The sequence below is a fragment of the Adhaeribacter radiodurans genome, from assembly GCF_014075995.1.
In the GTDB taxonomy this organism is placed as follows: Bacteria; Bacteroidota; Bacteroidia; order Cytophagales; family Hymenobacteraceae; genus Adhaeribacter; species Adhaeribacter radiodurans.
This window is the reverse complement of sequence record NZ_CP055153.1, coordinates 3,517,963-3,575,633: the sequence shown is the minus strand read 5'-3', so window position 1 is coordinate 3,575,633 and position 57,671 is coordinate 3,517,963. Positions and strand designations below refer to the sequence as shown.

Sequence of the window (57,671 nt, the reverse complement as noted above, 5' to 3'; positions counted from 1 at the left end):
CCTTGTTTAATAAGCTGGTTGGCGGTGGCATATCCGATGCCGCTATTACCACCGGTGATTACGGCAACTTTATTTTTAAAATCTGTCACTTTGCTTAAAATTAAAGGTGATTGATTAATTCAGTCTTGCTTAAAGCGAACATCAATCAACCTGGAATGTTATGCCGGTCATTTCTTCGCTTAATGTCCACAATCGTTTCGCATTAGCTTCATCCAAGGAATAAGGCTGTACACCGCTTGTTCCGGGTACTCCAGTAGCCAACAGTGCCACCTCCACATCTTCACAGTAAATGCCTCCAATGTTGTTTAGCAAAGGATTGGTAGCACACCAAACCGTAGTGGCAGCACCTTGGGGAATGGTTTTTAGGGAGGCTACCACTTCTAGTAAAATATTGCCTTCGGCATCGCAGAAGCCCATTTGCTGAAACAGCTCCAAGGGTGCTTCCCGACCCAGCTCGGTTCCATGAATAGAACCCGGGTGCAACGAATAAGCTCTTACATGGTATGCTTTGCTTCGGTTATCCAGCTCCAGCGCGAATAAATTATTGGCGGTTTTTGATTGCCCGTAGGCTTGTAATGTTTCGTACTCCCGGTGAAGAAAATTAGGATCCTCAAAATTGAAATCGGCAAACTGATGTCCCTGAGAAGATACATTAACTACTCGCGCCCCATTAGCTTGTTTAAGGGCGGGCCACAACCGGGCAACCAGTTGAAATTGCCCCAGGTAGTTAGTGGCCAATTGAGATTCAATACCCCGATTATTCCGGCGCAACGGCACCCACATAATCCCGGCATTGTTAATGAGCAAATGAAGTGGTCTGCCTGAGGCCAGAAACTCTTCTGCAAACGCATCAATGGAGGCCAAGTCGCTTAGATCCATTGCTGCTAATTCTACATTAGCAATGCCCTCCAGATTTTTCTTTGCTTTTTCGGTATCACGTGCCGGTACAATGACGGTGGCTCCGGCAGCAGCCAGTACTTTGGTAGTTTCCAGGCCAATGCCGGCATTCCCCCCGGTTACAATGGCGATTTTGCCAGTGAGATCAATGCTTTTGATTACATCACTAGCTGTGGAGGAGGCGTTAAATCCCGAGTTAATTGGTTTTTGCAGTTGTCCTTGGTAGTTGTTGATTTCTAATAAAGCTTTCATAATTGGTCTTTTTATTTTTGTTGAAACAAAGGTATTGACCATCAAAGCAATTGACTTTGTTTAGAAGTCCGATATTGCTTTGTTTAAAAGGCCATCCAAATTGGTGTTTTGACTGGAGCAGAATTGACTTATTTTATAAAATCCTCACCATGTATGAATGGTGCTGAGGAAGATTGGACCTATCTATAACTTGGGCTTGTGAAAGGTTGTCTAATCCGGAAATACGTTGACCAGATGTCTCAAGAAACGGTCGTGGCTGTTGCACAACTACCTTTTCAGCTGTGCCGATTTCCTTGTTCGAACTTATTTTCGCCCTTATAGTGCTCTCTAAGTTGAAAACTGCTTAGTAAGAGCAAAAGAATAGCGGATAAAAGCAGATTCTTGCTCTTTTTGGAGCGCAATGGCTTGGCTTACCACTTTCACCGGCTTAAACTTCAGATATTTTTTTAAGTTAAAAGCACAAGCAGCCAGCAGCATCACTTTGTGAGCCCCAGCTTTCCCGCGCACCCCTATTTTCCGGAGCCCATAGTGCTGAATCAAACTGCCAAAAACCGGCTCTACCGTGCTGTGTCGGAGCCGCTTCATGCGTTTGCCTTTTCTACTTTGTTGCCTGGCCAGAGCCCGCCGATACTCCGGATCGTAAGCGGTTCGCGTGATTTGCCGACATTGGCTTTTGGGAACACACGTTGGTTTTAAAGAACACTGTTTACAGTCCTGGTAAGTAGCCCGGTAGATTTTTAGTAACCCTCCCTCCGCATTGGTGTCATAGGTCTTAAAGGCGAGTACCTTCCCGGCCAGACAGGTGAAATGGTCTGCTTGTTGGTCGTAGGGAAAACCTGCTATCTCCGGTTTGTACTGACCAAATACAGGTATCCAGCCCGTTATCTTTCTTTGCTCTAAGAAGGCATAGTTACTTCCGTTAGAATAACCACCATCGGCTAGTAGTTCTGCTAAATGCAGATCATTATCTAATAGCCGTCGTTGCAATCTACAGGTAATAGCGGGCAGATATTGGCTGTCCCGGCCATCCGCAAAGTCCGCTTGCACGTGACTGATGACGCCTGTGGCCGTATCCACCGCCAGACTACAATGATAATTGAGTTGTCGGGCTTTGCCTGGTTTGACCGATATACGGGCATCCGGATCCGCTGGGCTGTAGTGCGTCTTATTACTGACCAGGCGTGCTTTCTCGTGATGGCCCCCTAAGCCTTTAGGAGTTTCTCTTAGATGATCCTGGTGCTTTTCTAACTTTCTTAACTGATGCTCGGGTGCCGAAACAAATTGCTCGGGCTTCCTGGTGGTATTTTGGCTTGGTCCATTGGTAGTAGGGGCATTTACTACCAGGTGCATTTCTAACGTTTCAGTGGGTTGTTTTAAAAGCAAGCTGTCCATGGAAGCATTCGCCTTAATAGGTGCGGAATCGATAGCATGCTGATGACCAGCAACCATGCCTTTCTCGACACATAAACGGAAAACTTGATCAAACAACGATTCGAACAAGGCCTCGGGGTAAAGCTGGCGGGTACGACTCACCGTGGAATGCCAGGGTAAGGGCTCATCTAACTGGTAGTCTAAAAAGTAAAGCAGATCTAGTCTAAGGCTACAATGTTCTATAAGTTTCCTATCACTAGTGATGTTCTCCAAGTAGCCCACCAAGCAGAGTTTAAGGAAAACAACCGGATCAATTGACTGCTGACCACATCGTCCGTAGTAAGGTTGGGTAAGCTCGTAGAGAAAATCTAGATTAAGCTGCTGCTTCAACTGGCGATAAAAGTTGTGTTCCGGTACGTGTGCCGAGAGCGAGAAGAGCAGCACCTTCTCATCTTCCACGACCTTCTTGCCCTGCATAATTTTAAAAATTAGTCCTAATCTTTTTCAACGATTAAGCTCAAACAGTAGGTTGTGCAACAGCCACGACCGTTTTACGAGACAAAATCAGAGCCTTCGAAAAGAGGCTTTTTTTGGCCAAAAACTGTATTAAATGACCATCTCACCAATCAAAAGTATTTTTGTATATTTGAGATGGCTTTCGTGAGACAAATATGAAAATCGGCTACGCCCGGGTCAGCACCCAGGATCAAAAAATAGAGCTACAATTAGATGCCTTGTCTAAGCAAGGTTGTGAACTCGTATTTCAGGAAAAGAAGTCGGGTAAGAACAAAGAACAACCGGCGCTGGAGATGTTGCTGGGGTAACTCTGCTCCGGCGATACCGTGGTCGTATGGAAGTTGGACCGGCTGGGTAGATCCTTGCGCGATCTGATTGACATGGTAGCCGAATTCAAGAAAAGGGGATTAGACTTCGTGAGTTTACAAGATAGCATTAACACCACTACTTCCACCGGTCGCTTTACCTTTAACATCTTTGCCTCCTTGGCGGAGTTTGAGCGGGAGATCATTAAGGAAAGAACAAAAGCCAGTTTGGTCGCAGCTAAGGCTCGCGGTAGAGCAGGAGGAAGGCCTACGGGTTTAACGCCCGAAGCGATGGAAAAGCCAAGTCCGCGAAACTTCTTCTAGAATCTGGCAAAAGAGCAGAGGAGATAGCTAAGATTCTGTATATTTCCCGGGCTACCTGTTATCGCTATTTGGAGTATGCTACTGAGTTTTAAACCAGATAACTTTTGCTGCTCATTATCCTAATTCTAATCTCCTGTAGGCTAAACCCACTTCAAAATATCTTAAAATTAATAAAGAAAAAGAGGCTGTTTTACATTATAAATTATTAATATAGAAAAAGTTTAGAAGGATCTTGGCTTTGTCGTTTTGTGGAGTCAGTTCAAAGAAGAAGGAGAGCAATCGACTATTTAAATTGGAGTAAGAACAGCATGGTTTATAATTTTAATTTTAAAGAGCTTACAGCTAATGAAGTAGTTCAAATCAAGCTAAATCCCCAATTGTCTTACTTGTATTTATTCTGGAAACAACATCCGAATAGTGAGCAGTTCAGAAATGCCTATCGTCTGGGCGTGTATTTAGCGTTAAAGTATAACATAAAATATTGGTTAGCTGATGCCCAGCATATGACTTACCTAGCAGGTTTCGACCAAAGTTGGCTAACCACGAAAATGCATCCCTTGTTAAAAAGTGGTAAACTTATCAAGTACGCCATCATCATGAGCCCTGATTGTTTTCTGATGACGCAGCATAAACCTAATTCTGCTTCATCCACCGAGAAGCAACCGGCCACTCGCTCTGATAATTTTCATCTATTTATGAATGAGGAGGAGGCTTGTTCCTGGTTATTTAAAGGAACAACTTACTCTCACAGTTACTCCTCTTTTATCCTGTAATATTATCAGCTACGAGGCAGATTCCAGTCTGTCAAACTTGCTTTACCTTATTATTATTTCTCTCAGCAGTATAAAGGTTTGATAGTTTGTAAGCTTCCCCAAAATTAGAACTGTTTAGCAAGAGAAAATCAATAACTTGAAACAGGGCTTATGAGAAGGAGAATCTTTACTCCTCAACAGATCACCAAAATCCTTTAAGAATTTGAGGAAGGCAAAATTGTCGCCGAAATTTGACGGGAGTATGGCCTGAGCCAAGCAGCTTTTTACAAGTGGCGGCAGCGCTATTATGGCATGGATGCGACTGAACTTAAAAGGCTTAAGGAATTAGAAGAAGAGAACCGGCGGCTGAAAGCGCTGTATGCTGAACTGGCTCTAAACTTGAAACTGGCGAAAGAAATTATCGAAAAAAAGCTCTGAAGCCCGGCCAAAAACGACAGATTGTAGCAGAGGCGTTTCACCTGCCACAAACCGGCATTACAAGGGCGTGCCGGGTGCTGAACTTAAGCAAGTCCGTTTACTATTATCAGTCATTTCAAGATCATCAGGTGGAGGAGGATGTGCTGCGGCAGAAAGCCGAGCAGCATCCCCAGGAAGGTTTTTGGAAAGCTTTTGGCCGGTTGCGCCAAGAAGGACAGCCATGTAATCATAAACGGGTCTACCGCATCTACAAAGTCTTAGGTTTAAACCTGCGGCGCAAAGCGAAAAAGCGTTTACTTACCCGCCTTCAGCAGCCCTTACAGGTGCCCGAGCAATTAAATCATACCTAATCGATTGATTTTATGAGTGACGCACTGCTGAACGGAAGAAAGTTTCGTTCATTCAATGTACTGGATGATTATAACCCGGAAGCTTGGTATATTAAAGTAGACTATTCCATAAAGAGCAATCGGGTAGTTTAAGTGCTCAACCATTTGCTTAAGCGTAGGGAAAAGCTAAAACGTATCCGCATGGATAGAAGGCCCGAGTTTATTGCCAGCTTAATGACTGAATGGAGCCAGCTTCATGGCATTAAGTTTCTTTTATCCAACCTGGCAAGCCCACCCAGAATGTTTGTATCTAATGGTTTAACGGTACTTTCCGCTGGCATGTACTCAATGCTTACTTATTTGAGAATGGATGAAGGCAGGGAAATCACCACCGTTTGGTTAGAGGATTACAATTATTAAGGACCACACGATGCTTTAGCCGGAATGGCTCCAGTAGAGTTTGCCCCGTAAAACTAAAGGAACAAGTATTATCCGCTTAACCAAAATTTATAATTTTACCCAGCTCTATAAACGGGAAACCAACATTAGTCTTAAACGGAGAGGGATTTTTATTTTTAATTGTTAACTACTTTTAAAAGATATGTTCTTTTAATAATTCAAACTGATAGTTTGACATTAGTGCCTCTTTACTTACAAGCGAATCAAATTTTTTTTTCTATTACTTAGGCAACCCATTCACAAAATCTAATTTATTAACTTAGCTAAAGAATTTAGTTTGCCGGGTACTATGGTTCCATTAACTTATTAGTTACTTTTAAAGCTTAAAGTTAAACGATAACTGATAAGCGATTACGTTCTTCATTTTTAATTTACTATTCCCAAATATATATGCAGTCCCAAACTACTTCTTACCTGAAGAAAAATAAAAAGCGTATTCTGGAGTCTTGGATGAGTAACCAGTTAACCGATGCTACCCTTCGGGAAGACTTAATCTCTAATGAAGAGCTACATACGCAATCAGAAGATTTATTAAATGCTTTTACCAAAGCGTTAAGCAGCGGTAATTTTGATATGGAGTCGGAGGCTTATCAACCCGTAGTGGATATATTAAGTGATATTTCTATCACCCGGGCACGCCAGGGTTTTTCTCCCCGCGAAACCAGTTTATTTGTACTTAGCTTAAAAAGGGCTCTACAGCAAATTTTACATGATGAATTAAAAAACAACATTCCGTTACTTTACCAGGAGGTTTTAGAGTTAAACTCGATTCTGGATAGTTTAAGTATTGTAACCACCGAAACTTTTATTAAAGGTAGAGAAGAAATTATTTTACGGCAAACCGATGAAATCAGTGAAATTTCTACCCCTGTGATCCGGGTATGGGAGGGCATTTTAGCCTTACCTATTATTGGTACCCTGGATAGTGCCCGTACCCAGGTAGTAATGGAAAATTTACTGGAAAAAATTGTTGAAACCGGTAGTCGGATTGCAATTCTGGATATTTCGGGAGTACCCGCGGTGGACTCCTTAGTAGCCCAGCATTTAATTAAAACGGTAAGTGCCACCCGCTTAATGGGTGCCGAATGTATCATTAGCGGTATTCGGGCCGAAATCGCGCAAACTATCGTGCATTTAGGCATCGATTTATCTAATATTTACACCAAAGCTTCTCTGGCTAGTGCCTTAAAATTAGCTTTTAATATGCTCAACATCGAAGTGCGCCGTGGTGAGAAAAAATCAATGGGGTATTAATGGTTATGGATAGAATACCTATTTTAAAAATGGGCGAGTTTTTACTCGTTACCATTCAAGTAGATTTGTACGACCGGCTGGCATTGACCCTGGAAAGTGACTTGATGAATATGGTGAGCCGGACGGAAGCTAAGGGTGTTTTAATTGATATTTCTTCGGTTAGTATTGTGGATTCTTTTATGGGCCGCATACTGGGTAATATTGCTTCTATGTCGAAAATAATGGATGCAGAAACCGTAGTAGTGGGGATGCAACCAGCCGTAGCCATCACTCTGGTGGAATTAGGCTTAACTTTATCGGGGGTACATACTGCCCTGGATGTAGAGATGGGGATGGAACTTCTTCGAAATAAAATTGGGCCAAAACCAAACGAAGAGGAAGATCTCTATGATGACATTATCTAAGGAAAACTTCGAGATAAAACGAGAGCCGGATGTAATATTATACCGAAACCGGGCAAAAGAATTAGCGGCTAAAATTGGCATGAGCCTGGTAGGGCAAACCAAACTTATTACGGCAGCCAGTGAGTTGGTCCGAAACATGCTCCGTTATGCGGAGGGAGGAACAGGTATCATAGAAGTAGTAGTCAGAAATAATATAAAAGGTATTCGATTAACCTTTGCCGATAAAGGCCCAGGGATTAAAGACTTGAAGTTAGCGATGCAAGATGGCTTTTCGACGGGGCGTAGTTTAGGTTTAGGATTACCCGGAGCCAAACGCTTATCTAACGAATTTGATATAAAAAGTGAACCTGGTAAAGGAACAACGGTAACGATTATACGCTGGAAGAATGGATTATAAACTGCACGTGCGGTTTGAGCTTCAGGACCGGAGCTTTTTAAATATCGTTAAACGGGATATTACTAAATTAGCAGAAAGCTTTGGGTTCTCGGAAACTGAAACAGGTAAACTTAATATTTTGGTGGCAGAAATGGCCAGCAATTTAATTAAGCATACCCCCAAAGGGGGAGAGATTCTGGTTAAACCTATTGGCGGAGAAGAGCGGATTACGGGTATCGAGATTCTTAGTCTGGACACAGGTCCGGGTATGACAGATCCTAAACGCATGATGGAAGATGGTATTTCTACGTACGGGTCTAAAGGAGAAGGATTAGGTGCCATTAAACGGATAGCCGATGAATTTGATCTTTATTCTCGTCGCGATTCAGGCACCGTATTGTTAGCCCGATTATTTAAAAAAGGCTACAAGCCGAAAGCAAGCCAGCGTAGCCGGTTTGACCTGAATGCGGTGAAGGTAGCAAAACCCGGAGAAACGTTTTGCGGCGACGGGTGGAGTATGGTACAACAGCCGGAGACTTGCCGTATTTTAATCGTTGATGGTTTAGGCCACGGAGAAAATGCGCACCTAGCTGCGAGCGCGGCAGTTACCTCTTTTCAAAAACAATCCTATACTTCGCCAGCCAGCCAACTACGGGAAGTGCATCAGGACCTTCTGCGAACAAGAGGAGGTGTCATGAATATTGCCACCATAGATTTAAAAAATAATACGCTTACTTACTGTGGTATTGGAAATATTTCGGGTCGTATTTTAGCCACGGAGGGTTCCCGGAATATTATTTCGTATAACGGAATTGTAGGGCACAACTTACCTAATACCATTAATGACCACCAGCTACCCTGGAACAATACGAACATTTTGATTCTTCACTCCGATGGTTTGAAAACCCGTTGGGACCTAAACAAGCACCCGGATTTACTTAGCCATGATACCAGCCTGATAGCCGCTGTATTATACAAAGAATGTAACCGGAAAACGGATGATACTTTAGTTTTAGTGGCTAGAACACGCCCTTAATGCTGATGAAAAAGAATATTATTAAAATTAAAATAGAAAACGAGCTGGATGTAGTGCTCGCGTACAAACGTTCTTTACAGCTAGCCGGATTTTGTGGTATTGCCATGGCGAGCCAAACTAAATTTGCTACCGCTGTATCGGAAATTTGCCGCAATGTATTAGAACATGTAGGCCACGGTCAGATACAATTTAATATTACTGAACTTAAAGGTATATTATACCTGGAAGCCTTAATCAGCGACAGGGGTCGGGGTATTAATAATTTAGAAGAACTACTAAACAAGCACTACCGGCCCCTAACCTCCAAGGGATGGGGTATTTATAACTCTAAAAAACTGGTTGAGCAACTTTTTATCGAAAGTGATAGTGAAAAAGGAACCCAGGTAATGCTCCACAAGGCAATTCCGCATAACCATCCTCCTATCAATAACGCTATTATTCAAGGCTGGAACCAGCATTTTGCCAGTGAGGCAAATATTTCTCCTTACGTGGAGATAAAAAACCAAAACATGCAACTGCTGGAATTACTCGATCAGATACGATTGAAGAATCTGGAGGTGGAACACCAGCTGGACGAAATAAAAAATTTAAATACGCAATTGCAGGCCTCCAACCACGAAATTACCAGTTTACTGCAGGAACGAAATGTAGCCAATGCCCAACTAACTGCCATAAATCAGGAGCTCGACAAGTTTGCTTATATAATCTCCCACGATCTAAAAGCTCCTTTATTCAATATTATTTCGCTTTCGGCTGTTTTACAGGAAAGTATGTTAGAGAATACTTCCGGAGAAATAAATAAGGTTGCCCGAATGGTACAAGAGCAAGCAGAGTCAATGGAAAAATTTATTTCCGACGTTTTAGAGTATTCCAGTACAGGCCGGAATTCTATTTCAAAAAGTACCGTAGATTTAAAGGTGCTATTACCAAAAGTAATCCGGTTCTTAAATGTTCCAGCGCACATTAACATTGAAGTAGCCCCTAACTTACCCGTATTATTTACCGAAGAAATTTATTTGCAACAAATATTTACTAATTTATTAAGCAATGCTATAAAATACAATGACAAACCAGACGGTTTAATCCAGATTACTTATAATCCGGGAGAGTCCTTTATCCAATTAGCAGTAACAGATAACGGACAAGGTATCCCGCTAGAGGATCAACAGCTAATATTTGAACCGTATAAAACAGGAAGCCGGCACCGAAATACCAGTACAGGTCTAGGTTTATCGATTGTTAAAAAGATTGTTCAGTTAAAAAACACGGATATTTGGGTAGAGTCTACAGGCACCAATGGAACAACGGTGTTTTTTAATTGGCCTGTAGAAGAACTGGTGGAAAGCTAAGTTTAGTAGAATGATTTATTTTTAATTCTGAATAATTTAGTTCAAGGAACATTTATTTTTTTCAGGAAAGATCTGTTATGCCTAGAATAAAATTTAAAGTAGTTGCTTTGAACAAAAAATAGTAAATTTTTAAAGATTGCCAGGGGTAATTAAACCCGCTTAACTTTAACCGTTTTTAATTTTTGATTCGCATTAGGCTGGTAGTAAATCCCTGGCGGAGAATATGATTATTAAATACAACCATCTGCATTTTTATCTTTAACAAGGGCATATTGCTGTTTTTTATGATTGCAGGTCCGGAAGGCTAATTAATAGTTAACCAGATTGTCCCCAGTAATTGCTTGTTGCGCACCTTGGAAAATTTTCCCCTTCTCGCTCCAGAAAGCATTTTTAATCAATGAAATAGGTATTTTTTAGGGGCGGTACAGAAGGAAGTTCTATATCTATCATTTCCAGAAGAGTGGACTCTATCATTTTACTCATTCCATTTAACGCCAGATCGTTAGGTTCTAGACCAAAGGGCTCTTCAATCTCACTCACCACGGCATCTAAGCCCATGAAGGCATAACCCGTTAATACAACAAATAAGGGCGTTATCCAGCCGCTACTATCTACTAAACCAAAAGGCAGCAAAAAACAGTAAGCATAAACGGTGCGGTGTAAAAGCAAGCTGTAGGGGAAGGGAATGGGCGTGTTGGCAATTCTTTCGCAGCCCCCAACAATTTCGGATAGTTTGTTTAAATTAAAGTCAAAAGCCGTTTGCGTCACAGAATCAATGTGTCCTTTCTGATTTCTTTGCTATACCCAAATTCCTAATTCTTTTAAGATCCGGATAGGCTTATACTTATCTTTCTGGATAGAAGAGACTAAGGGCCCCGGTAACAACCTGGCCAGGTCCGGGGTAGCTTCCGTTTGCCGGAGTTGGTGCTTTAAGGCATAGGTGAAAGCAATTAAAAGATGCACAAACAAATTTACCAGAGGCGATTTTTCCGGTAAGCCGCTCATGGTTAAGCCCTGGCGGGTTAAAGACCGGGTTGTATTTAAGAGCGAGCCCCAGAGCTTACGCGCTTCCCAAAACCGTTCATAACTGGCATTATTCCGGAACCCTAAGAAAATGGCCAAAGCAATACCAATAAAAGTTAAAGGAACCGGATTAAAAGAAAAATTATAATTTAATAACCTGCCCCTAAAGTAGACCACCAGTACAGAAAATAAAAATAAGAAGATTAACCTAGGCAAAATATCCTTGAGAATAGAGCCCCGCCAGACAAAAAGCAGACGGAGCCAATTTTGTTTTTCTCTTACAATCATGAATGCACTTTGGGAACGTCGTAAATTTAGAACTACCTATCTTTGCTGTAACTACGTATGAAAGTATTGGAAGAACAACGATAAAAACACTAAATGGAAAGAAATATTTTTAATAAAGGAATTCCTATTTCAGTTTCTTTAACTCCCACCTTAGAGGCAGAGAACTTTCGGCCCCAAATTTCACCCAATAAAAAAAGGCTCTTACTTATGGCCGCCTTGGCTGTTTTAGTAGGAGTGTGTATCAGCTTTATTGCTAAATTATTAGTTTATTTAATCGACCTGGTTACCAATATTGCCTTTTATGGAAACGTATCAGTAGAGCCCACTAGTCCGGCATATCACTCCTTAGGCCCGTTTGTGATAGTGGTGCCCGCTATTGGCGGAATAATTATTGGTTTAATGGCTTTGTACGGTTCCAAAGCCATTCGGGGGCATGGTATACCGGAGGCGATGGAACAGGTTTTAACTAATCAAAGTAAAATAAAACCTTCTATTACTTATCTTAAACCTATTTCTTCGGCTATTTCCATTGGCACAGGAGGACCTTTTGGAGCAGAAGGACCCATTATTGCCACAGGTGGGGCATTAGGTTCCACGTTGGGGCAATTGTTAAATATTACCCACATTGAACGTAAAATATTACTCGCCGCCGGAGCCACTGCCGGTATGTCGGCCATATTCGGCAGCCCTATTGCCGCTATTTTCCTGGCCATTGAGTTGTTATTATTTGAATTTTCGCCCCGTTCTATTATTCCGGTAGCTTTGGCTTGTATTACCGGAGCCGCCGGACACCATTATTTATTTGAAACTGGGCCAGTTTTCCCTATAGAAAGAATTATTGGCGTTCCTTCTAACACCGCCTTAGCAGGCTACAGCGTTATCGGAATTTTAGTAGGAATAATATCGGTGCTGGTAACCAAGGCCGTTTATTGGATTGAAGATACTTTTGAAAAGCTGCCGATTCATTGGATGTGGTGGCCCGCTTTGGGTGGATTAGTAGTAGGAGTGGTGGGTTATTTTGCTCCGCGTACCTTGGGCGTAGGCTATGAAAATATTACCGATATTCTCTCAGGTACGATGCCCTTACAAATAGTGGTATCGTTGTGTTTTTTAAAATTCATTTCCTGGTCTATTGCTTTGGGTAGCGGAACGTCTGGTGGTACCCTGGCTCCTTTGTTAACGATTGGAGCAGCTACGGGGGCTTTATTAGGCGGACTGATTAACTATTTATTTCCAGGTGCGGGTATTACGCTTACTTTGGCGGCTTTGGTAGGCATGTCGGCCATGTTTGCGGGGGCTTCCCGGGCGCTACTTACCTCTATTATTTTTGCCATTGAAACCACGGCACAATCGAATGCCTTGTTGCCGCTATTAGCTTCCTGTACCGCCTCGTATTTTATTTCTTTCTTTCTGATGGAAAATACCATTATGACCGAAAAAATTGCCCGTCGGGGGGTAAAAACACCGCATTCTTATGAACCGGATATTTTGGAAAAAACAAACATCGGCCAGGTAATTCAGGAGAACGGACTCGCTCTAAGTGCGGAAAATCAGATTGGCGAAGTCCGGGAATGGCTGGAAAAGGAACAAGAAGATACCAGCAACTATTTTGTTATTGTAAATCAGGACCAAAGCTTTAAGGGTATAATCAGTTCCTCCAATCTATTTAGTAATCATCATCAACCGGATACTTTAGTAGGAACACTCATTAAACGAAAACCCGCTTCTATTTCTATTGCTAGCAGCCTGCGCACTGCAGTAGAAATAATGGCGAAAGAAAATGTAGATGTTTTACCCGTAGTATCAAAAGAAAATACTTTGATCGGCGTGCTCACTTATAAAGATATAATTGCGGCCTATAAAAAGAACATAGAAGAGCACGAAAAACAAGTTCCTAATCTCTCCCTGAAAAAGTACCGGCTGCGGATATTACAACACGGACAAAAATTAATAACAACGGGAAAAAAGAATAATAAATAAAACTAAGTAAAGAGACAAATTAAATGATAGATGATGAGTAAGGGGAAAAGCTCCCCTCCTAAGTTTAATAGAAGTAGGATTGGTTGATTTTCAACTAAAGTTGTGCATGAAAATGAACATTTATTTTTGTCGAGGTACTTATAACTCAGCAACTGGTAAAAAGTGATTATAGGTAAGTTTTTAGTGAAATTAGTTTAGTTGGTGACGAAATCTATCTACTTAAATTTTCGTCTTAACAATGATAAATATCCTGTAGTAATATGATAGATGTTATAAAGCCTAACCCTAGAAGGTAATAAGTTTGCGCCGGTAATCTTTTTAAAAATTAATTATGATCACACCAAGGCAAAAAGAATTAATTAAGGCTACTGTACCCATCTTAAAAGAACATGGTGTAGCTTTAACCTCTCATTTCTACAAGCGCATGTTTACGCATCACCCGGAATTAAAGCATGTCTTTAACATGGGCAATCAACAGAGTGGCAAGCAGCAAACAGCTTTAGCAATGGCCGTACTCAATTACGCCGACAACATCGAGAATCTTTCTGTTTTACGTTCCTCTGTTACTCAAATTGCTCATAAACATACTAGTTTAGACATCCGTCCCGAACATTATGCTATTGTTGGAAAACACTTACTCGCTTCTATTGGAGAAGTGCTGGGCGAAGGAGCCACGCCGGAATTACTGGAGGCTTGGGGAGTTGCTTACGGTCAATTAGCTGATATTATGACCGGGATTGAAACCGGCCTTTATAAAGGTGCCACCGCCAAAGAAGGAGGATGGACCGGATGGCGTCCCTTTCTGGTAAAACAAAAAGAGCGGGAGTCTGCCGAGATTACTTCGTTTTATTTTTATCCGGCGGATGGAGGAAGAGTAGCCGATTTTCAACCTGGGCAGTACGTAAGTGTGCGTTTGTTTCTGCCGGAGTTAAATTTGTTTCAGCCCCGGCAATATAGTTTATCGAATGCACCTAACGGAGAGTATTACCGGATTTCGGTGAAAAAGGAAGCAGGTGCGAACCTTCGACCGAACGGCTTAATCAGTAACCGTCTGCATGATCACATTGAGGAGGGAGATATTGTAGAAATTTCTGCGCCAGCCGGGGACTTTATTCTAAATACGAGTAAATCCGGACCCGTGGTGCTCATTAGCGGAGGCGTGGGGCAAACTCCTTTGCTTAGTATGTTAGATTATCTTATCAGCACTAATAGCCCGCGAGAAATTGTGTGGGTGCATGGTTCCCGACATCCGAATGTACACGCTTTTAAAGATCGCATTGAAGCTTTACATGGCCAGCAACAGCGATTTAAGCGGCACATATTCTATGACCAATTAGAGGAAATAGCACCCGAACACCCTTACTATGCAGGAGTGGTAAATTTAAAGCAACTAAAAGAAAAAGCTATTCTGCCCGGAGCAGATTATTATATCTGTGGGCCAGCTCCCTTTATTCAAAAACAGTTTCAGGATTTAAGAGCGCTGGAAGTAAACAAAGCTGCCATTCATTACGAAGAATTTGGCCCAAATGTATTAGCCCTTCATTAACGAATTAAAGAAAGCAAGCAGATAACATCAAAGTTTCGTTCCAAGAGATAGAAGCTTGGAGCGAAACTAATATGGGTGATTTAGTAAATTTTTTAGCGGTATCGTCGTTTCCATACTTTATACCAGTTCTTGTTCATCGGATAACGGCGGTGTGGCGTTAAGTTATTGAAAATTAAGGCTACCAGTAGAAGAATCAGCACCCCCGATAGCACCGGACTTAATACGTATAAGTAGCCTAAACTTTGAATTTTAGGTGAACCAATAGTTGCAATCAAGGCGGTAGCTCCTCCTGGCGGATGCAGGGTTTTCGTTATTTGCATCAGCACAATAGAGAGCGACACCGAGAGAGCACTGGCCAGCCACATTTCATGCGGAATTAACTGATGAACGGTAACTCCTACTAAAGCCGAGAGAACGTGCCCCCCAATCAGATTACGTGGTTGGGCCAAAGGGCTATTAATTATACCATACGTTAACACCGAAGAAGCTCCAAAAGAGCCAATTAAAAAGAGATTATCGGAAGCAGAGAAATAGCGACTGTTTAGTAAACCAATTAAGCTAATGCCCATAAAAGAGCCAATAAAAGTCCAGAAGTGTTCTTTGTAATCCAGCAGCGTTTCTTTATAAAAAACATACCGGGCTCGCTTGGCATGCTTTTTCAACTTTTTCTTCATGAAAGAATTTCTAAATAGAATTTCGAACAAAGGTATGAAGAGAAAGTTTCCCGGAAAGATTTACTGGCAAATTTGAGGCGTTGATCATTGTTTTAATCAAAATACATTCCTGTTTTGGAACGCTGTTTCTAAACCCTGCGTAAATTAGATAAGTCTTTGTCAAAGTTTAAGATTAACTAAAAAGCCTAACTTTTAATTTGTTAGGCTTTTTAGTTTTATATTCTATGCGGATTAACTAATCCAAATGATGATCGTTTCGTTTTTAAAAATGCCGCATAAAATAAACTACTTTAGAGATCTCTAAAACTTAAAACTATTTAAAGATAATAGTACCAGTAAGGAGATGAGGTAATAAAATTTCCCGCGACTTGCTATTTGTACCTGAAAGTAAGTTAGATGTTCCAGTATGGGAAATAATAACAACGAATTCGCAAAAAAGCAGTCGTGAGCGGCAGTTGTAAAGCTAATAAAACAAGCTGAATTTTCTCTTGCCGGAGCAGTTTCTTGAAGTGCTGAAGTCTAGTAATTGTTTTATGCACGGTTGTCGCCGCTTAATACTTAATGCGTAACTTAAATAAAAGATACATTATATAATTAAACCAATAGACAATAAATTAAATTTTTATTTTAGTAAAACTATGTATTCTGCTACTTTTGCGGCGCAATGAGATCTATTATTTATTATAGTCCGGTAACCCCGCCCTGAGTTTCTATACTCTCTATTTGCACCTTCTTCTGCTCCGGAAGGCGCTTGTATTTTCTAAAATTTTTCAATTTACCTAGTTAAGGATGAAGCCTTATTTACGTCTGTTTGACTTTTCTCAAAAGGTTAATTACAAAAATGAAATTCTGGCGGGTTTAACGGTAGCCATGACCATGATGCCGGAATCCCTGTCGTTTGCCATTTTGGCCGGGTTTCCCCCTTTAGTTGGTTTACATGCCTCTTTTATTATGGGCTTAGTAACTGCTATTTTTGGCGGAAGACCGGGCTTAATTTCGGGTGGGGCTGGTGCTACCGCAGTGGTTTTAATTGCTCTTATGAAATCGCATGGCATCGAATATGTTTTTGCCGCAGTGGCTTTAGCCGGAGTTGTACAAATTCTGGTAGGATTATTCAAAATGGGGAAGTTTATCCGTCTGGTGCCGCAGCCGGTAATGTTTGGTTTTGTAAACGGTTTGGCAGTAATTATTTTTATGGCCCAATTAGAGCAATTTAAAACCGTAGTAAACGGGCAAGTAACCTGGCTGACGGGCCAACCACTACTAATAATGGCCGGTTTAGTTGCTTTAACTATTGCCTTAGTGGTGTTATTTCCCCGCATTACTAAAGCCATTCCTCCTTCCTTAGCTGCTATTATAGTGGTTTTTCTGGTAGTGTTGGGTTTTGAATTGGATACCAGAACAGTGAAAGATATTGCCTCGGTAAGCGGAGGTTTTCCACCCTTTCACATCCCCAAGGTTCCTTTTTCACTGGACACATTAAAAGTAATTACTCCTTATGCCTTTATTATGGCAGGAGTGGGTTTAACCGAAGGATTGTTGACTCTGAATCTGGTAGACGAAATTACCGCCTCCCGGGGCAATGGTAACCGGGAATGTCTGGCGCAGGGGGGGCTAATATCCTGAACGGATTTTTCTTCGGAATGGGAGGTTGTCCGATGATTGCGCAAACGTTGGTAAACCTCTCCGCCGGAGCAAGAGCCAGGCTGTCTGGTATTATCGCCGCACTCACCATATTATTAATTATTTTTATTGGTGCACCCGTAATTGAAAGAGTTCCCATGGCGGCGTTAACCGGAGTAATGATTATGGTGGCTATCGGAACCTTTGAATGGATGAGCTTTCGGATAATTAATAAAATGCCCCGGCAAGATGTTTTTGTGGGAATCCTTGTAGCTGTAATTACCATTTGGTTACATAATCTGGCTTTGGCTGTGCTGGTGGGCGTTATTATTTCGGCTTTGGTATTTGCCTGGGATAGTGCCAAACGAATCAGGGCCAGAAAATACATTGATGAAAAAGGAATTAAGCATTATGAAATATACGGTCCTCTTTTCTTTGGTTCCGTAACTGCCTTTAATGAAAAGTTTGAGATCTCTAATGATCCGCAAGAAGTAATCATCGACTTTAAAGATAGTCGGGTGGCAGATATGTCGGGAATAGAAGCCTTGAATAAGCTTACCGAGCGGTATTACCTGGCCGGAAAAAAATTACATCTCAAGCATTTAAGCGAAGACTGCCGTTTATTGTTAAAAAATGCACAATCAGTAATTGATGTTAATATTTTAGAAGATCCTATCTATCATGTTGCAGCCGATAAATAACACTTATACACTATTCTGCTGCCAAGGGCTTATTTTAAAGTGAGTTCGAAAGAAAAGAACCCCCTCAGAAATGAGATATTCTATTCCCATTAGAGTCCTTCAGCAGGAAATTATTTGAAATAGTTTCCTGCTGAAGGACTCTAATAAACAAAAAAACAGCAGAAGTATAGTTTTAACTGTGCTAAGAGTATTTTTTTTGTATAAGTAAGTGCTTGTCTCGAATGCACTTTATTTAAATAAAACTAAGAAGCAAAATAAATTAAAACAGGCGAAGAGCGCTTTTAAAAACCCGATTAAGTTAACAACTAACGATTTAGTAAATCAGGTTCCCAGCTGCGGCTCACGTACCGCTTGTTGTTAAATGGGGAATTCAGAGCCAGCTTATATTTACCTTAAAATGCTCCAGTGTTATGGTTACAGAGTTGGCTACAAGTATTTTATCTTCAATAATTAAGATGTTAATACGGCGGCTGGTTTTAGCAGCGGAACCTTCACTGTAAAATTGTTTTCTTCATGTAAAATAATAATATCCGGTTGATGCAAAATCTTGTATTTAGCAGCTATGTTAGCCAAACCCATGCCAGTAGAGGAAGCTGCTACTCGTTTTAATTGCAGGTTATTGCTTACTACCAACCATTCTTCCGCTTCGTTCTGGATACTTACTACTAACGGTTTGCGAACAGATACCTGGTTGTGCTTCATGGCATTTTCCAGCAAAATTTGTAAAGTAAGTGGCGGAATCAGGCAATCGTGAACACTATCAGTTACTTCAACCTTTAGGGAAATGCCTTCGCCGAAACGTGTGCGAAGTAAAAAATAATAAGCTTGGGTAAACTGAAGTTCCTGGTCCAGGGCAATGAGGCCTTTTTCGTTGCTTTGCAAAAGATAACGATATACCTGGGCTAATTCGGCGATAAATTTTACGGCTTGAGCCTGGTCTTTTTCTACCAAAGCGGTTAAGGTATTTAAACTATTAAATAGAAAATGCGGCTTCACCTGATTCTTTAGCGATTCGAGTTGAATTAGTAAGTTTATTTTTTTGAGTTCTTCGGCTTCTTGGGTAGCTATTTTCCAGGCTTCCATATAAAATAGTAATTCGTAAAAAGCGGCTACTAAAACGCCGTACAAAAACGTATACATGTAGCCATAAAATAGAAAAAAAGGATTAACGGCTAAAAGTTCTTTAGGGCTTTCGTGCAGCAACATGGTACCGGTAAATAAAACGGCATTGCCTCCTAATACGGCAAGTACTTCCAGGGTAAACCTTTTGGTAGAGGGTTTTAAAGCGTACCAACGATGAAAATACACTACCACTAAGCGGCTGGTTTCCCAAATGATTACCGCAGGAATTAAGGTATTATCTATTATCCATTGCCAGGTAATGGCCCCTTCCATAGCAAAGTTAACTGAACCGAATAATCCAAATCGGAGCAGAGCCAGAATTATAATTCCAATTAAGCGAATCCAGTAGCTTTGGGTTAGTTTCAAGGGTAATAGTAAGGAGAAGATCCACCACAAAGTAAGAAACCAGCTTGGAACCAGCAAACCGATAACTGACTCACTGGCCCAAATACTGGTTTAATTAGTAGAAAAAACTGACTGAATGGTTATAAAGGTTAATATAGAACATCGCGTACAACCAAAATAGAAAGAATTAAAACAGCCATGGGAAAATAGTATGAATTAAGCTAACTCCTTTTACTTAAGTGCACTTGTTTCATTTAATTATTAGCTGGGTAACGGCAATAAAGAGCAGATTTTAGTAAATTTAAACAACTGCCCGGCCCATAAACGGATCGGTAGAGCCGTGCTTGCCCGTTTCTACCCGGCCGGCAAATCTTTGTTCAAAAGAAGTATGCCCCGTTACTTTTACACTGAAATCGTACCAGTTAGAACTGCGTTTTAAGTCCAGGTTTATAGTTACTTCTGCCTGCCCCGAAGCGGTAGGTTTTACTTGTTTTTTTATATTATTGGCTTTATACGCAAGGTCAATAATCTCCACGGTATACGCCTGATTTTTACTGGTATTCTTAATTTTTAATTGGGCATTGCCGGTTAGTTGTTTTTTGTTCTTCGGGTGGCGTTCGTATTCTAATTGTATTTCCAGAGCCGGATCCTGGGCGTTGCCCATAAACTCCCTGAAAAAACCATTGGGACCGTACGTTCTTAAATGGTAGGCGTTGTTCTCAAAAGCCGCTAGGGGCCAGGTTTGGGCCAATTTGTCACCGGCGCTTACGGCAAAAGCCCAGTTGGCCAAAGTATCGGTTATGAGTTGTTGCTGGGCGTTGGTTTGCCGGAACGTACCCGGAGCATACACCTGAAAAGGAACGCCTGCGGTTTTGTCGCCAAATATGTCCGAGTTAGAAGCAAAACTTACTTTAAAGGCCCTTTTATCAGCGCTTAGTTGGCCGTTAGCGTAAATCTGGTAAGGTAAGGCGCAGGAGTTGCGGGTGCCTTGCTCTTGTTGCGGTAATAACTCCGAGGTATTTTTATTAATACTTTCCACTTCTTGCGGAGTTAATAATTTAAAACCCGCGGGCAGGTCTTTGAATTTGGCCTGGTGAATGCTTTGAATAAAGGCATTTTTATTAACCGATGTAGGTAGGGTAAATTTCTCGTTGTTGTAAGGTCGGAACACCGAAGTTAAGTCGCCGCAAATGCTACGCCGCCACGAACTAATGTTGGTTTCTTCTATTTTCTGGCTGGTCTTTTTATTTAAAAAAGTTTCTAAAAATTGCAGACAAGAAGTATGATCAAATACCTGCGAATTTACCCATCCGCCCCGGCTCCAGGGCGAAGCTATTACCATGGGTACCCGGTAGCCTAAACCAATCGGGCTTTCGCGCAGCCGGTCGGCGGAGTAGCCTCTTTCTTTTTCCTGGGCCATGGTAACATGCTCTACCCGGGTGTCAAGGTTTTTAGAAGCTAAACCAGTTTCGGGCCGGTCTGGGTGCGGCGGCACGAACGGGGGAACGTGATCAAAATAGCCGTCGTTTTCGTCGTAGTTTAAAACAAAAATGGTTTTTTTCCAGACTTCCGGATTTTGGGTAAGAATATCCAGCACTTCCGACACGTACCAGGCCCCGTACCACGGCGAACCCGGATGGTCGGAGAAATTAGAAGAAGCTACTAACCAGGAAACCGTAGGCAAGTTGCCGGTTTGCACATCCTTTCGGAATTGATGTAACACATCGCCTTTGGGCACGTTTACTTCGCGCTCCGTGCCGTTGTCGTTGTAAGTAAGCCGGGTAAGTTCGTGATAATCCGGGTCGTGCAGGTTAGTCACAAAGGCTTTGGCGTGAATGCTTTTCTCCCGGTCGCTTAGTTTATTATAGCGTTCCGGAGTCCATTCTTTTTGTTCCTGCAGAATGGCGACTAAATCTTTTCTCTTTTTATCGAGTTGTTTTTTTTGTTCCTCGCTTAATTTGTTCTGCTGATTTTCTTTTTCTAAAGCTTCTATTTCTTGTTTTAAAGAAACGGGCCGTTTTTGTAAATATTCCAGATGTTTGGCGTGCAGTCGCACGTTGTACTGGGCAAAAAATTCTAAATCGTTATCGGTAAAATTCGCCAACCAATCATCCTTTTCGCCTTCTAAACCGGTGTCAATACTTAGCTCATTCTGGTAAACTTTCCAGGAAACGCCCGCATCTTCTAACCGTTCCGGGAAGGTAGTCCAGCGCAAATCTTTGTGGTCGATTTCGCCGTTCCAGACGTGGGCTTTGGATTTTTCGTGCTGCTCTTCGCGGATGGTACCGGTCCAGAAAAAACACCGGTTCGGACTGGTGCCCGTTAAGGCCGAACAGAAATACTGGTCGCAGACGGTAAAGGCATCGGCTAGGGAGTAATAAAAAGGAATATCGGCCCGGTTAAAGTAGCCCAGCGTTAAGGGCAAATGGGCATAGTCTTTATTGCCCGAATTTTTAAAATCCAGCCATTTATCGTACTTGCCGTTGTTGCGGGCATCTACCTGGTCGGCCCAGGAATGGGGCAAAGCGCTCATCCAGGTAGATTTGGTGTCTTTCAGGTTTAACCGGAAAGGAGCGAAGGTTTGGCCAGCCGCATTGGATTGCAGCCACACTTTGTTTTTATTCGGTAAGTCCATGGCCCTTGGGTCGTTAAAACCCCGCACGCCCTGGAGTGTACCATAAGCATGATCGAAGGAGCGGTTTTCCTGCATCAAAAAAACAACGTGTTCGGCATCCAGGTAGGTACTGCCGGGCGACGCATTAATAGCCAAAGCTTTTTGGATGGAGGCTGGTATAGCACCCAGCAAACCAGCGCCCATAGTTAAAACGGCCGCTTTTTTTAAAAATTCTCTTCTTGAATCTGGCATTTTACTTCTACTAAACGATCATCTACTTTTTAAACAGAATTGCTCCCCTGTAACCATATAGCTGTTTATAATTCCGTTAAAAAGATTTACTAAATTATTGTAAACATTTTAGTAAATCTGGATGGTTAATTTATATGTTTTACCACCAAACTTTTATACTACTATCTCTTTGGGTTTGTGGTATGTAATAACCTCTAGGAAGTTTTGGGCATCTATACGTTTAAGGTATAAAAGGCTTGCCCATTACCAATTTGTCGCCCGATACATCTACTTCAAACAAATGAGGAATACGGCGATAACGGCCCTTTATACTTTTATGACTATGAAGGGACATTAGTAACTTACCCTCTAAATTGCGGAACAACATGCCGTGCCCGTAATTAGGCGGGGTAATCGGTTTACTTTCCTGTATCCAGGGGCCATCTAGGGTGCCACTTTGGGAATAGGCCACTCCTTGAGTGTAAACATCGTAAATCCAACTGGTCCATATCATACCTAACCGACCGGTTTTCGTTTGAAATAAATAGGGGCCATCGGTTACTTTATTAGGACGGTCGTTCCCCTTTTCATCTTTTTCCCGGCTCCAGGGAGCATCACTGGCCCGAAACATCACCTTTCCGGTACCAACGGTGCCACTTAAATCAGGTTTCAATTCAATTTTTTCGATAGTTCCGTTTAAGTTTTGGAGCCATTCGTAACAGTAAACCATATAAGGTTTTTTGTCTTTATCTACCCAAAGTGTGCCATCCAGAGTTGGCATATTGGCCGGCAAATAAGTAGGATCTTGCATGGGTACATAGGGGCCATCGGGCTTATTGCTTACCAGTACGTGGCAGGCCCTGCGTTCTATTACATTGCCTTTAACGGTGTCTATTTTAACAGCGCGGTTAGTGAAGGTGGCAAAATAATAGTACTTGCCTTTAAACGGGTGAATTTCGGCTGCCCATATCATCGGTTTGGGTCCCATCCAGGAATTAGAGTCAGTTTTTGTTACGGTGTAAGGTCCATCCCAAAGCTTTAAATCGTTGCTCTTCCAGAGCATACCGCCCGTCCCGGTCATGTAGTACAGGTTCGTTTTAGAATCTGCCAGAATAAAAGGATCACTTAAAACAATAGAATCCAACGGTATATTTTTCCTGACTTCCCGTACTCTGTTTTCTTGAGCCTTGGTTAAAAAAGAAAAAAACAAACAACTTAATAAAGCTAACCCTAGACGTTTCATATTATTATAAAGGAATCTTTAAAGTAATCAGAATACTGAACGGAATCTAATTGGCCTGCAGGTAGAGAAACCAATCTTTAAATGGCGGATAAAGTACCAGAGTTTTTTACAAAAAACTAATTTTAGATGAAATTAGGTTGTGATGTGGCTTGGGTAAGTAGCAGCAGCAATGCGTATTAATCAAATTCCTTTTTGCACAGAAGTTTAATCCTATATGTTGTTTATTTATAAGTAGCTAGCGCCAAATTCCAGGTTATGTGCTAATACCAAAGAAGACGAAAGCGAGATTGCTGTAAAACTTTTCCTTAACTAGGAGTCCCTCGATTGGAATCCCAATCAATAGCTAAGTGTTTTTCTTCAAACGGGTGCACTGAACTAATCAACCTGCCTGCATTATATTCTAAATTTCAGAATTTCTTTTAATGGTTTATAATTTATTATCAACACTTTACGAAAGTTTTCGTTAAGAAATTTTAACTTTAACACTGCTCGTACTTAACCTATACTTATTGGAATTTTGGACTTTTCTGCGCAATCGTCAGGGATTTGGCCTAACCTAGCTGAAACCTTTCCGCTCGAAGAATTATTATTTACTTTTTTTGATGCCCTCCCGATGGGAGTACTCTTGATTAAACCAATATATAATGCAGAGTCTACCATAATTGATTTCGATTGTTTAAAGCTCAACGCGGTAGTGCAACAAATGCTACAATTGCCCGATGAGCCGGGTAAAACCTTGTTGCAGTTATTTGCGCAAGCCAACCAAACTGGCGTTTTCACCTTCTTTCGAGATACTTTTCTTTCCGGCGAAACAGGGTATTATAACTTTCTTTATCAGCAAAACGGACGTAGCTGCTATTACTACCTGGAAGCTCAAAGGCGCCAGCAAGGTTTGGTGGTGAAAGTAACCGATTTTGCCACCCAGGACTTGAGTGAAGTAGAACAACTTCTGAACCAGAGTAAAGCTCAGTCCATTTATAACGCCGCTAATCAGCAGCGGGCAGAACTCAAGCGGGTGCTGGATCAGGCACCGGTAGCTATTGCCATCTTCCGCGGGCCTCAATTTATTGTAGAATTTGCCAACGCCGCCATGTGTCGAATTTGGGGCCGCACGCCCCAAGAAGTAATTGGTAAATCCCGGTTTGTCGCCACATCGGATGCCCGCCACCAAAGGTTGAAGCAAAATTTTGAAAAAGTGCTGCGAACCGGACAGCCTTACCAGGTAAAGGAATATTTATTAGCCTTAGATCGTACTCAATCGGGCATTCCGGAAGATGTGTATTGTAATTTTACCTACCAACCCTTGTTAGATGAGCAGGGACACTCTATTGGAGTAATTGCCGTTGGGGTGGAGGTAAGTGAGCAGGTATTGGCCCGAAAACAGGCAGAAGAAAGTAACCGGCAAATGGTGGATCTAAATCTTCAATTGTCGGCTGTAATTGATGAATGGCAAAAGATTAGTGCCCAGCTCCGTTTAACAAACGCCGATCTATTTGCAACCCAACAGAGCTTACAACTTCTTAATGAAGACTTAGAAAGCCGGGTTATTGAACGGACAAAGGAGTTACAACGCTCCCAAGCGGAAGTTGAAAGTCAAAGGCAGCGACTGGAACGTTTAATTATGGAAGCACCGGCGGCAATCTGTATTCTTAACGGTCCCGAATTGGCGTATGAGTTGGTTAACCCACTGTATAAGGAACTAGCCCCAGGAGATTATTTTCAATTAGGCAAAGCCTTTATGGAATCATTCCCAAATAAAGAAAGTCATTTTTTATACCAGAAAGTTCGCCAGGTGTATGAATCCGGAATAACGTATGAACAACACAGTCTACTTATTCCCCGACTCGCAGAAAATCTAACGGAAGAACGCTACTTTAACTTTATTCTGCAAGCTCGTCGCGATGAGTACAACCAAGTTAATGGTATTCTGATTTTTGCCTATGAGGTATCTGATGAAGTAAAAGCTCAAATAAAGGTAAAGAAAAGCGAGAAGCAGGCCAAAGCATTGGCGGAAGAATTGTTCCAGGCGAACCAGGAGCTTCAGTTGACAAATCAGCAACTTACCCGAACCAACATTGATTTAGACAACTTTATTTACACTGCGTCGCACGATTTAAAAGCCCCCATCTTAAATATTGAAGGGTTAATACATGCCCTTTTGCGCCAATTAACTGCCGCCGGGTTTAAGTTAAGTTTGGTACAGGATATTACCGATTTTATCTTGGAATCGGTGCAACGATTTAAGCGCACTATTGCTCATTTAACGGAAGTCAGCAAACTACAAAAAGAATATTCTTCCGAACCAATTCTAGTTTCCCTTAACGCTGTATTAGCAGACGTACAATCAGACTTAAAGGCTACAATTCAAGAGTCTCAGGCCAAAATCGAACTAGATATTCACCATTGTCCTACTGTATGTTCCTCAGAAAAAAACTTACGTAGCATTATTTATAATTTACTTTCTAACGCTATAAAGTACCGCTCCGCGGAGCGAGCATTAATAATCCGCCTGAACTGCCAAAAAGAGGAGAAATACCAAGTGCTTTCGGTCCAGGATAATGGATTAGGAATTGATTTATCGCAACAGCATAAATTATTTATTATGTTTAACCGGCTGCACGATCACGTCGACGGTTCGGGTATGGGGCTATATATGGTAAAGAAAATTGTGGAGAACATAGGAGGTAAAATTGAAGTACAAAGTAATGTAAATGAAGGCTCAACGTTTAAAGTTTATTTTCCTCTAAAACCTACTTTTTCTAATAAGAAAGCTTAACTTTTATGTGAGAAGTTTAAAAATACGCTGGTATAAGCCTAAGGTAAAATTAATTTAGCGGAAAGTTTACCATATTAAATTTTCTGAATCTTATTTTTAGTATAACGAACAGTTATAAACTACTTACTTATTGGGATTCCGATGCATCATATTATGTACATAAGCACGGCAGTAATACATGTCCAGGAAACGGAGTTAAAGCAAATGCTCACTCAGTACCGTCACAACAACGAGCGGAACCATATTACGGGTATGCTTTTATACAGTGGCGAGAATTGCGTGCAATTGATTGAAGGACAGGAAGAAACTTTGCGCCAACTGCTCTCGAAAATAGTAAAAGATTATCATCATACAAACCTGATTAAATTGGCCAATGGCCCTATATAAGAACGGTTATTTGGTAATTGGTCAATGGGGTTTAAAGCAGTATCACCCGAAGAACTCTCCGAATTAAAGGGCTTTGTAAACTCACTGGATCCGGAATTCCTACACTCCTTACCAAAAGAAGAAGGATCGGCCATAAACGTATTGCGCCAATTTGCCGAGCATAATATAGACAACCATTAACCTTAATCGCTAATAATAATTACCATAAGGGCTATGGATAAAACCTGATAGGTTTAAAGCTTACAGGGTTGGTATGCTTTTAAAATACTATTCTGGTATTTAGTAAATATAAACTTGTTTCAGAAGTATAAACTATTAAAAACTAGCAAGCTGTGCCTCCTATCTTAAAGTTAATCTTCCCGGTAACGATTGACAAATTCCTGGCCTACCTGATCGTCTTTGCGCACAAATGGCCGGATGATTAAACGGTTACCTCTTTCGTAGGTAAAAAAGCGGTACATCCAGTTGCTTACCACTACCAGTTTGTTGCGGAAACCAACCAGGTAATAGATATGGACAAACAGCCAGGCCATCCAGGCTAGAAATCCGCCCAAATGTATATTGCCTGGCAGGTCTGCTACGGCCCGGTTACGACCAATAATGGCAAGAGAACCTTTTTCAAAATATTTAAAGGGTTGTAAAGGTTCGTTACGCAGGTTTCTATGCAGGTTTTTGGCCAGATGCTTGCCTTGTTGAATGGCGGGCTGCGCTACCCCAGGATGTCCCTTTGGATAGTCTTCCAATTTCATCAGGGCAATATCACCAATCGCAAAAATAGTATCGTAGCCTTTTATCTGATTATATTCATTCACCAAAATGCGGCCTCTTTCAACGGATTCGGTGGGTAAACCTTCTATTAAGGCTCCGGTTACGCCGGCTGCCCAGATTAAGGTCTGCGTCTGAATCTGTTCGCCGCTTTTAAATTTTACTACCTCTCCATCGTAAGATTCTACTAATGTATTTACTTTAATAATAATGCCCATTTTTGCCAGGTACCGGTGAGCCATTTCACTGGCTTTCGGCGACATAGGGGGCAGTACACGGTCGAGTCCTTCAACCAGGTAAATGTTCATTTTACTAAAATCAATTCCCGGATAATCTCCCGGTAAAATATACTTTCGCATTTCCGCCAAAGAACCGGCTAGTTCTACTCCCGTGGGTCCTGCTCCGGCAATGACAATGTTGAGCAAACTTTGTTTAATAGTTTCATCTTTGGTCATGCTCGCTTGCTCCAATGCCTGTAGTAATTGGCTACGGATATCAAGCGCGTGCGGAATTTGCTTTAGAGGAAATGAATATTGCTTAATTTGTTCGTTTCCAAAAAAATTAGTTTTTGTACCCGTAGCAATCACTAAATAATCATAGGCCAGTTCACCTATTAAAGTATTAACGGTTTTGGTAACGGGGTTTACTCCGGTAACCCGGACTAACCGGAAGTGAAAATCTTCAAAATCTTCATCGAACAATTTCCGGATGGGCTCGGCAATAGAATCAGGCTCCAGACCAGCAGTAGCCACCTGATAAAGCAAAGGCCAAAAACCATTGTAATTTTGTCGATCGAAAAGGACTACTTGAAAATGCTTTCCTGACAATTTCTTTATTAAGTTTATTCCGCCAAACCCCCCACCAATAACTACTACACGTGGTTTGGTGGTGGCCGGTATATTTAAAGAGAGTTTATCAACTTGAAGCATTCGTTTAAATTTTGAATGATTACGAGAAAAGTAAATTTGTAAATCTTTTAACCAGAAACGAGAATTGCTTTTTTTAGTTGGGAAAAACGCACCTAGCTATTCTTATTAAGCGTCTACTCTTGCTAATTACACTATATATAATGCAACTAAAAGTAAACTTTAAAACAATAATTTCCTGTTATTTGTTTTGCTTTTTCCAATTCAGCTTTGGTACATAAACTAGTACGGTGCCCAGGTTAAATTTACTAAATCACAAAGATCCCGGCCATTTATAGTTAAGGTATACGACTAAAAAATATACAACTAAATAAATGTAACGAAACTAAGTATGCTTAAAAATTTAATATAACACCAGTAAGGTTTTACCTGTGAATGTAAGCTTATACCAATCCCGCCTTTTCATTAACTGGAAACTGACTAGCCGTTTCGGAAACTATACGGCCTAAATCGGTGAGAATACTTCCTAAATCCCGTAAGGTTGCCAACGAATTTATTTTTGATAAGATATTTAAAGATTGCGCTTGTTCGCTTAAAGCCAAATGGATAGCTTCCTGTAAGGTATTTACGTTTTCTTCGGAAGCGTGTATAGCCGTTTGCCCATAAGCGGCAATGCATTGAGCAGTAGTTTCCATGGCTTTTATTAATTGTTCCAGGTACGTTGGCTCCAGTTGGTAATGCGCAATACTCTGTAAATCTATTAAGCCCCGGCGAATGCCTCTTATCTGAATAGTAATTCTTTGTAATTGCACAATGTTCTCGGTAAGCTGCCTGAGCCGAACTCTTTGGTGCGTTAGTAAAGGATTGTACTTAAGACTTTGGTTGGCTAAATCAAGTGTGTCTTCGCACTTTTCGGCTTCTTTAATAAGAATATCAACTTCTGAGCGGCCCGTTTTTCTTTTGGAACCGGAAGTATCCAGTACAGCAGTCAAACTAGCCAGGGTAGCGGCTGCCAGTTTACTAAAAGTTAATATACTTCGTTCCACATCTGGTACTGCATTCTGAGGAACTATCAAAGCATTTATTATTACCGCGATAACAGAACCAATAATAGTTTCAATTATTCTTTCGTAGGCATAGCCTTCTTTTGTTTGGCCAAAAGCTAGCACTAAAAGGGAACTGATTGCCACCTGCGAAATAATTTGCTGGTTCATGCGCAAAGCTTTGGCAATACCCATCCCAATTAAGATAATAAAAAAGATGGAAAAGGCGCTTACTTGAAACCATTGGCCTAAGAGCATACTAAGTAATACCCCACCCATAATACCAATAATTCGTTGGGTAGCTTTGTTTACGGAATCGGCAACTGTAACTTGTACAGTAATAATGGCGGCAACAGCAGCAAAATAAGGATATTCTGAATGCAGAAGACTGGTGGCTATTACCCAGGATAAAGAAGCTGCCAGAGCGGTTTTCAGTATTTGTAGAGTTAAACCAAACCTGCCAAGTATATCAATTATTCTTCCCATAAAGGCTCTTACTTTTCTGGTATTTATAAGTTGGATTTTGCTTACTAATTCAGGAGATAAAGTTTAGTAAATAGTGAAAGACTGGTTAAGCAAACTTTAAATTAAGGAAATAAACAAAAGGATCAAGATATTATATGTTAGACTTTTGTCAATTAACTAGTTTAATGTCAATGTTTTATTGTAGAAATTCCGACATCCGGTATTTAGAATTAAATTTGTCTAGCTAATTATTTACAAATTTTGTTTGGTTTAAAAATTAGTTTTAGGGACAGTGGTTAATAGAACGCCTTTAGATTGGAAACAAGCGCGTGTACAGGTGTTACTCTTGTCCAGAAAAGTTTAATTTTTCTAGCCAATTTGGCTCGTAGTATTATATAAATTAGCTTTAATCTCGTAATAAGGAGTAATTTATCGAAAGAATACCCTAACTTATAAGATTTATTTATATAAATTTATTAACAATTATTTGACTTATAAAAAGCTTTATTATCTTTGTACTACTCCTATTATTATTCCACACGAGTTCGAAAACTTAGTTTTACACTTAGTTAAAAGATGACTGATTAGTATGCCCTGTTTCTTAACTAATTAGATATTATATGACAACCGTCTCTACCATAAATTTAGTTAAGAAGCCTTTCATCGCCATTGAGCTGGATACTGAAAATGAGTGGCTTTACATTAATTGGCTGGGTTCAGCTAATCCGGAAACGGGCATAGCGGGCTGCGAAGATATTATTCAGGCTTTGGAAAAGTACCCGGTGCAAAAAATTTTAAATGATAATCGCAACCTGACGGGTAGTTGGGAGGATGGTATAAATTGGTTATTACAATCCTGGTTTCCTCGTTTTTTAGGGGTGGGCTGCTTTTATATAGCCTGGGTGCAATCTTCCTGCCCTAAAGGACAAGCTTCGTTGGGGCAAGCCCTTCAACACGAAATACCTAATGTTAGCGTATTAGTTTTTGATGATCTTGAAACTGCCGCTAGTTGGTTGAAAGAAATTTAGAATTTATAAAAGGTATAATTTTTAGGTATTTAAGATAGTCTGATCTATTTTAATCTATATTTTATTTTCAAGAATTTTACTTATATCCTCCTGATAAATCTCTGCTTGTTTCACGATTTATTTTTTTCATGGTTAAAAGCTGATTTTGCTTTTTCAGCATTAATATTTTTTCCAAGACTTCTTGCTCTGTTTTAACAGTGTATAATATAGGAATAGAGAGAACCTTTTTATTAAGTAACTACAATCCGTAAATTTATTGTATAACCGTAACTTAGTTTTGTGAGTAGGATTGATATGATGTTAAGGGTTTAAACAAGGCATACTTCTACATAATCCTTACAAATAATTACATCTTTTATTTTATGATTAGAATTAACATCGTCAATCCATTCTTTTATATTATCATCTAAATTGTCGTAAAATTGACTTAAATCAATTCGCATGCCCACTTGGGGTATTATGGGTAATTGTATCCGGTTGTTTAAGAAGTGTTCGTGAATAATTTTATTTACTTGTGTTACAACATCTTGTTCTTCCTGAGAGTATCCCGTGATTGCTTCTTCAATGAATAGTATGGCATCAATCATATCTTAATAACTTTAGTAAATTAGTTATAGCTTTTCTTATTTATTTAAGCGGCTTAATTTTTTGTATTTATCTGATGTATTCCAATAAGTAAACTAACTTTAACCTAGCTCTACTCCGGATTAGGTTATAAATTATTTTATATAACTTTTCTTATTTTGCAGGCGCGGCTATACCTGATTTATTCTTTACTCAAAGTTATTTCTATTAAAATAAAAAAATCATAATGGACTAATAAACCGCCTGATGGATAATTTCTATTACGTTATTGAAGTCCAGGAGGTAAGGCTTCTTCCCCTAAAATTGAACCTTTAAAGAGAACGAAAATATAATAATACTACAAAAAACATTGTACAATTAATTAAATGATTAATTAATTAAATACCGGGAATGTTTACCGGCGAAAGGCTGTATAAGAAACTACTAAATTGTGCTAGTCTTTATTCTAGTTGAATTTGTTCTATGAAGAAAATTTTACTTGTTATTCTATTTTTACCTTTTTTATTGCACGCGCAAAACCATTCGGTAGATAGTCTTCTGACTTTGATAAAAGCTAATCCTTCTAAAACCGGTATGGTAGATTTAAATTGCCAGCTTAGCCGGGCCTACCAATTTTCTGACATTGCAAAGGCGAAAAAACACGCTCAAACGGCCGTAAATTTAGCTTCCCGCTTCCAATTCAAAAGCAAGAAAGCCGAAGCTCTTACGCTCCTTGGATATGCGCATCTAGTGCTGGGAGAATACGACCAGGCCTTGGCTTGTCATTTTAAATCCTTAAATCTGGCGCAGCAAGCCCAGGATACTATGGTTATGGTGGCCTCGTTTAACGCAGTGGCAACTATGTATCATAAGATGGAAGACCAGAAAAGAGCTGTGCTTTATCTACAAAAGGCGGGCAGTTTGGCTCTATTGGCTAAGGATACGCTGGGATTGAGTCGGGTATATAACAACTTGGGGAATGTATACGAAGAAGAAAAAAAGTTTACCGAAGCATTTTCTTACTTTTCTAAGGCCGCTCGTATGCAGCGCCATTTAGGCCGCAATCGTAATTTAGCTATTAGTTTGCATAATATGGGCCATGTGCATATTAATTTGCCGCATCCGGAAAAGGGTCTGCCTTATTTATTTGAATCCTTAGAAATAAATCAAACCATTCAGAATAATATGCTGCGCTCGGGCACTTTGGGCAGTATTGCTCAAATATACGCCTTAACCGGCAAGTGTGATAAAGCCATGCAGTATGCCCACGAGAGTTATGACTGGGCCATTAAAACGAAATCAAGCAAGAAAATAAACCAGGCGGCCAAACTGTTGCAGCAATTTTACGCCGACCGCCAAGACTACGCGAATGCTTACCGGTACTTGAAAATCGTTAATCAACAAGAAAATATTCTGGATCTGGAACACCAGAAATTAAAGGCTGCGGAAACGACAGCCGAGTACGAAAGAGCGGTTCAGGTACTGCAACAAAAGAAATTTGCCGCTGAAAAAGAAAATCAAGCTTTAAAGATTAGAAAACAACAGGTAAACCTGGTTTTTAGTGCGGCTATGGTTGTGCTGTTAATGGTTCTTTTAGTCGTAGTTTACCGAAGCCGCCAAAGGTTTAAGTTTTCTTCGCGGCAATTAACAACTGCTAACCACCGGATGCAGATGCAAAATAAGGAGATTGAAAAACAACGGGCCGAGTTATACTCCCAGGCGCAAATTTTACAAAATCAAAACCGCATGCTCGAAAACCATAACAGTTTCAAGAGCCGCATATTTACTATTATTTCGCATGATTTGCGGGCGCCATTTAATTCTTTAAAAGGAATACTAACTTTAATTAAGATTAAGGAAATGTCGCGGGAGGATCTTAATTTACTATTTAACCTGCTCGACAAAGAAATGGAGCAATCCGTAGAAATGCTGCAAAGTTTATTAATTTGGTCTAAATCTCAGTTGGCAGGTTCCAACGTTACGCTAAAACCCGTAAACATTCAGCAGTTAGTTGCCGAGAATTTACAGTTAGTGGCTTCTAAAGCAGAAGAGAAAAGCATTGTTTTAGTAAATCTCATTTCAGAAAACAGTACCATCTCCACGGATCAGGAACGTTTAAATTTTGTTTTGAGAAATATAATTCACAATGCCATTAAGTTTACTTCTGCGGGCGGACAGGTACTCGTACAAACTAAAGAAGAAGCAGAAAAGGTTTGCATTTCGGTTAGTGACACTGGTCAAGGTATATCACCCTTAAATCTGAGCCGGCTTTTTCAAGAAGATAGGTTTACTACCCTGGGTACGAGCAGCGAAAAAGGTACGGGTTTGGGACTTATGCTCTGCAAAGAATTACTCGAAAGTATAAACGCGAGCATTACAGTAGATAGCCAATTAGGAATAGGAAGTACTTTTAAAATCCTGCTCCCAAATTCTACTCTAACCCAATCTTTTCTGGTCAGGACCGATGAATTAATTCTTAATTAATTGTTGACCCTATTCGAATGTTAAGAATTTAGTAAAGAGACACAAGTATTAAGAAGTTAAATTTTCGAGGAGATAAGTATTAGATTAGTAAGTTATTAATAGTAAGATCTCGCCATTAGATTTAGATTCTGTTCTTCGGGAGAAGTCTTTATTATCACTTATTAAAATAATCTCCTTTTAAAGGAAAACTTTATAGAAAACAGATTTACTTTACAATATTTTATCTCTTTACTAATTTCAAGTAAAGTCCTTTTACCACGATTTACTTATTTTTTTAGCACATTCCTAATTTTGGGCTATTGTTAATTAGTCATGGATGTAAAAGGAAAGTAATAAAAATTGTGTTTTTAAAGCAAGAATTTATTAGCGTTCGCACGTAGGTAGTTAAGGAAGTATAATTCAATACATTTGAAGCGTCCCTGCATTTTTTAAATTCCGTCTGTTCAAAGAACCATTTAACCATTTTAATTCCCCGCCTTACAATCTTTATTGTTTTAATTTTTTAAATAGAACATTCATTCTTTCCTTAAAATGCCCTAATTATGGGTAGATGATATAGCTGCTGGATGAATATTCTAGGTTTTAGAACAAAAACAAGATCAATTAAAAGCTATTAATAGCAAGCGAGATAGCAATAAACTACCTTTATTCAGTTTTAGTAAATTTTCAGCAAATAATTTCTTTTTTAAGCTTCCTGCTCGCTGATAACAATCTTAAAAAAGGCTTAATAACAGGAGGAAGAATTGTTTTTTATTCCTTAAAGTTGAATAAAACTATATAAAAATACCTAAGATTAGGTATTGTGGCTGGCTAAGAAAAGCTCTAACTTTCCTTTCTTTACTCCAGAAATAGAGTAACCATTAACATCCACCAAGGCGCTGTTTTTGGCACATTTCTTAAATTCCTAAGTAAAAATAAATGAAAACACCTTTAACTCTTCTTCGCTGGTGCTTTAGGCAACCAATACTTACCCGTAGATGGTGCTTGTTGATTTTCCTATTTATTTGTTGCAATATACCGCATTACTCTCAGGCTCAAACCAAAATTTGGGATAAAACTCTTGGCGGAGATAAAGATGAAAGGCTTAACATAATGATTGCAACCCCGGATGGAGGATACCTTCTTGGGGGTACTTCTACATCTAATAAAAATGGTGATAAGAGCGAACCTAACCGAGGCACAGCCAGTGAAAACGGTTTTTACTCTTCCGATTATTGGATTGTAAAGATTAATGCTACTGGCCAAAAAGTTTGGGATAAGAATTATAGTTATTTATTCGGCGTTCAGGAGATCAAAAATTTGCCAAATGGTGGATTTGTATTAGGCGGAACAGGGTCTGTGACTAGTAATAAAACTGGCTACACGATTGGTAAGCTTAATGCTTCCGGCAATACTCTTTGGAATAAAACGTATGGAGGAAATAACGCGGATCATTTGTATACACTACTGCTTACCAAAGATGGCGGGTATTTATTAGGTGGCTATTCTGAGTCGGGTAAAAGTGGGGATAAGAGTACAACTTATGTGGGGCATTGGGTAGTAAAGCTCGATGGTAATGGCGAAAAAGTCTGGGATAAGAGTTATGGCGGCAGCTCTCAGGATAATTACCGGGATATGGTAGCGGCACCGGACGGTGGTTATTTACTGGGCGGTACTTCCATAAGAGGGAAAGGAGGCGACAAAACGGAAGATAAAAGAGGTTATTGGGTAGTAAAGATAAATGAAAAAGGTACCAAACTCTGGGAAAAAACTTTTGGCGCATTAACATCCTATTTTTACTTAACTTCTTTGGTAGCTACAACCGATAATGATCTCTTATTGGGAGGTTATTCCAATTCAGATGTAAACGGGGATAAAAGCGAACCCAATAAGGGCGAAGCCAATTATGATAATTATGATTACTGGATTGTTAAAGTATCAGATACGGGAAAAAAATCACAAATTATTACCTTTAATAAGTCGCCGATAACCAAAACCTTCGGCGATACTCCTTTTATCTTGTCAGCTCAGGCTAGTTCAGGTTTACCGTTAAAATTTAGCCTCGTGTCCGGGCCAGCTACGCTCGAAAACAACACGCTTACGCTTACCGGTGCCGGTTTAGTAATCATAAAAGCTTCTCAATCCGGTAATGATACCTACAGTGCCGCTCCGGTAGCAACGCAAACCATAATTGCCGATAATCCTTCGTTGGTTACCAAACTCTGGGACAAAACATACGGGGGCATTTACAACGATCAGCTTACCGACTTATTAGCCACCCCGGATGGCGGGCATTTAATAGAAGGTATTTCCCGGCTTAATCTAAGGTTGGAACCTGGTTTCTCCATTATAAAAATTAATAAAGACGGGGACCAGGAGTGGCGCAAAGACCTGGGAGGAGATTCCGATACCAGGCTTTATAAAGGAATAACTACTCCTGATGGGGGTTATTTATTCGGTGGCTCCACTCATTTACAATCCATTGATGATGATAGTTATGAGTTCCTAGCAGTAAGAACAACTAGTGATGGTACCAAAATTTGGGAAAAGCGTTTTCATGGACCGGGTACTCTGGCTGATTTAATTGCAACACCAGACGGCGGGTATCTGCTGGGAGGTAGTACGGTAGATATCAAAGGCAGAGATAAAACCGAAAATCCCCGGGGAAAAAGTGATTATTGGCTGGTGAAAATAGATGGTGACGGTAACAGGGTCTGGGATAAAACTTTGGGTGGTTCCCAAATTGAGGAACTAACTTCCTTGGTAGCCACCCCAGACGGTGGTTACCTGGTGGGTGGTTCTTCTTATTCGGGGCAGGAAGGTGACAAGAGCGAAAAGGGAATTATAAGCAAATATAATAATCCAACTCCAGATTATTGGGTAGTAAAACTCAATGCCCAGGGTAAGAAGTTGTGGGATAAAACTTTTGGAGGAAATGAACGAGATAATCTGAAAGAATTGATAGTTGCTGCGGAGGGAGGTTTCTTATTAGCCGGAGATTCCTTTTCGGATAAAAGTGGTAATAAAAGTGAGCCTCAGATCAGTAATTGTAACGATCTGCAATTTGGTTGTTCTGATTATTGGATAGTGCGGATAGATGAAAACGGCACCAAGCTTTGGGATAAGACCTTGGGTACCTCAAATGGTGAAAATCTTGCTCGCTTAGTAGCCACTTCTGATGGAGGGTACCTATTGGGCGGTAGTTCTTTTGCGAACATAGATAATGACAAAAGCCAATTTAAACGGGGTGGTTCAGACTACTGGGTTCTAAAAATTAATCGTTCCGGAGAGAAAGTGTGGGATAAAACCTATGGTGGAAACGGATACGAAAATTTATCTGGTCTCGTAACTACTGCCGATGGTAGTTTTTTACTGGGTGGTACTTCTATCTCAGAGGTAAGCGGCGATAAGGATGCTCCTAAGTTAGATAATCATCCAAGTCAGGTTGGGGATTTTTGGCTAGTTAAAATCAAAGACGAATCCGGACAAACAATTTCTGCCTGGAACCTGCGCTACGGTGGTGCGGGTAGCGAAGGCTTTACCACTATTATAAAAACTTCTGATGGAGGTTATTTATCGGGTGGGTACACGAACTCAGGAGTGAGTGGCGATAAAACGCAAAACAGCCAGGGTAAGAACGATTTCTGGATTGTGAAAACGGATGCCTTGGGTAAAAAGCTCTGGGATAAACGTTACGGTGGCTCGAGCGATGATTACCTCAACCGCATTATTCAAACTTCGGATGGCGGTTACTTGCTGGCTGGTTCTTCGCTTTCGGGTATTACTGGCGACAAGAGCCAGGCCAGCCGCGGCGACCGGGATTATTGGATTGTGAAGATTTCCAATACCGGCGAGAAACAATGGGATAAACGTTACGGCGGTTCGGGTTATGATGAACTTAAAAAAGTAATTCAACTCTCTACCGGCGAATACATATTAGCGGGTTACAGTAACTCACCGGCTAGTGGTGATAAAAGCCAGGGAAGCCAGGGAGGCCACGATTACTGGTTAGTAAAAGTAAGCAGCACCGGTACAAAAATCTGGGATAAACGCTATGGTGGCAACTTAAACGAAGCTTTAGGCGGCATTGTATTAACTTCTGATAACGGGTTTTTGCTCGGCGGCAGCTCTTTATCTGGTAAGAACGGCGACAAGAGTGAAGAAAGCCGGGGCGGGAGTGATTTCTGGTTATTACGCACTGATAAAAACGGTGATTTGCTTTGGGATAAGACGTATGGTGGTAGTGGCCAGGACGAAGCGTATTCCGTTGGGCGAGCTGGTGAAAATGAATTCTTTATCTCGGGTCAAAGCGATTCACCTGCAGGTGCAGATAAAACGCGAGATAGCCAGGGTGGCAAAGATTTCTGGTTTATTAAAATAGCGGGTACCGGCGCTAAAATCTGGGATAAACGCTTTGGTGGCACCAAAGACGAGGAACTCCGGGCCAGTATTCAGACGAGCGATGGCGGCTATATTTTGGCAGGGAAATCTTACTCGAACAAGAGTGGCAACAAACGACAAGACAGCCAAGGCTCCAGTGATTACTGGATGGTAAAAACCGATGCCGACGGCATGTACCAGTGGAGTAAAACTTTTGGCGGTAATGCATCCGAAGAACTACGAGCTGTTATCCAGACCAATGATGGTGGATTGCTACTGGCAGGAAAGTCCGATTCAGGGATAAGCGGCGACCGAACTCAGCCGAGCCAGGGCGGTACGGATTATTGGCTCGTGAAAATAGCGCCGGAAACCACGCTAATTGTAGCAGTTAGAGAAGCAACGAAAGCAAAAGAACCAATCGTTATATCAGAAAAGATGGTATTACAGGCCTATCCTAATCCATTTTCGAATAAGGCAACCATTCGGTTTACCCTACCAAAAACAGAATTTGCGACGGTAAATGTTTACGACAGCCAGGGGAATGTAGTAAGCACTTTGTTCCAGGGAGAAGTGCAAGCTAACCTAAAATACCAGGTAGAATGGCAAGCAAAGAATAACCCAATCGGTTTGTATTACCTACAGCTGCAAACGCCAACTTCCCGGAGCCAATTTAAAATGCTCCTGATCAAATAATAAACTGTTTAGTAAAAATTATAAAGGGAATTAGAAGATGTTCTAATTCCCTTTATAATTTATTAGGATATCAAATTGAAGTTTTATACCTGATTGTACTAACCTGCTTGCCTTATTAAGAGGAGATAAATTCTGCAGTTTTGACAACAGGATTGTCCGGGACATGAATTGGCAGGGAGATAAAACTCTTTGTTCTACTTTTCGAGTCATCTAGGAAGAATCTAACCAGCAGAAAAGAGGAACCTGTGAAAATTAATACCAGTGATTTACTCCTTCAACCTGAAATTTACTTTTAACATTGCTCCGGCAATTGCTCTGAACCAGTTAGATCCTTGCAGGAGGACGGGCAAGCGGTGTTATATCTAATGTTTTAGCCGCAACGCAATCTAGGGGCGTGACAATCACTATGTTTTTGATAGTACAGGCTTATCTAAATGCTTAGGTATTTTCTTCTTGCATTACTTGGGCGGGGTTGGGTGTTCTTCTTTTTCTGATAGAAGTAGCCGGAACCATAATGCGTTCGCGAGTAGGAAGAGATTGTTTTTTTCTGCGGCCCCACCAAATCATAAAACCGGTAACAGGCATGCTGGCGGCCAACAGACTCGCAAAAAAAGCAATTATTTTACCAGTAAGGCCTGCAATAGCACCCACATGAATATCGTAGTTCATCCGCATTAATTTATCGGCAACACTGGCCTTTGCAAAATTTCCGTATTGGTGTTTTACTTCTATTTCTTTAAAAGTATACTGGTCGTAATAGCGGTAATCGGTTTTCCAGTAGGTTTTGGTATCGGGGTTTAGGGCTACTTCAATGGCGGCTTTTGGGCTGTCGGGTACGTGTACATCTATGCTGCCGGTAAAGTTTGGATGAGCCGCCCGGGCGCGTTGCCACAATATATCAATAGCTGGTTGATTTAAATTTACTTCCTGGGCTTTGCTAGTATCCGAAAAGCTTTCTTCAAAAACAACCAGGTTTTTACCGCCCGAGGCAAGCCAGTAAGTAGATTTGGCAAACCACTGAAAACCCCAGACCAACCCGGTAAAAGAAATAAAAATAATTACCCAGGTCATATAAAAACCCAGTACACCGTGTAAATCGTAATTTACCCGTCGCCATTTGGCGTTCCATTTAATGGAGAAGCGTTGTTTGCGGGCCGCTTTATTTTTAGGATACCAAAGTACCAGACCGCTTATTAAAAGAATAACAAAAATTAACGTACCCGTCGCTACAATCGGTTGCCCTATGGTGGGAGGTAACCATAAATAATAATGACCCATAATTACAATCCGGAAGAAATCTTCGTCCATGTTTTTTACTTGCAGCACTTTTCCGGTATAGGGGTTCAGAAAAACGCTGTAGTAATATTCCGGGGCCAAACTAAAGTAAACTACCTGCGCCGATTTGCCGGGTTCATAACTAACACTGTGGGCGTGCTTTCCCGGCAACTCTTTATCGGCAATTTGTTTTAAAGCAGAAGGGGGTAATAAAGCTTGCTTTTGCACCGGAGTAAACCGGTAGGTTTGGGTAACGTTTTCAATTTCGCGTTCAAAAGCGAGTATGCAACCAGTAACGCCTAAAAAAAGCACCAGTAACCCCGAAGCTAACCCCAGCCATAAGTGAAGCTGACCGATCCAATATTTTAATCTTCTTTTTTCCGGTTTCATGGCTGAAATTTTATAATAACTCTCCTGTTTTAAGGCAGGAGAGTCGAATGAAAGTTGCTTTAACTAAAATTTATATGATACACTGCCCACAATGGTTCTTAACTTTTGCGGATTCATGGTGGTATAGCCTATCCAGTAACGTTCGTTGGTCAGGTTATCTACTTTTAATCCCAGCCGGTATTTGGTTTGCTCGTAAAAAGCTGTAGCTCCTAATATGGTGTAGGCTGGTAAACTAAATTCACCCATCGAAACACTGTTCATAATCTTATTATCGCTGGCGTAATTTCCGCCAAAACCAACCCCTAACCCTTTAATAGCGGTTTCCGGAAGGCGGTAGCTTAACCAGAAATTAGCCAGGTAAGGAGAAGAAGCCGTAGAGGGGCGACGGCCGTTTACATCGGCATCGGCTTTATCTAATTTGGAGTCGTTGTAGCTGAAGCCGGCTACAGCGTTAAATCCTCTAAACGGATTGGCAATAACTTCTACTTCTACTCCTTTGCTTAATTGGGTACCATCCTGAATCTGAGCTATTGCCGGGGCACGTTGGTCGGAACGTAAAATGTTTTTTACCCGGATATCGTAATAACTAATAGTACTGCTCAGTTTGCCGGCTAATAAATCTAATTTTACCCCACCTTCCATCTGGTTGGCTTGTTCTAACTCGGCTATGCTGGCTAAACCTTTAGTTGGATCGGTTGGGTTATAAGCATTGAAGGTACCCTGGTTGTTAAAGCTATTCTGATAATTAGCAAACAAGGCTACTTTGTCTTTTACCGGTTGAAATACCAAACCAAATTTAGGAGAAAGCGCTGTTTGTTCGTATCCTTCGGTAATAGTGCCACCAGTATGATCGCCTTTGTTAACAAACCGGTCTACCCGCAGCGCCGCTAAAACACTAAAATTATCTGTCAGGTTTAAAACATTCGAAGCAAAAGCGCTGTAAGTGTTGGTTTTATTGATGATGGGATAAGTAAAATCCGGTGCTCCGGTGGCGTACTTGGCCGCCATGTTGGTTTTATTAAAGGTGCTGTAATCGTAATCCGGTACATTCAGGGGAACAATATCATAGTTGCTGCCGAAGAAGTTTTGGTCGGAATTGGTATGGAAAAAGTCTAAACCTAAAACTACCCGGTTTCGCATACCACCAATTTTAAAATCGCCGTTGAAATTTTGTTGAATTTCCAGTATCTGGCTTTTGCTATTACCCGTTGATTGGTCAGCCCGGGCTAAATAATTGGCTTTACCCGCATCAGCTTCGTTTTGCGTCACCAGGTTATCGGGCATCAGGTAAAAATAAGATCCGAACCCATCCGAGAAACTGTGACTGGAAGTAAAATTGGTGGAAGAAGTAAAATGTTCTGAAATTTTATAGTTAACCTGACCGAATAAGTTGGTGCTTCTGGATTTTTGGGAAAGACCACTGCCCCGGTACGAGTTTTTATAATCTATATTTAACTGATCGGCGCGGGTAGCACCTAAAGCAGCGGCTGGATAGTAGAAAAAGATAATTTGCTTACCCGTGTTGCGACCCGAAAATACTTCTGCATCTACATGCACCGAAAGGCGGTCAGTGGGCTGATAAATTAAGCTGGGAGCCACCGCTATGCTGCGGTTATAGGTATTTTCCTGGAAGCTACCTTCGTAGTTATACGCCGAATTTAGCCGGAAAAGTACCTTTTTAGATTTATCTAAAGGGGTATTAATATCGGCGCTTACCCGGTTAAAATCATAACTGCCGCCGGATAAAGCTACTTCGCCCCCGAAATAATCGTAAGGTCTTTTAGTTACCCGGTTTAGTAAGCCACCGTAAGAAGTAAGAGAACTACCAAAAAGTGTGGCCGAAGGGCCTTTAATAACTTCTAATCTTTCTAAGTTAGCGGCATCAATGGTGCTGGTAACATTACCGGCAATACCATTTCGTAGCTGGCTTTGCAAAATAAAACCGCGGGCATTATAATAACTACCTCCATCGCCGCCCCGACCCGTTGCTTCCCACATTTTCTGAATACCGGGGGCATTGCGTACGGCATCATCCACGGTAAAAACCAATTGTTCATTTAGTAATTCTTTGGTAACAACACTGTAAACCTGCGGATTTTCAATGCTTTTCAGAGGCATTTTGGCTACAAACGGGCTTTCGGTTTTAGCAAAACGGTTGGGTTTGCTGGTTTGCACAATTACCTCTCGCAACCGGGCGGCGCTCTCTTGCAAGGTAAAGTCTACCGTTAACGATTGCCCGGCCGAAATGTCGATGGGTTTTTCTTGTGGCTCTAAACCTACGGCACTTACCCGCAAGGTATAGCTACCCGCTTTAATCCGGTTAAGGCGATAGTTTCCGTTTTCATCGGACATGCTACCACCCGGCAAATCTTTTAACCCAACCGTTACAAAACCCGCAGGGTTACCATCCGAGGTGAGGATACGACCATGAACGTTGCCGGTTTTTAGTTGGGCCAACGCGCTGTTTTCAGAAAGAACACAAAAAAGTATAAGGTATAATTGGAGGATAATTTTTTTCATAGATTTTATTTGGACTAATTCTAAATTGATACAAACATAAATGCTATGGGTATTTCCTCCAAATAATTTAGATTAATTCTAAATAAAAAATTTGAATACAGATTTACGTGTACTTCTTAAATGTTAATTTAAATTGTGTAACTAGATGAGAAAGAAGGAATAAAGTGCCTTGAATAATAAATCCCACCTTAAAAATAATTTAGAAATTACTTTTAAGGTGGGACGCTAAACGAAAAATCGAATACAGGTATAAAATAAAGACCTGTAATATCCGAAATTCGTAAATAATTATTCTACAGCTACCCTTTGCAGAACTACCTTGCAAGGCTGCGCAGACGTTACCTGAATAACATGAGATGTATATAGGGGAACTTCGTAATAATCTCCCGGACCGAAAGTATAACTGTCTTCTCCGGCCGTAATAGTACAGGTGCCTTCTACAATCAGAAAGCGTTCGTATTCTTTATCGTGTACTTCGTTGTCCGTATTATCTTGCAGCCAAACAATGGCCGTAGTAATAGCAGGAGTATAACCAATTAATTTAATGTAAACACTATCCGAATTAGCAGGTAGAACCATATCCTCCCGGTTTAACCAAGCTGCATAATCCTGTACATGCGAGTTATTATTTAAAAGGGGAGGATGGGTAACAGTTTCGCCTTTTTCTAAACGCTGCATATAATCGACCGTAGCCACAAAGAGCGACTTCATTAATGGCCGGGGTGTAACAGCATGCGCCGTAGCGTATTGCTCCATGGTGTTTTGAATAGAATCAAGTTCCTGGCGAATAGCTAGGTGCGAAGCAGCCAATTGCTCTACTTCTTCGTTTTCCGCCTCGCTGGTTAACCCCATTAAGTAGAGTTCCAGGATTCCCGATTCAATATATTCTGTTATGTGGTCTTTCATGTTTGGTTGGCCCTTAAATGTTTAATGGCCAGTTGTAAAATAATTTTTAAATCCTCTTCCGAAATTTCCAAAGTAGCCGCTGCCTCCGCACAAGTGCAGCCTTTCAGGTAAACTAAATCTAAAGCTACTTTTTCGTTAGGAGTTAATGTCCGAAACAATTTCCCTGGCTGCATTTCATTTGCCGAAAAGGTGTCCTTTGTTTTTGCTTGGTCCGTTGCGGAAACAAATTTTCCGTTTTCAAAAGTTGCATTTGGTGTGGCGCGTTCTAATGCTGCCAGTGCATTTTCTTTCGCTACCATAATCATCCAGGTTAATAGGCCACCTTGCGAAGTATTGTAACTAGTACGCTTATGCCAAATCGCCAGGAATGTTTCCTGTAAAACTAATTCTGCTGTTTGCGAGTTCCGTATTATTCGGGTAATTAAACCCAATAATACGGGGGCATAGTTGTCGTACAATAAAGCGAGTACCTGTGGTTGACCTTGTTGCAAGGAAATTGCCAGAGTTCGTTCGACCTCTTTCCGACTAGTATTATCCAGCATATAATTTAACGCTTGTTTAGGCTTACGTTTTTCTAATTACTCGTAAGAATTAAACAGAGAGAAATCAAAGATAGAATATTATAATAATATTTCAATTAAGCTGCCAGTCTTACCACCCATTATGCCCGAACTTACTTTGCAACTTAAAACGCTCTCTCTAAAAAGATAAAGACTACACTTGTTTAATTCTTAAACCTAACACGTACGAAAACGCGCGGCCATCCGGATTTAGCAAAACTCCATTTATTAAAATTATTAAAATAAAAGTAAAGGTAGAAAGCAGTCTATTTAAATAATTCTGATATTATTGTTCAGATAGAAATTTAAAATTCTGCTTTTATCCTTATGAATAAAACTTTTACTTCTCCGGTGGCGGCTAGCCCTAAACTAACTACCCTAAAAGCGCCGCGTTATTTGGCTCTGGATGTATTACGGGGCATGACCATAGCGCTAATGATTGTGGTAAATACACCGGGTAGCTGGGAGACCGTTTACGCTCCTTTCCGGCACGCCGAGTGGCACGGATTTACTATTACCGATTTGGTTTTTCCTACTTTTTTGTTTGTGGTGGGCAATGCATTGAGCTTTAGCCGGCGAAAATTTGAACAGCAAGATAATCGGGCTTTTCTAACAAAAGTACTTACCCGGACGGCGCTTATTTTCCTGATTGGGCTTTTTTTAAATGCCTATCCCTTTGTAACTTTCTCGGAAGGTAGCTTCCAGTTAAAAGATTTTTCTGCCCTGCGTATTATGGGCGTTTTGCAGCGAATTGCCCTTTGTTATGGATTGGCCGCTTTGGTGGTTCATTATTTAAAAATTAGGGGAGCGGTTGTTTTCAGTGGGCTGGCCTTAGTTACCTATTGGGCTATTATGTATTGGGCGGGTAATCATCCCGATCCATTTAGTTTAGCTAATAATGCTGCTTTAAAGTTTGATCTGTTACTACTACCCGCGAAGAATTTATACAAAGGGTATGGCATACCCTTCGATCCGGAAGGGCTCTTAAGTACTTTGCCTGCCGTGGTAAACGTAATTGCCGGTTACCTAACCGGGGTATTTATTCAGAAACGCGGCAACAATTTAAAAACCATTATGTCTCTAAACTGGATGGTAGTAATATTAATAGTAGTGGCCCAACTCTGGAATATTTATTTCCCGATTAATAAACCTATCTGGACCAGCTCTTACGTGTTGCATACAGTTGGTTTAGACTTACTGATTCTGGCCGGATTAATGTTTATTATAGAAGTACTAAGTATAAAGAAATGGACATATTTCTTCGAAGTGTTTGGTCGTAATCCGTTGTTTATTTATGCTTTATCGGGGATGATTGTTAAAACCTTAAGTTTAATCCGAATAGGAGACCAAGGTTTACAAGGATGGATTTACCAGAACGGCTACGCTAATTGGCTGGATGGCAATAATGCTTCTTTATTATTTGCTATATCGTATATGCTGGTTCTCTGGCTAATTGGATATTGGCTCGATAGAAAGAGGGTGTACATTAAAGTTTAATGAATAAACCACAACCCATTTACAGCAAGAGTAAACAAATTTAATTTTAAGAATGATAACGCGGTTTTCTTTTCTTCTATTAGCTTTAAGTTATTTACTATTTATTCAAAAAGCGGATGCTCAAAAAAATAGTAAAAAATTACCTGAATTATTGATTCGGGTAGATGATATTGGGATGAACCATGCTACGAATATGGCGGTTCAGCAATTGGCTGAATCGGGTATACCTTTTTCGGCTTCGGTAATGTTTGCTTGTCCCTGGTACCAGGAAACCGTAGATATTCTTAAAAAATACCCTAATGCCGACGTAGGGGTGCACCTGACCTTAACCGCTGAGTGGAAGTACTACCGCTGGGGACCTGTTACCGGCCAAACTGCTGTACCCAGCCTGGTAGATAGTTTGGGTTATTTCTTTCCGACGAGCCAAGGTTTGCACAAAAACAATTATAAACTTAATGAAGTGGAGAAAGAACTAACCGCCCAAATAGAACGCGCCTTACGTTCAGGAATCAAAATTTCTTACCTGGATCCGCACATGGGAGTGGCACTTTCTACACCCGAATTACGGGCCATTACCGAAAAGCTGGCTCGTAAATATAAATTGGGTATCTCTACCTTAAATGAAAATACATATTATGGTGAAACGTATACCGATATGTGGGGCGTACCGGTAGAAACCAAGAAGCAGGAGTTTATCCGTTATGTAAACAACCTGAATAAAGATAAACCTAACCTCGTTATCATTCACATTGCGCAGTCGAGCCCGGAAATGGATGTGTTAGTAGACATGAATAGTAACCTGATGAACAGCGCAGATGGAAAACCAAAAGCTACTTTACACCGGCAAACGGAATTAAATATGTTGCTTTCGCCCGATTTTCGCGGTTTAATTGGTAAGAAGTTTAATTTGATTAATTACCGGGAACTGATTAAAAAAAACGGCCTGGAAAACAGGAAGGCAGTTACGAATTAATTTAGTAAATGAACCTACCGGTATAGGCTAATTTTATTCTATTTAAGCTGATGTTTTTTACCCACCATCATCAAAAAAAGAAAAGCAACTAGCCCAAATAAAGAAGCCAGCCAGAAGACCGAAGAAATATTTTTGGTTTGGTTCGCGAAAGTCCAGCCGGCCAATAAGGCACCTATTCCTACGCCCGCTTCTACGGCAAAGTACGCCGTGGCCATGGCGCGCCCTCTTTGCTGATCCCGACTTAAATCTACGGTCCAGGCATAAAGGGTAGGGGAGCTTATACCCGAAGTAATGCCATACAAAATAGCCGCAACAATTAAAAGAACCGGCGAAGTAGCCAAAGCAGTAACTATCATCGCCAGAATTAAAATAAGTAAGCTGCAGCGCAAAATCGGTACCCGGCCATATTTATCGGAAGCACGACCCGCAAAAAAACGGGTAGCCAGAGAGGCCGAGGTAAAAAAAGTAAAATAAATGCCTTTATTCGTTAATCCCAGGTAAGTACTAAAATCCGGAATTAAGGTAAGTACCATGCCATTCGGGAACATAATTAAAAACAAAATAATGGCCGGAACCCAAACGAGTGGTTCTAAAAGCTCATTAGCTTTTATTTTTAGTAAAGAAAAGGAGAATGGTACCGGTTCGGTTACAGTTTCCCGCATTTTAGATAATAATAAAACCGAAACCAGGGAACAGGCCGAAGAAAGATAAAACATAATATTTACCGAAAACTGCTGGGCTATGGCACTCCCAATTACCGGCCCAAAAGCAATACCTATACTGCCCAACAAGCCAAATAAGCCAATTGCCTCGCCGCGCCGGTTTTCCGGGGCAATATCGGCTACGTAGGCCGAGGTTCCGGTTGGCTGAAAGCCCATGGAAAAGCCATGAACTAAACGTAGTAGAAGAAAAGCAGCTACTGAACCCACAAACGGGTAAAAAAGGGCACATACACAGCAAACTCCCGTACCAATAATTATTACCGGAATGCGTCCAATTTTATCGGCTAAACGGCCGCTATATGGTCGGCTAATAGCAGCCGTTATCGTAAATAAGCCAATTATGTATCCTTTGTAATCGCCTCCGCCTAAAGAACTTAGATAAGCGGGTAATTCGGGTAAAATCATGTAATGGCCTGCCATAAATAAGAAAGAGCAAAGGCATAATAACCAAAATTGAATCGTATAAGCCGACTTTTGAATTTTAGGTTGGTATTCCGCGGAGGTATTGCTTTCAACTTTTTCCATTTAATATCTCAAGCCTTGCTACTAAAATGGGTACTTAGGTTTAAAAGTAATTTTTACTATGGTCAATCTAAATAAAATTAGGGAAAGTTAACCGGATAGATAAAGGTTAAACTTACCGAATAACTACCTGATTAATTGTAAACGGTTGTATTTCTCCTTTCTTATTAAAATGAAAAAGCACCCGAATTTGGATGCTTTTTCATTCTACTGATACTTTAGCTTAAATTACTATTCCGTTAAACTCTTCAAATAAGTTAAAGTTTGCGGTACTTGTTTGTGCGGTTGTGGACTTTCGTCTTCGATAAAGTAATGTTTAATACCTACTTTTTTGGCTGCCTTTAAAATTGCCGGAATATCCAGCTGGCCGGTACCCAGTGCTACATCGTTTTCAATAGGCGTATTTCCGGTTAAATCGCCTTTTACGCCTTTTTTCAAATCTTTTAAGTGCATGAGCTTCCAGCGGCTGCCGTATTTATTTAACAATTGTACCGGATCTTGTCCGCCGTGAAAAGCCCACAAAATATCCATCTCGAAGGAAACGTATCGCGGATCGGTATTAGCGGCCAGGTAATCGAACAAAGTACCGTTATTATAAGGTACAAATTCGTAACCGTGGTTATGGTAACAGAAAGTAATGCCCTGATCTTTTAAAATTTTACCTACCCGGTTAAAATCACTAGCTGCTTTTTGAGCATCGGCTAAGGTAAATTCTTTTTGATGCGGTATCCAGGCCACCATTACGTATTTAGCGCCTAATACCTTGGCTTTCCGGGCTACTTCTACCGGGTCTTTAACAATTTCTTCGTATCCTGCGCCCACCGATGGACTTTTTAAATTACGCTCATCCAACATTTTCCGGAAGGCTTCGGCCGTAAGTCCATAAGGATTGGTGCCTGTTTCCAGCTCCGTAAATCCTAACGATTTAATGGTGTCGAGGGTAGCGGCTACGTCTTTTTTAAAGCTAACGCGGTAAGTATAGGCCTCCATGCCGGGCATTTGCGGAAACAAAGGCTTACCGGATTGAGCATCTGCGTCGGGCAAAAACTGACCGGAAAATAAGAGCAAAGAGAATAAATAAGATATTTTTTTCATGAATGGTAATAGGTTCTGTGAGGGGCTAAATATAAGTTTTTTTCTAAAACGATGCGGTATTTTCGTCTTTTGCTTCCTGGTAATACGCTAAGTTTTAGAAAGTTTTTTAACAGTAATGAAGGCTACCGGCCCATTTTTTAATAAATCTAATTATCCGACGGATTTAAATCAATATCTTCCAACTCATTTACATTTTCTTCGAGCATTTGTTTTAGCTCTATGTCTACATCATTTATCACCAATAAAGCAAAGAAAATAGCTTCTTCACTCAGGCCATTTTGTTGGGCCAGATTTGCCGAAATCACTTTCCAGCCGGCTTTCGCCAGAGAGTTTAATTCTATTTCAAAGGCCTCAGCCGAAATAGATTTTACTACTTTGTATTTTTTCATAAAGGGCGTATAAGTTTTTAAAATTCTACCTAAAGAAACTGTTTACGGTATTTTACCAGGTTTAGGATAACCCCTTAGGCTGAAAGTAAGAGCCGGTACTAGAATTAATTAAATTACATAGATGACCGGAACAGAAAAGAGAGCAAGGCTTTAACTGCAAATTTACGTTTAAACATTAAAATAACCATTTAAATCAGCAACTCCGTATAAAGAGAATGGATAGAAAACAAGTGAAACAGACCTTTCTGTTATTTTACTTGTAACAGTAATCATCCCAAATGTACTTCCTATCTCCGGACCGTTGCTTTAACTAAAGTATCTTTAAAACCAATAACTTTTATTTAAGGTAAGGATTACGGTATAGTATCTGTAAAAAACATAATCCCTGTACAAGTTAATGTACATCTTGCTTTTAGGTATTTAATTTTACAATTAGTACTTAAAAAAGGAAGGGTAATTACTAAAAAATTTATTTATTTTTAGGAATGTAGTTAAATTTTCAACCATTATTATGTAATATTAGTAAATTTATACTTGCTAAGGTTAGATAATTTACATTATAAAGGTAAGATGTATGAGTGATGTCCGGAATTACGAAACGTACCAAGGAGTTTTTAGCGGTTACGATATTAAACCAGGTTTTCTGGATGAAGTGTTTAACGCGCAGGGAGAAGTTTTACCGCATTATAGTTTGGTATTAAATCAGTTTAAAAAATTTAGCTTAGAAGATTTTAATGAACTGAATGAACTGGCTAAAATCTCTTTTTTTAACCAGGGAGTAACGTTTGCCGTGTATTCTGATAAGGCCCGGGGCGTAGAACGTATTTTTCCTTTTGATCTTTTTCCGCGCATTATTTCGGCAGAGGATTGGAGCCATTTAGAACGCGGGGTAATTCAACGTAACGTAGCCATTAATTTATTCATTCAGGATATTTATAACAAAAAGCAGATTTTACGCGATGGGATTGTGCCGGCCGAACTTATTTTTAGTTCGGGCCATTACGCCAAAGCCATGTTGGGCATTAATCCGGTAGGTAATATTTATAATCATATTTCGGGTACTGATTTAATTAAACACAGCGATGGCCAGTATTACGTGCTCGAAGATAACGTGCGCTGCCCTTCCGGAGTGAGTTACGTGCTTTCTAACCGCGAAGCCATGAAGAAAACGCTGTTTAATCTTTTCCGCAAGCACGATGTTTTGTCGGTACAGGATTATCCGCAACAGTTGCTGGCAATTATGCAATCGGTAGCGCCACCGAGCGATAATGAACCTATTTGCGTGGTATTAACTCCGGGTGTATATAATTCGGCGTATTACGAACATTCTTTCCTGGCGCTTACTATGGGCATACCCCTGGTAGAAGGGCGCGATTTATTCGTGGACCAGAATTACGTGTACATGAAAACCATTTATGGTCCGCAACGAGTAGATGTTATTTACCGGCGCATAGATGATTTCTATATTGATCCTTTGGCTTTTAACGCCGATTCAGTATTAGGTATTCCGGGTTTAATGGGAGCTTACCGCGAAGGTAACGTTTCTTTGCTTAACGCACCAGGTACCGGTGCCGCCGACGATAAAGCAGTATATAGTTACGTGCCGGAAATAATAAAATACTACCTGGGCGAAGATCCTATTTTAAATAATGTGCATACCTACCGTTGCGAACTGGACAATGATTACAAGTATGTACTGGAACACATGGAAGACCTGGTGGTGAAACCGGTTGATGAATCGGGAGGATATGGTATTTTGGTGGGTAGTAATTCTACGCGCGAGCAGCGTGAAGAACTAAAGAAAGCGATTACCGCCAACCGAAGGAAATACATTGCCCAACCAATAATGTCGCTTTCACTGCATTCTACCTATATCGAAAAAGAAAACAAATTTGAAGGCCGGCACATTGATTTACGCACGTATACCTTATTAGGCAAAGACAAGCAATTTGTAATAAAAGGCGGCTTGTCGCGGGTGGCGCTAACCAAAGGCAGTTTAGTGGTAAACTCTTCCCAAGGCGGCGGCTCCAAAGATACGTGGGTACTAGCCCAATAGTTTATAGACCACAGTCCACAGTCTATAGATTATTGAAGTGCTGGATTGTTAAATTTTTGTTAAGCTATATTTCATGGCTAATAGACCAGTACTGCAACACGTGAATGATTCATTATTTTATAATACCAGGTATTTCGTAAATTTTTAAAACTGCTTTTCAACCTTTAAACCCACACTATGTTATCGAGAATTGGTAATAGTTTGTTCTGGATGGGGCGCTACATTGAGCGGGCAGAGCACGTAGCCCGTTACACTAAGGTTCATTACGTTTCGTCGTTAGATGCTCCTTTAGCGCAAAACAAAGAAAATACTTTGGAATCTATTTTAACCATGGTAGGCATTCAGGCAGATTATTATCAAAAGTATACGCAACTAAATGACGATGATGTTCTCTGCTTTATTACCATAGACGAAAATAATTCTTATTCTATTGTATCTACCGTTAACTTAATCCGGGAGAATGCCCGGGGTACTCGCGACAGCATTTCGATGGAATTATGGGAAGCCATTAACCGGTTTTACCACAGTATTAATAAATACGACGGAGTTCGGTTCCAACAAAAAGGAATTTTCAGTTTTGCCCGGGAGGTAGAAGAAAATAGTTCGGTTATAAAAGGATTAATTGCCAATACGCTTATCCGCGACGAAGTATGGATGCTGATCTCCTTAGGAATTAATTTAGAAAGAGCCGTTCAAATCTGTAAAATGATTTTAACAACTTTATACGACGTCGAGAAAATAGATCCATCCAGGCGAGGTGGCCCATCGGAAAATTACCAATGGACTTTGTTGTTAAAAAGCGCCCAAGCATTTGATATGTACAAACGCTATTATAAAACCAATATTCAGCGCCGCAATATTCTTGATTTTTTACTTTTTAACGCTTTATTTCCAAAATCGCTGTCTTATAACCTAACCTACATCCAAAAAAACATTCAGAATATTGCTTTTCAAGAAGCAAAAGGTAAAGATTCGATTACGTTTAAGGTGGGGAAAAGCGCCGCGCAACTTCAATACATGACTATTGATGAAGTAGAAGATGATACCATTGCCTTTTTAAATAAAGCGCTCGAAAAGTTATACAAATTGGGCAGACTACTGGAAGAAAAATATCTTGTTTACTAATTTTTACCAAGTACTAACAAATGGCTACCGAATATACCATTAATTACCATACGCATAACCAGTACGAAGCTCCGGTAACCGAAGCCCTCTTTGAATTGTTAGTAGCGCCTTGCACCGATGCTACCCAAAGAATAACTAAGTTAACGTATTACAATTCGTTAGGGCAAGAACTTTATTACCATGGTAATCCTTTTGATTTCCAGGTAGCCTGCTTGCGCTCCGCAAAACATTTTAACGAATTTAAATTTACAATGCGGGCCACCGTAGAAAAAAGCCAGCCCTGGCTAATAGTAGATTCTTTACCATTTGCCGAAGAACAAGCTATTTTGGCTTCCCGTAATTTTTACATTGATCATCATTTGTATTTGGGTTTTACCCATTACACCAGTATTCTGGAATCGTATCATACGCGGCTGTTAAACCGTCCGCACAAGCAACCTGTTATTGATTATCTTACTCAATTAAACCAATACGTATATGAGTTACTGGAATTTGATCCGGTACCCACCAATGTGCATACCACCGCCAGCGAAGTTTTTTATTTAGGTAAGGGTGTTTGCCAGGATTATACGCATTTGTTTTTGGCCATTGCCCGGCTTAACCGCATTCCTTGCCGCTACGTATCGGGTTATTTAAATCAGGGGGGCAGTTTAGTGGGTTCGGCGGTAATGCACGCCTGGGCCGAAGCATTTATTCCCGGACATGGCTGGTTTGGTTTTGACCCGACAAATAATCTTTTAGTAAGTATTGATCATATTAAAGCCGCCCACGGCGTAGATTACAGCGATTGCAGCCCATTACGTGGCATTCTTAAAACCCAAGGCCAAAACTACACCTCGTATTACGTTGATGTTCTAACCACCCAAATGCAAGAACAAACGCAGCAGTAACATAGTTGTTCGTTATTGGTTTTGGTTGTTAGGTATCTAAATTTCTGGTAATAAGGATCTAATGCCCTAAAGCCTTTGCTAACTCTTTTGCGAATGAGCAAACCTGGTAAGTTTCCAAAGCAAGCTTGTCCTGCACCTAGATTTGGCTATAGGCATCAGATATCAGACGTACCCTTCTCTTGCTCGTCATCCTGCAAGGTTCTAACTAGTTCACTGCGTTTGCCGAAGCAATGTTAAAATTGAAATCCTATTGGAAAGCTATGATAGATTTTGCTTGATAGTAAGCGTTTTCTTTGGAGCCTTTTCAAGTCTCCATGCTTAGGTGCTAACTTGTTTGACCTGGCTAAGTTTGCCTCCTGGCCGGCGGGCCTCGTTTGGCTCTTCCGCACTCGCTAGCCTTCCTTTCCTTGACTCCGTCGGCGGAATGCCTGCGGCACCGGAACTCTAGCAGGTGCTCCATAGCCAAACTGGTGTCATTACGTGGTAGCTAAAGCCTTTCTTGTTTTTACTGACTTTTTCTATTCACTATGTAGCTATTACTAATTTTCTAAAGCTCGTGAGTTAAATTAAGTTACTATTTTTTACCACCCCTATCTCTGCTAAAAATAGGAGGGGAGCTTGGAATATTTTTAGAATAATTGGAGAAGTTAATAAGTAGTAGTAATACCAGGAGCTACTAGCAACTAACACCAGTTTGGCTATTGAGGTTTTAGCGTTCCGGTGCCGACGCAGGAGGCATGGCGCAGTGGAACGAGCCAAGGTTCGCTAAGCAGCCCGAAATAGCCAAACGAGGCCCGCCGGCCACGAGGCAGACTTAGACCGTGAAACCAAATTAGCACCGTAAAAGGGAGCCTTAAAAAGGCTCCAAGTAAGTTGCGTCATAGACTGAGGAAATGCAAAACCTGACCTTTGCGCATTAATTATTTACTATTTTTAAGAGATTCCTTCCAAACTGGTACAAAATCATAAGTAGGATAAAACTCCGTTTCGAAAGCACCCCAGGCACCTTGCTCAATAGAAAGGTTTAAAGTTCGCAATTGCGAAGCGGGTATTCTTACGGTAACTACCTGGCCAATTCCCATCATCACGTACCACGAAACTACTCTTGCCGATTTCGGCGGAAAACGCTCTATAAACTTATTTCTGAGTTGTATTTTCCGCAAAGAGTCCAGGTTTTTGTCTTGCTGGTGTTTTAGGAAAATCGTAATCATAATACTGTCGTTTATGGCCGGTACGGGATTCTTTTTTTGTGCGAATAGATTACACGCATACAGAACAGTCAAAGCAAAAAGTAAAATAAATTTTATGGAATGTTTCATTTAATAATTTCTAGGTAAATTTTTTAACAACTATTTAAAAAGAAGAACTATTAAGTTTATACACGAGTGTTTTTATACGCTTAATTTTCAAGTATTTGTTCAGCCAAAATATAAAAATTTCGTAGGGTATTACGGAGCAGGCAATCCATATCCGGATCATTCCGGGTAGAGGTATTAAACGTAAAGGAAATACGAAGATGAGTAATCAAAAAAAAGCAAAGAATTGGATTATCGGATTAATAATTTTAGCCGTGCTACTGGCAATTGGCTACGCGTTAGTAAAATTTCAGAAGTCAGATAAAAAAGTTGCGGATTACATTGTTCCCAAACTTACTCTAACGAGTATGCAGCTCACCAACTTAACTGCTGAACGGGCCGACGTAAAAATGAAAATGATTATTGATAATCCGGCACCCATTGGTTTTACCATTGATAGTTTGTACTACGAAGTTTTTATCGCCGACCAGCAAGTAGCCCGCACGACGTACCCCGATACTTTGCGACTAGAAGCCAAAGACAGCACGAAAATTACTTTACCCCTTACTTTGTATTACGATAAACTGAAAGAAGTAACCGACCGTTTGGCGCAGCAAGGCCAAGACAGCGTTAATTACCGGGTAAATGCCACTATTTTTTCCAAAACCAAACTTATTCCTAAAGATAAATTTAACCTGAAAGTAGAAAAACGATTGCCTTTGGTAACAATACCCGAAGTAAAAATTACGGACATTAAAATAACTGATTTAAAATTTAAAGGAGCCACCATGCAAGTGGCAGCTACGGTTAAAAACCGCAATGTTTTTTCTTTAGGCCTGAAAGATATGGCGTATTCAGTTAAAATAGAAGATAACGAAGCCGTAGAAGGCAACAAACCCGGCACTATAAACATACCCGCCAAAGGTACCGCCAACTTTACTATTCCGGTACAGCTTACTTTTAAAGAAATGGGTAAAACCCTTATTGATTTTGTAAAAGAAGGAAAAGACGTGAGCTACGACGTAAAGCTAAAAACGGAATTGGTTACCCAATCGAATATCTTACAGGATAGTAAAATAAACCTAAATACTTCGGGTAAACTTAAAACGGTTTTAGATGCGGTAAAAGAAAATGTTCAGGAGAAAAAAGCGGAGAAGAAGGAAGAACGAAAAGAACGCCGGGAAGAGAGAAGAGAAGCCAGAAAAGAAGCTAGAAAGTAAATAATTCAGCAAACGACAACCTTATTTTCTTGAAAACCAAGTGTATAACGCTAGGAAAATGAATAAGGTAAGAATATAATCTTGCCAGTAAACAGGAAATAAGTTTAAAGTTATTTTTCTATGTTAACCTGGCTGGATGCTCTTTTTACCTTCATTCACTTGTTTATAATAGGATTTAATTTATCTGGTTGGATTTGGCCTGCTACTCGAAAGTTGCATTTGATTGGTGTAGGAATAACTATTTTTTGCTGGGTAATTTTAGGCATTAGGTACGGCTGGGGCTATTGCCCATTACCGATTACCAGTGGCAAATTAAAGAAAACTAGGCGAACAAAATCTCCCTAATTCCTTTATCAAGTACTATGCTGATAAAATATTGACCCAGGACCTCAATGCAACTTTTGTTGATAGTATTACGGCCACTTCATTTGGCTTAGCAGCCTTACTTTCCATTTACGTGAATATTCGGTTACGAAAGCTTTAAGCCTAAAAGCTCTTTGGTGGGTATTCCTTTTCCCTGAATGAGTACTTTAAACTTACGGCCCATATCCATCAGCAAAGTTTGGGTTAAAAAAAGTTCTTGCTTAAAGTTGGCTTCGTCTTGGCCGGGAACGGCTATACTTTTTAAATATTCTTTAAAGCCCAAGGCTAATAAAAAACGGCCTTGGTTGGTGTAGCCGCAAAGTTCCAGCCCGTGTTTAGCCCCGTAATGAATTAAGGCCGAAAAGTTAATGTGGGTAGTAATATCTTGTTCCCCGATATTCTGGTACGGATTCTCGTTCACCTGGTGTTTGTGGTAGCAAACAATGGTACCCGTGCGGCGGTAATCCTGGTACAATTCGTCGGATGTAAATCCATAATCAATGGTTAGTACGTAGCCTTTGCTCATTGACGAGGCAATTTCCTGCTGCCAATCCAGCGCCTCCAAATTAATTTCTGTCCGGAAATTTAGAGGCAAAACCACGTTCATTTCGGTCAGGTAATCTTTTAAAGCAGTAGAGGCAGGGATTAGCTTTTCTGTAAAACCTTCCTGGTAATCCACGAATACTTCCATCAGTTCACTATCCATTACAATCTGGTGTACCGCCAGATTATCAATTAACTCATTCGATAAAACGCAGCCCGAAAAAGGTGCCAGCTCCTGAATAGAACTGTGCCAGCTAACTTTTTCGGCTAAGTGGCTTGCTTCTATCTGCCGCATCCAGGGGCTTTTTTCGATAATGCAGTAGCGTAGTTGGGCGTACAGTTCTTCGTTGTTTTTCAAATAATTCAGAATATCGTGGCACAAAGCCCCGGTTCCGGCTCCGTATTCTACAATAGTAAAAGCTTCTTTGCCCAGTTGCTCCCACATGTC

Annotated in this window: 40 protein-coding genes and 5 pseudogenes (2 of these 45 only partly in view); 25 read left to right on the top strand and 20 right to left on the bottom strand. The window is 40.6% G+C overall.

Going from position 1 to position 57,671, the window contains the following annotated elements; genetic code table 11:
• From HUW48_RS14485 to HUW48_RS14475, 3 genes are all read right to left on the bottom strand, one after another.
• Nucleotides 1-89, bottom strand: the 5' end (the start) of a protein-coding gene (locus HUW48_RS14485; protein WP_182411629.1) for an SDR family NAD(P)-dependent oxidoreductase. Its footprint begins 640 nt before the window's first position; only the first 89 of its 729 coding nucleotides appear in the window; its start codon is at nt 87-89; the stop codon falls past the left edge of the window.
• A 52-nt stretch (nt 90-141) separates the two neighbouring features.
• Entirely contained in the window at nt 142-1,149 is a 1,008-nt protein-coding gene (locus HUW48_RS14480) for an SDR family NAD(P)-dependent oxidoreductase (protein WP_182411628.1), read from the bottom strand.
• A gap of 327 nt (nt 1,150-1,476) precedes the next feature.
• Nucleotides 1,477-2,997 carry an IS1182 family transposase gene (locus tag HUW48_RS14475; RefSeq protein ID WP_182411627.1) on the bottom strand — a complete coding sequence of 507 codons (1,521 nt, stop codon included), beginning with the start codon at nt 2,995-2,997 and terminating at the stop codon, nt 1,477-1,479.
• Nucleotides 2,998-3,191: 194 nt separating this feature from the next.
• On the opposite strand from HUW48_RS14475, the pseudogene HUW48_RS14470 reads away from it, so the two are divergent.
• The 9 genes and pseudogenes from HUW48_RS14470 (at nt 3,192) to HUW48_RS14425 (ending at nt 10,062) form a co-directional block, all read left to right on the top strand.
• A pseudogene (locus tag HUW48_RS14470) lies at nt 3,192-3,665 on the top strand (recombinase family protein).
• A 20-nt stretch (nt 3,666-3,685) separates the two neighbouring features.
• Nucleotides 3,686-3,757: pseudogene (locus HUW48_RS27485) on the top strand (hypothetical protein); the annotation flags it as partial.
• A 216-nt stretch (nt 3,758-3,973) separates the two neighbouring features.
• Complete coding sequence (locus tag HUW48_RS14465; RefSeq protein WP_182411626.1) at nt 3,974-4,438, top strand: hypothetical protein; 465 nt, start codon at nt 3,974-3,976, stop codon at nt 4,436-4,438.
• A 150-nt stretch (nt 4,439-4,588) separates the two neighbouring features.
• Nucleotides 4,589-5,601, top strand: a pseudogene (locus HUW48_RS27045) (IS3 family transposase); the annotation flags it as partial.
• A gap of 432 nt (nt 5,602-6,033) precedes the next feature.
• Nucleotides 6,034-6,897, top strand: a complete 864-nt coding sequence (locus HUW48_RS14445) for an STAS domain-containing protein (protein ID WP_182411623.1) — start codon at nt 6,034-6,036, stop codon at nt 6,895-6,897.
• Nucleotides 6,898-6,902: 5 nt separating this feature from the next.
• The gene (locus tag HUW48_RS14440; RefSeq protein WP_182411622.1) at nt 6,903-7,301 is read left to right on the top strand and encodes an STAS domain-containing protein; all 399 of its coding nucleotides are present in this window, start codon (nt 6,903-6,905) and stop codon (nt 7,299-7,301) included.
• On the top strand, nt 7,285-7,698 hold the full coding sequence (locus tag HUW48_RS14435; RefSeq protein ID WP_182411621.1) for an anti-sigma regulatory factor: 414 nt from the start codon (nt 7,285-7,287) through the stop codon (nt 7,696-7,698). The genes HUW48_RS14440 and HUW48_RS14435 overlap by 17 nt, the downstream gene beginning before the upstream one ends.
• The gene (locus HUW48_RS14430; protein WP_182411620.1) at nt 7,688-8,713 is read left to right on the top strand and encodes a SpoIIE family protein phosphatase; all 1,026 of its coding nucleotides are present in this window, start codon (nt 7,688-7,690) and stop codon (nt 8,711-8,713) included. The genes HUW48_RS14435 and HUW48_RS14430 overlap by 11 nt, the downstream gene beginning before the upstream one ends.
• 5 nt (nt 8,714-8,718) lie before the next feature.
• Complete coding sequence (locus tag HUW48_RS14425) at nt 8,719-10,062, top strand: sensor histidine kinase (protein ID WP_182411619.1); 1,344 nt, start codon at nt 8,719-8,721, stop codon at nt 10,060-10,062.
• Between the two features lie 390 nt (nt 10,063-10,452).
• Here the strand turns inward: HUW48_RS14425 and HUW48_RS27040 are convergent.
• Nucleotides 10,453-11,373: pseudogene (locus HUW48_RS27040) on the bottom strand (bestrophin family protein).
• Between the two features lie 93 nt (nt 11,374-11,466).
• On the opposite strand from HUW48_RS27040, the gene HUW48_RS14415 reads away from it, so the two are divergent.
• Nucleotides 11,467-13,353, top strand: a complete 1,887-nt coding sequence (locus tag HUW48_RS14415) for a chloride channel protein (protein WP_182411618.1) — start codon at nt 11,467-11,469, stop codon at nt 13,351-13,353.
• Nucleotides 13,354-13,684: 331 nt separating this feature from the next.
• A complete protein-coding gene (hmpA, locus tag HUW48_RS14410) occupies nt 13,685-14,899 on the top strand; it encodes an NO-inducible flavohemoprotein (protein WP_246343479.1) in 1,215 nt (404 codons plus the stop codon).
• A gap of 92 nt (nt 14,900-14,991) precedes the next feature.
• Here hmpA and HUW48_RS14405 read toward each other — a convergent pair whose 3' ends face one another.
• Nucleotides 14,992-15,573 carry an HPP family protein gene (locus tag HUW48_RS14405; RefSeq protein ID WP_182411617.1) on the bottom strand — a complete coding sequence of 194 codons (582 nt, stop codon included), beginning with the start codon at nt 15,571-15,573 and terminating at the stop codon, nt 14,992-14,994.
• 789 nt (nt 15,574-16,362) lie between these two features.
• Here HUW48_RS14405 and HUW48_RS14400 point away from each other — a divergent pair.
• Nucleotides 16,363-17,897, top strand: a pseudogene (locus HUW48_RS14400) (SulP family inorganic anion transporter).
• 450 nt (nt 17,898-18,347) lie between these two features.
• On the opposite strand, the gene HUW48_RS14395 reads toward HUW48_RS14400, so the two are convergent.
• The 3 genes from HUW48_RS14395 to HUW48_RS14385 form a co-directional block, all read right to left on the bottom strand.
• Nucleotides 18,348-19,385, bottom strand: a complete 1,038-nt coding sequence (locus HUW48_RS14395; protein ID WP_182411616.1) for a sensor histidine kinase — start codon at nt 19,383-19,385, stop codon at nt 18,348-18,350.
• A gap of 280 nt (nt 19,386-19,665) precedes the next feature.
• Nucleotides 19,666-22,230, bottom strand: coding sequence for a phosphocholine-specific phospholipase C (locus HUW48_RS14390; RefSeq protein WP_182411615.1), 2,565 nt, complete (start codon nt 22,228-22,230; stop codon nt 19,666-19,668).
• Between the two features lie 220 nt (nt 22,231-22,450).
• Nucleotides 22,451-23,452: a glycoside hydrolase family 43 protein gene (locus HUW48_RS14385; RefSeq protein WP_182411614.1), complete on the bottom strand. Its 1,002-nt coding sequence runs from the start codon at nt 23,450-23,452 to the stop codon at nt 22,451-22,453.
• A gap of 517 nt (nt 23,453-23,969) precedes the next feature.
• Between HUW48_RS14385 and HUW48_RS14380 the strand changes: the two genes are divergently transcribed.
• From HUW48_RS14380 to HUW48_RS14370, 3 genes are all read left to right on the top strand, one after another.
• Nucleotides 23,970-26,228, top strand: coding sequence for a PAS domain-containing sensor histidine kinase (locus HUW48_RS14380; RefSeq protein ID WP_182411613.1), 2,259 nt, complete (start codon nt 23,970-23,972; stop codon nt 26,226-26,228).
• Between the two features lie 153 nt (nt 26,229-26,381).
• Nucleotides 26,382-26,615, top strand: a complete 234-nt coding sequence (locus HUW48_RS14375) for a BLUF domain-containing protein (RefSeq protein WP_182411612.1) — start codon at nt 26,382-26,384, stop codon at nt 26,613-26,615.
• Between the two features lie 24 nt (nt 26,616-26,639).
• Nucleotides 26,640-26,795 carry a hypothetical protein gene (locus HUW48_RS14370; RefSeq protein ID WP_182411611.1) on the top strand — a complete coding sequence of 52 codons (156 nt, stop codon included), beginning with the start codon at nt 26,640-26,642 and terminating at the stop codon, nt 26,793-26,795.
• Nucleotides 26,796-26,965: 170 nt separating this feature from the next.
• Here the strand turns inward: HUW48_RS14370 and HUW48_RS14365 are convergent, their stop codons facing one another.
• Together HUW48_RS14365 and HUW48_RS14360 are read right to left on the bottom strand one after the other, a co-directional pair.
• The gene (locus tag HUW48_RS14365; protein ID WP_182411610.1) at nt 26,966-28,309 is read right to left on the bottom strand and encodes an NAD(P)/FAD-dependent oxidoreductase; all 1,344 of its coding nucleotides are present in this window, start codon (nt 28,307-28,309) and stop codon (nt 26,966-26,968) included.
• A gap of 380 nt (nt 28,310-28,689) precedes the next feature.
• Nucleotides 28,690-29,775 carry an FUSC family protein gene (locus HUW48_RS14360; RefSeq protein ID WP_182411609.1) on the bottom strand — a complete coding sequence of 362 codons (1,086 nt, stop codon included), beginning with the start codon at nt 29,773-29,775 and terminating at the stop codon, nt 28,690-28,692.
• A gap of 599 nt (nt 29,776-30,374) precedes the next feature.
• On the opposite strand from HUW48_RS14360, the gene HUW48_RS14355 reads away from it, so the two are divergent.
• Nucleotides 30,375-30,782: a hypothetical protein gene (locus HUW48_RS14355; RefSeq protein ID WP_182411608.1), complete on the top strand. Its 408-nt coding sequence runs from the start codon at nt 30,375-30,377 to the stop codon at nt 30,780-30,782.
• A 308-nt stretch (nt 30,783-31,090) separates the two neighbouring features.
• On the opposite strand, the gene HUW48_RS14350 is transcribed toward HUW48_RS14355, so the two are convergent.
• Nucleotides 31,091-31,369 carry a hypothetical protein gene (locus HUW48_RS14350; RefSeq protein WP_182411607.1) on the bottom strand — a complete coding sequence of 93 codons (279 nt, stop codon included), beginning with the start codon at nt 31,367-31,369 and terminating at the stop codon, nt 31,091-31,093.
• Between the two features lie 460 nt (nt 31,370-31,829).
• Between HUW48_RS14350 and HUW48_RS14345 the strand changes: the two genes are divergently transcribed.
• Both HUW48_RS14345 and HUW48_RS14340 read left to right on the top strand, forming a co-directional pair.
• Nucleotides 31,830-33,830 (top strand): tetratricopeptide repeat-containing sensor histidine kinase, encoded by a 2,001-nt coding sequence (locus HUW48_RS14345; protein WP_182411606.1) that lies wholly within the window; start codon nt 31,830-31,832, stop codon nt 33,828-33,830.
• Between the two features lie 918 nt (nt 33,831-34,748).
• Nucleotides 34,749-38,882, top strand: a complete 4,134-nt coding sequence (locus tag HUW48_RS14340; RefSeq protein ID WP_182411605.1) for a T9SS type A sorting domain-containing protein — start codon at nt 34,749-34,751, stop codon at nt 38,880-38,882.
• 438 nt (nt 38,883-39,320) lie between these two features.
• Here the strand turns inward: HUW48_RS14340 and HUW48_RS14335 are convergent, their stop codons facing one another.
• The 4 genes from HUW48_RS14335 to HUW48_RS14320 form a co-directional block, all read right to left on the bottom strand.
• On the bottom strand, nt 39,321-40,547 hold the full coding sequence (locus HUW48_RS14335) for a PepSY-associated TM helix domain-containing protein (protein ID WP_182411604.1): 1,227 nt from the start codon (nt 40,545-40,547) through the stop codon (nt 39,321-39,323).
• A 63-nt stretch (nt 40,548-40,610) separates the two neighbouring features.
• The gene (locus HUW48_RS14330; RefSeq protein ID WP_182411603.1) at nt 40,611-43,067 is read right to left on the bottom strand and encodes a TonB-dependent receptor; all 2,457 of its coding nucleotides are present in this window, start codon (nt 43,065-43,067) and stop codon (nt 40,611-40,613) included.
• Nucleotides 43,068-43,355: 288 nt separating this feature from the next.
• Nucleotides 43,356-43,973, bottom strand: coding sequence for a cupin domain-containing protein (locus HUW48_RS14325; protein ID WP_182411602.1), 618 nt, complete (start codon nt 43,971-43,973; stop codon nt 43,356-43,358).
• On the bottom strand, nt 43,970-44,515 hold the full coding sequence (locus HUW48_RS14320) for an RNA polymerase sigma factor (RefSeq protein WP_182411601.1): 546 nt from the start codon (nt 44,513-44,515) through the stop codon (nt 43,970-43,972). Before HUW48_RS14320 ends, HUW48_RS14325 begins: the two co-directional genes overlap by 4 nt.
• Before the next feature lie 345 nt (nt 44,516-44,860).
• On the opposite strand from HUW48_RS14320, the gene HUW48_RS14315 reads away from it, so the two are divergent.
• Nucleotides 44,861-46,030 (top strand): acyltransferase family protein, encoded by a 1,170-nt coding sequence (locus HUW48_RS14315; protein ID WP_182411600.1) that lies wholly within the window; start codon nt 44,861-44,863, stop codon nt 46,028-46,030.
• A 52-nt stretch (nt 46,031-46,082) separates the two neighbouring features.
• Nucleotides 46,083-47,003: a ChbG/HpnK family deacetylase gene (locus tag HUW48_RS14310; RefSeq protein WP_182411599.1), complete on the top strand. Its 921-nt coding sequence runs from the start codon at nt 46,083-46,085 to the stop codon at nt 47,001-47,003.
• A gap of 38 nt (nt 47,004-47,041) precedes the next feature.
• Here the strand turns inward: HUW48_RS14310 and HUW48_RS14305 are convergent, their stop codons facing one another.
• The 3 genes from HUW48_RS14305 to HUW48_RS14295 form a co-directional block, all read right to left on the bottom strand.
• Complete coding sequence (locus tag HUW48_RS14305; RefSeq protein ID WP_182411598.1) at nt 47,042-48,250, bottom strand: MFS transporter; 1,209 nt, start codon at nt 48,248-48,250, stop codon at nt 47,042-47,044.
• A gap of 228 nt (nt 48,251-48,478) precedes the next feature.
• Nucleotides 48,479-49,342 (bottom strand): sugar phosphate isomerase/epimerase family protein, encoded by an 864-nt coding sequence (locus HUW48_RS14300; protein ID WP_182411597.1) that lies wholly within the window; start codon nt 49,340-49,342, stop codon nt 48,479-48,481.
• A gap of 146 nt (nt 49,343-49,488) precedes the next feature.
• Nucleotides 49,489-49,731: a hypothetical protein gene (locus tag HUW48_RS14295; RefSeq protein WP_182411596.1), complete on the bottom strand. Its 243-nt coding sequence runs from the start codon at nt 49,729-49,731 to the stop codon at nt 49,489-49,491.
• A 574-nt stretch (nt 49,732-50,305) separates the two neighbouring features.
• On the opposite strand from HUW48_RS14295, the gene HUW48_RS14290 reads away from it, so the two are divergent.
• The 3 genes from HUW48_RS14290 (at nt 50,306) to HUW48_RS14280 (ending at nt 53,802) form a co-directional block, all read left to right on the top strand.
• Nucleotides 50,306-51,787, top strand: coding sequence for a circularly permuted type 2 ATP-grasp protein (locus tag HUW48_RS14290; protein WP_182411595.1), 1,482 nt, complete (start codon nt 50,306-50,308; stop codon nt 51,785-51,787).
• Nucleotides 51,788-51,964: 177 nt separating this feature from the next.
• Nucleotides 51,965-52,912 (top strand): alpha-E domain-containing protein, encoded by a 948-nt coding sequence (locus HUW48_RS14285; protein ID WP_182411594.1) that lies wholly within the window; start codon nt 51,965-51,967, stop codon nt 52,910-52,912.
• A gap of 20 nt (nt 52,913-52,932) precedes the next feature.
• Complete coding sequence (locus HUW48_RS14280; protein ID WP_182411593.1) at nt 52,933-53,802, top strand: transglutaminase-like domain-containing protein; 870 nt, start codon at nt 52,933-52,935, stop codon at nt 53,800-53,802.
• A gap of 920 nt (nt 53,803-54,722) precedes the next feature.
• On the opposite strand, the gene HUW48_RS14275 is transcribed toward HUW48_RS14280, so the two are convergent.
• Entirely contained in the window at nt 54,723-55,013 is a 291-nt protein-coding gene (locus HUW48_RS14275; RefSeq protein WP_182411592.1) for a hypothetical protein, read from the bottom strand.
• A 305-nt stretch (nt 55,014-55,318) separates the two neighbouring features.
• Here HUW48_RS14275 and HUW48_RS14270 point away from each other — a divergent pair, with 305 nt between their 5' ends.
• Together HUW48_RS14270 and HUW48_RS27615 are read left to right on the top strand one after the other, a co-directional pair.
• Nucleotides 55,319-56,317: an NDR1/HIN1-like protein gene (locus tag HUW48_RS14270; protein WP_182411591.1), complete on the top strand. Its 999-nt coding sequence runs from the start codon at nt 55,319-55,321 to the stop codon at nt 56,315-56,317.
• A gap of 120 nt (nt 56,318-56,437) precedes the next feature.
• Complete coding sequence (locus HUW48_RS27615) at nt 56,438-56,662, top strand: DUF2784 family protein (RefSeq protein ID WP_220463933.1); 225 nt, start codon at nt 56,438-56,440, stop codon at nt 56,660-56,662.
• A gap of 124 nt (nt 56,663-56,786) precedes the next feature.
• Here HUW48_RS27615 and HUW48_RS14260 read toward each other — a convergent pair whose 3' ends face one another.
• Nucleotides 56,787-57,671, bottom strand: the 3' portion of a protein-coding gene (locus HUW48_RS14260; protein WP_182411590.1) for a class I SAM-dependent methyltransferase. 201 nt of this gene lie beyond the right edge of the window; the window shows 885 of its 1,086 coding nt (coding positions 202-1,086); its start codon lies off the right edge, out of view; its stop codon occupies nt 56,787-56,789.

Excerpts from the sequence above, each read along its gene's own strand:
- HUW48_RS14475 (WP_182411627.1), bottom strand. The coding sequence starts at position 2,997 with ATGCAGGGCAAGAAGGTCGTGGAAGATGAGAAGGTGCTGCTCTTCTCG.
- HUW48_RS14465 (WP_182411626.1), top strand. The coding sequence starts at position 3,974 with ATGGTTTATAATTTTAATTTTAAAGAGCTTACAGCTAATGAAGTAGTT.
- HUW48_RS14480 (WP_182411628.1), bottom strand. The coding sequence starts at position 1,149 with ATGAAAGCTTTATTAGAAATCAACAACTACCAAGGACAACTGCAAAAA.
- HUW48_RS14325 (WP_182411602.1), bottom strand. The coding sequence starts at position 43,973 with ATGAAAGACCACATAACAGAATATATTGAATCGGGAATCCTGGAACTC.
- hmpA (WP_246343479.1), top strand. The coding sequence starts at position 13,685 with ATGATCACACCAAGGCAAAAAGAATTAATTAAGGCTACTGTACCCATC.
- HUW48_RS14330 (WP_182411603.1), bottom strand. The coding sequence starts at position 43,067 with ATGAAAAAAATTATCCTCCAATTATACCTTATACTTTTTTGTGTTCTT.
- HUW48_RS14345 (WP_182411606.1), top strand. The coding sequence starts at position 31,830 with ATGAAGAAAATTTTACTTGTTATTCTATTTTTACCTTTTTTATTGCAC.
- HUW48_RS27615 (WP_220463933.1), top strand. The coding sequence starts at position 56,438 with ATGTTAACCTGGCTGGATGCTCTTTTTACCTTCATTCACTTGTTTATA.
- HUW48_RS14350 (WP_182411607.1), bottom strand. The coding sequence starts at position 31,369 with ATGATTGATGCCATACTATTCATTGAAGAAGCAATCACGGGATACTCT.
- HUW48_RS14365 (WP_182411610.1), bottom strand. The coding sequence starts at position 28,309 with ATGCTTCAAGTTGATAAACTCTCTTTAAATATACCGGCCACCACCAAA.
- HUW48_RS14425 (WP_182411619.1), top strand. The coding sequence starts at position 8,719 with ATGAAAAAGAATATTATTAAAATTAAAATAGAAAACGAGCTGGATGTA.
- HUW48_RS14430 (WP_182411620.1), top strand. The coding sequence starts at position 7,688 with ATGGATTATAAACTGCACGTGCGGTTTGAGCTTCAGGACCGGAGCTTT.
- HUW48_RS14335 (WP_182411604.1), bottom strand. The coding sequence starts at position 40,547 with ATGAAACCGGAAAAAAGAAGATTAAAATATTGGATCGGTCAGCTTCAC.
- HUW48_RS14415 (WP_182411618.1), top strand. The coding sequence starts at position 11,467 with ATGGAAAGAAATATTTTTAATAAAGGAATTCCTATTTCAGTTTCTTTA.
- HUW48_RS14300 (WP_182411597.1), bottom strand. The coding sequence starts at position 49,342 with ATGAAAAAAATATCTTATTTATTCTCTTTGCTCTTATTTTCCGGTCAG.
- HUW48_RS14340 (WP_182411605.1), top strand. The coding sequence starts at position 34,749 with ATGAAAACACCTTTAACTCTTCTTCGCTGGTGCTTTAGGCAACCAATA.
- HUW48_RS14375 (WP_182411612.1), top strand. The coding sequence starts at position 26,382 with ATGTACATAAGCACGGCAGTAATACATGTCCAGGAAACGGAGTTAAAG.
- HUW48_RS14445 (WP_182411623.1), top strand. The coding sequence starts at position 6,034 with ATGCAGTCCCAAACTACTTCTTACCTGAAGAAAAATAAAAAGCGTATT.
- HUW48_RS14320 (WP_182411601.1), bottom strand. The coding sequence starts at position 44,515 with ATGCTGGATAATACTAGTCGGAAAGAGGTCGAACGAACTCTGGCAATT.
- HUW48_RS14440 (WP_182411622.1), top strand. The coding sequence starts at position 6,903 with ATGGATAGAATACCTATTTTAAAAATGGGCGAGTTTTTACTCGTTACC.
- HUW48_RS14290 (WP_182411595.1), top strand. The coding sequence starts at position 50,306 with ATGAGTGATGTCCGGAATTACGAAACGTACCAAGGAGTTTTTAGCGGT.
- HUW48_RS14275 (WP_182411592.1), bottom strand. The coding sequence starts at position 55,013 with ATGATTACGATTTTCCTAAAACACCAGCAAGACAAAAACCTGGACTCT.
- HUW48_RS14355 (WP_182411608.1), top strand. The coding sequence starts at position 30,375 with ATGACAACCGTCTCTACCATAAATTTAGTTAAGAAGCCTTTCATCGCC.
- HUW48_RS14370 (WP_182411611.1), top strand. The coding sequence starts at position 26,640 with ATGGGGTTTAAAGCAGTATCACCCGAAGAACTCTCCGAATTAAAGGGC.
- HUW48_RS14385 (WP_182411614.1), bottom strand. The coding sequence starts at position 23,452 with ATGAAACGTCTAGGGTTAGCTTTATTAAGTTGTTTGTTTTTTTCTTTT.
- HUW48_RS14305 (WP_182411598.1), bottom strand. The coding sequence starts at position 48,250 with ATGGAAAAAGTTGAAAGCAATACCTCCGCGGAATACCAACCTAAAATT.
- HUW48_RS14285 (WP_182411594.1), top strand. The coding sequence starts at position 51,965 with ATGTTATCGAGAATTGGTAATAGTTTGTTCTGGATGGGGCGCTACATT.
- HUW48_RS14295 (WP_182411596.1), bottom strand. The coding sequence starts at position 49,731 with ATGAAAAAATACAAAGTAGTAAAATCTATTTCGGCTGAGGCCTTTGAA.
- HUW48_RS14435 (WP_182411621.1), top strand. The coding sequence starts at position 7,285 with ATGATGACATTATCTAAGGAAAACTTCGAGATAAAACGAGAGCCGGAT.
- HUW48_RS14360 (WP_182411609.1), bottom strand. The coding sequence starts at position 29,775 with ATGGGAAGAATAATTGATATACTTGGCAGGTTTGGTTTAACTCTACAA.
- HUW48_RS14315 (WP_182411600.1), top strand. The coding sequence starts at position 44,861 with ATGAATAAAACTTTTACTTCTCCGGTGGCGGCTAGCCCTAAACTAACT.
- HUW48_RS14390 (WP_182411615.1), bottom strand. The coding sequence starts at position 22,230 with ATGCCAGATTCAAGAAGAGAATTTTTAAAAAAAGCGGCCGTTTTAACT.
- HUW48_RS14405 (WP_182411617.1), bottom strand. The coding sequence starts at position 15,573 with ATGAAGAAAAAGTTGAAAAAGCATGCCAAGCGAGCCCGGTATGTTTTT.
- HUW48_RS14310 (WP_182411599.1), top strand. The coding sequence starts at position 46,083 with ATGATAACGCGGTTTTCTTTTCTTCTATTAGCTTTAAGTTATTTACTA.
- HUW48_RS14280 (WP_182411593.1), top strand. The coding sequence starts at position 52,933 with ATGGCTACCGAATATACCATTAATTACCATACGCATAACCAGTACGAA.
- HUW48_RS14270 (WP_182411591.1), top strand. The coding sequence starts at position 55,319 with ATGAGTAATCAAAAAAAAGCAAAGAATTGGATTATCGGATTAATAATT.